General features: G+C 71.3%; 51 protein-coding genes, 1 tRNA gene and 1 other RNA gene (2 of these 53 cut by a window edge). 23 read left to right on the top strand and 30 right to left on the bottom strand.

Annotated elements, in window-relative coordinates; genetic code table 11:
• From BLW17_RS07580 to uvrA, 4 genes are all read right to left on the bottom strand, one after another.
• A protein-coding gene (locus BLW17_RS07580) for an NADH-quinone oxidoreductase subunit A (RefSeq protein ID WP_036699587.1) crosses the window boundary here: on the bottom strand, window positions 1-278 show its 5' portion. It extends 88 nt beyond the left edge of the window; the window shows 278 of its 366 coding nt (coding positions 1-278); it begins with the start codon at window positions 276-278; its stop codon lies off the left edge, out of view.
• A gap of 234 nt (window positions 279-512) precedes the next feature.
• The gene (locus BLW17_RS07585; RefSeq protein ID WP_036731010.1) at window positions 513-854 is read right to left on the bottom strand and encodes a hypothetical protein; all 342 of its coding nucleotides are present in this window, start codon (window positions 852-854) and stop codon (window positions 513-515) included.
• 17 nt (window positions 855-871) lie between these two features.
• Complete coding sequence (locus BLW17_RS07590; RefSeq protein ID WP_036731009.1) at window positions 872-1,639, bottom strand: alpha/beta fold hydrolase; 768 nt, start codon at window positions 1,637-1,639, stop codon at window positions 872-874.
• Window positions 1,636-4,539 (bottom strand): excinuclease ABC subunit UvrA, encoded by a 2,904-nt coding sequence (uvrA, locus tag BLW17_RS07595; RefSeq protein WP_052176139.1) that lies wholly within the window; start codon window positions 4,537-4,539, stop codon window positions 1,636-1,638. Before uvrA ends, BLW17_RS07590 begins: the two co-directional genes overlap by 4 nt.
• Window positions 4,540-4,748: 209 nt before the next feature.
• On the opposite strand from uvrA, the gene BLW17_RS07600 reads away from it, so the two are divergent.
• Together BLW17_RS07600 and BLW17_RS07605 are read left to right on the top strand one after the other, a co-directional pair.
• Window positions 4,749-6,347: a bifunctional metallophosphatase/5'-nucleotidase gene (locus BLW17_RS07600; protein ID WP_036731008.1), complete on the top strand. Its 1,599-nt coding sequence runs from the start codon at window positions 4,749-4,751 to the stop codon at window positions 6,345-6,347.
• A gap of 246 nt (window positions 6,348-6,593) precedes the next feature.
• On the top strand, window positions 6,594-7,082 hold the full coding sequence (locus BLW17_RS07605) for a hypothetical protein (protein ID WP_052176138.1): 489 nt from the start codon (window positions 6,594-6,596) through the stop codon (window positions 7,080-7,082).
• A 5-nt stretch (window positions 7,083-7,087) separates the two neighbouring features.
• On the opposite strand, the gene moaA is transcribed toward BLW17_RS07605, so the two are convergent.
• On the bottom strand, window positions 7,088-8,104 hold the full coding sequence (moaA, locus tag BLW17_RS07610) for a GTP 3',8-cyclase MoaA (RefSeq protein ID WP_036731007.1): 1,017 nt from the start codon (window positions 8,102-8,104) through the stop codon (window positions 7,088-7,090).
• 159 nt (window positions 8,105-8,263) lie between these two features.
• Between moaA and BLW17_RS07615 the strand changes: the two genes are divergently transcribed.
• The gene (locus tag BLW17_RS07615; protein WP_036699574.1) at window positions 8,264-8,800 is read left to right on the top strand and encodes a hypothetical protein; all 537 of its coding nucleotides are present in this window, start codon (window positions 8,264-8,266) and stop codon (window positions 8,798-8,800) included.
• 22 nt (window positions 8,801-8,822) lie between these two features.
• Here the strand turns inward: BLW17_RS07615 and BLW17_RS07620 are convergent, their stop codons facing one another.
• The 3 genes from BLW17_RS07620 to BLW17_RS07630 form a co-directional block, all read right to left on the bottom strand.
• Entirely contained in the window at window positions 8,823-9,185 is a 363-nt protein-coding gene (locus BLW17_RS07620) for a hypothetical protein (protein ID WP_052174772.1), read from the bottom strand.
• Window positions 9,186-9,213: 28 nt separating this feature from the next.
• Complete coding sequence (locus BLW17_RS07625; protein ID WP_036707114.1) at window positions 9,214-10,380, bottom strand: M20 aminoacylase family protein; 1,167 nt, start codon at window positions 10,378-10,380, stop codon at window positions 9,214-9,216.
• A gap of 284 nt (window positions 10,381-10,664) precedes the next feature.
• Complete coding sequence (locus tag BLW17_RS07630; RefSeq protein ID WP_074826386.1) at window positions 10,665-12,536, bottom strand: ABC transporter ATP-binding protein; 1,872 nt, start codon at window positions 12,534-12,536, stop codon at window positions 10,665-10,667.
• Between the two features lie 376 nt (window positions 12,537-12,912).
• On the opposite strand from BLW17_RS07630, the gene BLW17_RS07635 reads away from it, so the two are divergent.
• From BLW17_RS07635 to BLW17_RS07645, 3 genes are all read left to right on the top strand, one after another.
• Window positions 12,913-14,613, top strand: coding sequence for a peptide ABC transporter substrate-binding protein (locus BLW17_RS07635; protein ID WP_036734437.1), 1,701 nt, complete (start codon window positions 12,913-12,915; stop codon window positions 14,611-14,613).
• Window positions 14,614-14,682: 69 nt separating this feature from the next.
• Entirely contained in the window at window positions 14,683-15,690 is a 1,008-nt protein-coding gene (locus BLW17_RS07640) for an ABC transporter permease (RefSeq protein ID WP_036699563.1), read from the top strand.
• Window positions 15,683-16,717, top strand: a complete 1,035-nt coding sequence (locus tag BLW17_RS07645) for an ABC transporter permease (RefSeq protein ID WP_083388346.1) — start codon at window positions 15,683-15,685, stop codon at window positions 16,715-16,717. Before BLW17_RS07640 ends, BLW17_RS07645 begins: the two co-directional genes overlap by 8 nt.
• 52 nt (window positions 16,718-16,769) lie before the next feature.
• Here BLW17_RS07645 and BLW17_RS07650 read toward each other — a convergent pair whose 3' ends face one another.
• The 4 genes from BLW17_RS07650 to BLW17_RS07665 are packed head-to-tail and all read right to left on the bottom strand — an operon-like array spanning window position 16,770 to window position 19,576.
• Entirely contained in the window at window positions 16,770-17,429 is a 660-nt protein-coding gene (locus BLW17_RS07650; protein ID WP_036734441.1) for a thiamine diphosphokinase, read from the bottom strand.
• Window positions 17,426-17,644: a DUF2842 domain-containing protein gene (locus BLW17_RS07655; protein WP_036712147.1), complete on the bottom strand. Its 219-nt coding sequence runs from the start codon at window positions 17,642-17,644 to the stop codon at window positions 17,426-17,428. The genes BLW17_RS07650 and BLW17_RS07655 overlap by 4 nt, the downstream gene beginning before the upstream one ends.
• Complete coding sequence (locus BLW17_RS07660) at window positions 17,641-18,279, bottom strand: NAD(P)H-dependent oxidoreductase (RefSeq protein WP_052176464.1); 639 nt, start codon at window positions 18,277-18,279, stop codon at window positions 17,641-17,643. Before BLW17_RS07660 ends, BLW17_RS07655 begins: the two co-directional genes overlap by 4 nt.
• 4 nt (window positions 18,280-18,283) lie before the next feature.
• Window positions 18,284-19,576: an adenylosuccinate synthase gene (locus BLW17_RS07665; RefSeq protein ID WP_036734443.1), complete on the bottom strand. Its 1,293-nt coding sequence runs from the start codon at window positions 19,574-19,576 to the stop codon at window positions 18,284-18,286.
• Between the two features lie 259 nt (window positions 19,577-19,835).
• On the opposite strand from BLW17_RS07665, the gene BLW17_RS07670 reads away from it, so the two are divergent.
• The 4 genes from BLW17_RS07670 to BLW17_RS07685 all read left to right on the top strand — a co-directional run bounded on the left by BLW17_RS07670 (window position 19,836) and on the right by BLW17_RS07685 (window position 24,755).
• A complete protein-coding gene (locus tag BLW17_RS07670; RefSeq protein ID WP_052176465.1) occupies window positions 19,836-20,882 on the top strand; it encodes a glycosyltransferase family 2 protein in 1,047 nt (348 codons plus the stop codon).
• A 156-nt stretch (window positions 20,883-21,038) separates the two neighbouring features.
• Window positions 21,039-21,857 carry a hypothetical protein gene (locus BLW17_RS07675; RefSeq protein WP_036734445.1) on the top strand — a complete coding sequence of 273 codons (819 nt, stop codon included), beginning with the start codon at window positions 21,039-21,041 and terminating at the stop codon, window positions 21,855-21,857.
• A gap of 163 nt (window positions 21,858-22,020) precedes the next feature.
• Entirely contained in the window at window positions 22,021-22,953 is a 933-nt protein-coding gene (locus BLW17_RS07680) for a hypothetical protein (RefSeq protein ID WP_036734448.1), read from the top strand.
• Window positions 22,947-24,755, top strand: a complete 1,809-nt coding sequence (locus BLW17_RS07685) for a glycosyltransferase family 2 protein (RefSeq protein ID WP_052176466.1) — start codon at window positions 22,947-22,949, stop codon at window positions 24,753-24,755. The genes BLW17_RS07680 and BLW17_RS07685 overlap by 7 nt, the downstream gene beginning before the upstream one ends.
• Window positions 24,756-24,877: 122 nt before the next feature.
• Here BLW17_RS07685 and BLW17_RS07690 read toward each other — a convergent pair whose 3' ends face one another.
• Genes BLW17_RS07690 through BLW17_RS07705 form a run of 4 tightly spaced genes read right to left on the bottom strand, consistent with a single transcriptional unit; the run spans window position 24,878 to window position 30,381 of the window.
• Complete coding sequence (locus BLW17_RS07690) at window positions 24,878-25,765, bottom strand: glycosyltransferase family protein (protein ID WP_036734451.1); 888 nt, start codon at window positions 25,763-25,765, stop codon at window positions 24,878-24,880.
• Complete coding sequence (locus tag BLW17_RS07695; RefSeq protein WP_036734454.1) at window positions 25,762-28,083, bottom strand: sulfatase-like hydrolase/transferase; 2,322 nt, start codon at window positions 28,081-28,083, stop codon at window positions 25,762-25,764. The genes BLW17_RS07690 and BLW17_RS07695 overlap by 4 nt, the downstream gene beginning before the upstream one ends.
• Window positions 28,083-28,853, bottom strand: a complete 771-nt coding sequence (locus BLW17_RS07700) for a hypothetical protein (RefSeq protein WP_036734456.1) — start codon at window positions 28,851-28,853, stop codon at window positions 28,083-28,085. Before BLW17_RS07700 ends, BLW17_RS07695 begins: the two co-directional genes overlap by 1 nt.
• Window positions 28,846-30,381 carry a hypothetical protein gene (locus tag BLW17_RS07705; RefSeq protein ID WP_036734458.1) on the bottom strand — a complete coding sequence of 512 codons (1,536 nt, stop codon included), beginning with the start codon at window positions 30,379-30,381 and terminating at the stop codon, window positions 28,846-28,848. Before BLW17_RS07705 ends, BLW17_RS07700 begins: the two co-directional genes overlap by 8 nt.
• A gap of 175 nt (window positions 30,382-30,556) precedes the next feature.
• On the opposite strand from BLW17_RS07705, the gene BLW17_RS07710 reads away from it, so the two are divergent.
• The 5 genes from BLW17_RS07710 (at window position 30,557) to BLW17_RS07730 (ending at window position 35,916) form a co-directional block, all read left to right on the top strand.
• The gene (locus BLW17_RS07710; RefSeq protein WP_052176467.1) at window positions 30,557-30,793 is read left to right on the top strand and encodes a hypothetical protein; all 237 of its coding nucleotides are present in this window, start codon (window positions 30,557-30,559) and stop codon (window positions 30,791-30,793) included.
• Window positions 30,736-31,299 carry a CatB-related O-acetyltransferase gene (locus tag BLW17_RS18940; RefSeq protein WP_231572800.1) on the top strand — a complete coding sequence of 188 codons (564 nt, stop codon included), beginning with the start codon at window positions 30,736-30,738 and terminating at the stop codon, window positions 31,297-31,299. Before BLW17_RS07710 ends, BLW17_RS18940 begins: the two co-directional genes overlap by 58 nt.
• Before the next feature lie 96 nt (window positions 31,300-31,395).
• On the top strand, window positions 31,396-32,946 hold the full coding sequence (locus tag BLW17_RS07720; protein ID WP_074826389.1) for a glycosyltransferase family 32 protein: 1,551 nt from the start codon (window positions 31,396-31,398) through the stop codon (window positions 32,944-32,946).
• 31 nt (window positions 32,947-32,977) lie between these two features.
• A complete protein-coding gene (locus tag BLW17_RS07725) occupies window positions 32,978-33,874 on the top strand; it encodes a glycosyltransferase family 2 protein (protein WP_052176626.1) in 897 nt (298 codons plus the stop codon).
• Window positions 33,874-35,916, top strand: coding sequence for a glycosyltransferase family 2 protein (locus BLW17_RS07730; RefSeq protein WP_052176625.1), 2,043 nt, complete (start codon window positions 33,874-33,876; stop codon window positions 35,914-35,916). The genes BLW17_RS07725 and BLW17_RS07730 overlap by 1 nt, the downstream gene beginning before the upstream one ends.
• Here the strand turns inward: BLW17_RS07730 and BLW17_RS18300 are convergent.
• On the bottom strand, window positions 35,913-37,904 hold the full coding sequence (locus BLW17_RS18300) for a calcium-binding protein (protein ID WP_052176624.1): 1,992 nt from the start codon (window positions 37,902-37,904) through the stop codon (window positions 35,913-35,915). The genes BLW17_RS07730 and BLW17_RS18300 overlap by 4 nt on opposite strands.
• A 376-nt stretch (window positions 37,905-38,280) precedes the next feature.
• Between BLW17_RS18300 and BLW17_RS07740 the strand changes: the two genes are divergently transcribed.
• A complete protein-coding gene (locus BLW17_RS07740; RefSeq protein ID WP_074826392.1) occupies window positions 38,281-39,297 on the top strand; it encodes an alpha/beta hydrolase family protein in 1,017 nt (338 codons plus the stop codon).
• Window positions 39,294-41,009: a hypothetical protein gene (locus tag BLW17_RS07745; protein WP_074826395.1), complete on the top strand. Its 1,716-nt coding sequence runs from the start codon at window positions 39,294-39,296 to the stop codon at window positions 41,007-41,009. The genes BLW17_RS07740 and BLW17_RS07745 overlap by 4 nt, the downstream gene beginning before the upstream one ends.
• Before the next feature lie 19 nt (window positions 41,010-41,028).
• Here BLW17_RS07745 and BLW17_RS07750 read toward each other — a convergent pair whose 3' ends face one another.
• The 5 genes from BLW17_RS07750 to aroQ all read right to left on the bottom strand — a co-directional run bounded on the left by BLW17_RS07750 (window position 41,029) and on the right by aroQ (window position 45,005).
• Complete coding sequence (locus tag BLW17_RS07750; protein WP_036736816.1) at window positions 41,029-42,039, bottom strand: NAD-dependent epimerase/dehydratase family protein; 1,011 nt, start codon at window positions 42,037-42,039, stop codon at window positions 41,029-41,031.
• 94 nt (window positions 42,040-42,133) lie between these two features.
• Window positions 42,134-43,105, bottom strand: coding sequence for a 5-oxoprolinase subunit C family protein (locus tag BLW17_RS07755; RefSeq protein WP_036736820.1), 972 nt, complete (start codon window positions 43,103-43,105; stop codon window positions 42,134-42,136).
• Window positions 43,098-43,793, bottom strand: coding sequence for a 5-oxoprolinase subunit B family protein (locus BLW17_RS07760; RefSeq protein WP_074826398.1), 696 nt, complete (start codon window positions 43,791-43,793; stop codon window positions 43,098-43,100). The genes BLW17_RS07755 and BLW17_RS07760 overlap by 8 nt, the downstream gene beginning before the upstream one ends.
• A gap of 7 nt (window positions 43,794-43,800) precedes the next feature.
• Window positions 43,801-44,562 carry a LamB/YcsF family protein gene (locus BLW17_RS07765; RefSeq protein WP_414811509.1) on the bottom strand — a complete coding sequence of 254 codons (762 nt, stop codon included), beginning with the start codon at window positions 44,560-44,562 and terminating at the stop codon, window positions 43,801-43,803.
• Window positions 44,562-45,005 carry a type II 3-dehydroquinate dehydratase gene (gene aroQ / locus BLW17_RS07770; protein WP_036735916.1) on the bottom strand — a complete coding sequence of 148 codons (444 nt, stop codon included), beginning with the start codon at window positions 45,003-45,005 and terminating at the stop codon, window positions 44,562-44,564. Before aroQ ends, BLW17_RS07765 begins: the two co-directional genes overlap by 1 nt.
• 120 nt (window positions 45,006-45,125) lie before the next feature.
• On the opposite strand from aroQ, the gene BLW17_RS07775 reads away from it, so the two are divergent.
• A complete protein-coding gene (locus BLW17_RS07775; RefSeq protein WP_036735918.1) occupies window positions 45,126-46,637 on the top strand; it encodes a phospholipase D-like domain-containing protein in 1,512 nt (503 codons plus the stop codon).
• Window positions 46,638-46,656: 19 nt separating this feature from the next.
• Here BLW17_RS07775 and BLW17_RS07780 read toward each other — a convergent pair.
• Window positions 46,657-46,733 (bottom strand) — tRNA-His (locus BLW17_RS07780).
• 151 nt (window positions 46,734-46,884) lie between these two features.
• On the opposite strand from BLW17_RS07780, the gene BLW17_RS07785 reads away from it, so the two are divergent.
• Window positions 46,885-47,115, top strand: a complete 231-nt coding sequence (locus BLW17_RS07785; protein WP_036708899.1) for a DUF6324 family protein — start codon at window positions 46,885-46,887, stop codon at window positions 47,113-47,115.
• A gap of 4 nt (window positions 47,116-47,119) precedes the next feature.
• Here the strand turns inward: BLW17_RS07785 and BLW17_RS07790 are convergent, their stop codons facing one another.
• The gene (locus BLW17_RS07790) at window positions 47,120-47,596 is read right to left on the bottom strand and encodes an MmcB family DNA repair protein (RefSeq protein WP_036735921.1); all 477 of its coding nucleotides are present in this window, start codon (window positions 47,594-47,596) and stop codon (window positions 47,120-47,122) included.
• A gap of 109 nt (window positions 47,597-47,705) precedes the next feature.
• Here BLW17_RS07790 and ssrS point away from each other — a divergent pair.
• Window positions 47,706-47,864: non-coding RNA, 6S RNA (gene ssrS / locus BLW17_RS07795), on the top strand.
• A 120-nt stretch (window positions 47,865-47,984) separates the two neighbouring features.
• On the opposite strand, the gene BLW17_RS07800 is transcribed toward ssrS, so the two are convergent.
• The 6 genes from BLW17_RS07800 to BLW17_RS07825 all read right to left on the bottom strand — a co-directional run bounded on the left by BLW17_RS07800 (window position 47,985) and on the right by BLW17_RS07825 (window position 52,690).
• Window positions 47,985-48,938: a DUF481 domain-containing protein gene (locus BLW17_RS07800; RefSeq protein ID WP_036735924.1), complete on the bottom strand. Its 954-nt coding sequence runs from the start codon at window positions 48,936-48,938 to the stop codon at window positions 47,985-47,987.
• 343 nt (window positions 48,939-49,281) lie between these two features.
• Window positions 49,282-49,596, bottom strand: a complete 315-nt coding sequence (locus tag BLW17_RS07805; RefSeq protein ID WP_036704240.1) for a hypothetical protein — start codon at window positions 49,594-49,596, stop codon at window positions 49,282-49,284.
• 118 nt (window positions 49,597-49,714) lie between these two features.
• Entirely contained in the window at window positions 49,715-50,185 is a 471-nt protein-coding gene (gene nusB, locus BLW17_RS07810) for a transcription antitermination factor NusB (protein ID WP_036704242.1), read from the bottom strand.
• The gene (locus tag BLW17_RS07815) at window positions 50,182-50,751 is read right to left on the bottom strand and encodes a 6,7-dimethyl-8-ribityllumazine synthase (RefSeq protein WP_036735927.1); all 570 of its coding nucleotides are present in this window, start codon (window positions 50,749-50,751) and stop codon (window positions 50,182-50,184) included. The genes nusB and BLW17_RS07815 overlap by 4 nt, the downstream gene beginning before the upstream one ends.
• Window positions 50,751-51,872: a 3,4-dihydroxy-2-butanone-4-phosphate synthase gene (ribB, locus tag BLW17_RS07820; protein ID WP_036735928.1), complete on the bottom strand. Its 1,122-nt coding sequence runs from the start codon at window positions 51,870-51,872 to the stop codon at window positions 50,751-50,753. The genes BLW17_RS07815 and ribB overlap by 1 nt, the downstream gene beginning before the upstream one ends.
• 224 nt (window positions 51,873-52,096) lie before the next feature.
• Window positions 52,097-52,690 carry a riboflavin synthase gene (locus BLW17_RS07825; protein WP_036704248.1) on the bottom strand — a complete coding sequence of 198 codons (594 nt, stop codon included), beginning with the start codon at window positions 52,688-52,690 and terminating at the stop codon, window positions 52,097-52,099.
• Between the two features lie 280 nt (window positions 52,691-52,970).
• Between BLW17_RS07825 and BLW17_RS07830 the strand changes: the two genes are divergently transcribed.
• From BLW17_RS07830 to BLW17_RS18520, 3 genes are all read left to right on the top strand, one after another.
• A complete protein-coding gene (locus BLW17_RS07830; RefSeq protein ID WP_083388347.1) occupies window positions 52,971-54,365 on the top strand; it encodes a capsule biosynthesis protein in 1,395 nt (464 codons plus the stop codon).
• A 114-nt stretch (window positions 54,366-54,479) separates the two neighbouring features.
• On the top strand, window positions 54,480-55,634 hold the full coding sequence (locus tag BLW17_RS07835; RefSeq protein ID WP_414811502.1) for a polysaccharide biosynthesis/export family protein: 1,155 nt from the start codon (window positions 54,480-54,482) through the stop codon (window positions 55,632-55,634).
• Window positions 55,624-55,952 carry the 5' portion of a capsular polysaccharide biosynthesis protein gene (locus BLW17_RS18520; RefSeq protein WP_036735145.1) on the top strand. 1,978 nt of this gene lie beyond the right edge of the window, so only the first 329 of its 2,307 coding nucleotides appear in the window; it begins with the start codon at window positions 55,624-55,626; the stop codon falls past the right edge of the window. The genes BLW17_RS07835 and BLW17_RS18520 overlap by 11 nt, the downstream gene beginning before the upstream one ends.

The raw sequence follows: 55,952 nt of genomic DNA on the forward strand, positions 1-55,952 counted from the left end.
ACGTCCGAAAGCGTCGGGAAGCTGACCGCCCACGGGAACAGGAAGGCCACTTCGAGGTCGAAGATGATGAACAGGATCGACACGAGGTAGAAGCGCACGTCGAACTTCATCCGGGCGTCGTCGAAGGCGTTGAAGCCGCACTCGTAGGCCGAGACCTTCTCGGGGTCGGGATTGCGCACCGCGACGATCCAGGCGGCGAGCACGAGGATGATCGCCAGCGCCGAGGCCATCCCCAGAAAGACGAGGATCGGCAGGTATTCGGACAGCAGGTAGTCCACGGATGACGCTCCCTGACATCGCGACGGTCACGCCCGTGCGAGTGGCTTGGCTGCGATCGGGTTTAGCTGCGCCGCCGCAAAGGGTCAATGCGATGCGCCGGGGTTTACGGGGGGTCGGCGGCGCCGGTGCGCGGCATTTTCGCCGCACCCATTCAGGACGCAGCCCCGTGCCGCGCGGCGCCCCGCCGCGCTTCTCGGGCAAGGCACGCGCGCCCTGCCCCGTGCGTCAGCCCGTCACGCGAGCCGGCCGTCCATCGTCTCGTCCAGCCACGACTGCAGTCCGGGCTCGTCCAGCGCCGCGATCTCGCGGGCCGAGGCGGGCTCCTCGAGGTGGACAAGCAGGACATAGTTGCCCGCCCGGTCCTGCCCGGCGATGAACTCGCCATCCTCGCTGCCCGCCCCGTCGATCGAGGGCGTCAGCCCGCGCGCGGCGACGGCGCGCATCACCCGCTCGGCCTGCGCCTCGTAGGCGGGCGAGAAGCGTTCCCACACCTCGGCCGGCGTCTCGCCGTCGAGGCCCCAGGCCCAGCCCGCGCCGTCGTCGGTGCGGGGGAATTGCGGTATCTCGGCGGTCATATCGTGTCCTTTCGGCGTCAGGGCAGCGGGGCGAGAAAGCCCGCGATGCGGTCCACCACGGCGGCCTCGGCCTCGCGGTGGGGGAAATGGCCAAGCCCCGGCATCACGTCAAGCACCCCGTCCGGCCCGGCGATGGCGCGTGCGTGATCGGGGGTGCCGTATTCGTCGGCCGCGCCGTGCAGGGCCAGCACGGGGCACCGCACAGCGGCGCGGCACGGGGCGAGGGTGAACTCGGCGAACGCGGGCGAAAGCCACGTCTCGGTCCAGCTGTCGAGCACCCAGCGCGCCTTGTCGCCGTGGTGCCGCGCCAGCCGGTCAAGCGCGCCCGGCGCCGCGAACCCCGCCTTTGCGGCGCGGATGCCGTCGCGGATGCGGTCGTCGTTGCGATGCTGGGCCGAGATCGAGATGACCGCCACGCAGTCCTCGGGCCAGGCCGCCGCGGCGCAGACCGCCATGCCGCCGCCGACGCTGTGACCCAGCGCGACGAAGCGCCCGATCCCCAGCGCCGCCCGCACTGCCTCGAAGCCCTGCGTCGCCTCGGTGGCGACGAAATCCGGCGCGAGCCGCCCCGTGGCCGGGTCCGAGTCGCCGAAACCGAGCCGGTCATAGGCGATGACGCCCCGCCCTGTGGCCGCCGCCAGCCGACCGGGAAAATCCCGCCACAGGCTGACGCTGCCCAGCGAATCGTGAAACAGGACCAGCGGCGCGCGGTCGCCCTGCCCCGGCCAGAGCGCCGCCGCGATCCGGCCTGCCGGCGTCTCGATCATCCGCCGGTCGGGGGTCATGCCGCCGACTTGCGCTTTCTCGCCGCGGGTTTGGCGGTCGCCACCCGCCGACCCTCGGCCGCCGCCAGCATCGGCGCGAGATAGCGCCCGGTGTGGCTCGCCTCGATCCCCGCGACCTCTTCGGGCGTGCCCTCGGCCACGATCTCGCCGCCGCCGTCGCCCCCCTCGGGGCCGATGTCGATGATCCAGTCGGCGGTCTTGATGACGTCGAGGTTGTGCTCGATCACGACCACCGTATTGCCCTGATCGACGAGGGAGTGCAGCACCTCGAGCAGCTTGCGGGTGTCGTCGAAATGCAGCCCCGTCGTCGGCTCGTCGAGGATATAGAGCGTCTTGCCCGTCGAGGCCCGCGCCAGCTCCTTCGCCAGCTTCACCCGCTGCGCCTCGCCGCCAGAGAGCGTCGTGGCCTGCTGGCCGACCTTGACGTAGCCCAGGCCCACCTCGAGCAGCGCATCCATCTTGGACCGGATCGAGGGCACCGCCTTGAAGAACTCCTGCGCGTCCTCGATCGTCATGTCCAGCACGTCGGCGATGGACTTGCCCTTGAACTCGACCTCGAGCGTCTCGCGGTTGTAGCGCTTGCCCTTGCAGGTCTCGCAGGTGACGTAGACGTCGGGCAGGAAGTGCATCTCGATCTTGATGACCCCGTCGCCCTGGCACGCCTCGCAGCGGCCGCCCTTGACGTTGAAGCTGAAGCGCCCGGGCTTGTAGCCGCGCGCCTTGGACTCGGGCAGCCCGGCGAACCAGTCGCGGATATGGGTGTAGGCGCCGGTATAGGTCGCCGGGTTCGACCGCGGGGTGCGGCCGATGGGGCGCTGGTCGATGTCGATGACCTTGTCGAGATGTTCCAGCCCCTTGATCGCCCGCGCGGGCGCCGGGGTCTGGCGGGCCCCGTTCAGCCGCATCGAGGCGGTCTTGAACAGCGTCTCGATGGTCAGCGTGGACTTGCCGCCACCCGAGACGCCGGTGATGCAGGTGAAGGTGCCGAGCGGGAAGCCCACCGTCACGTCCTTGAGGTTGTTGCCGGTCGCACCCTCGACCACGACCTTCTTGCCGTTGCCCTTGCGGCGCTCGGCCGGCACCGGGATCTCGCGCGCCCCGGCGAGATACTGGCCGGTCAGGCTCTCGGGGTTGGCCTCGATCTCGGCCGGCGTCCCCTTGGCGACCACCTGCCCGCCATGCGCCCCCGCCCCCGGCCCCATGTCGAAGACATAGTCGGCGTGGCGGATCGCGTCTTCGTCATGCTCGACCACGATCACCGAGTTGCCCTGATCGCGCAGCCCCTTCAACGCATCGAGCAGCCGGTCGTTGTCGCGCTGGTGCAGGCCGATGGAGGGCTCATCCAGCACATACAGCACCCCGGTCAGCCCGCTGCCGATCTGGCTGGCCAGCCGGATGCGCTGGCTTTCGCCGCCCGAGAGCGTCCCGGCGGCCCGGCTGAGCGTCAGGTAGTCCAGCCCCACGTTGACGAGGAACCCCAGCCGCTCGCGGATCTCCTTGAGGATGGCGCGGGCGATCTCGTTCTTCTGCGCCGTCAGGCTCTCCGGCGCCGCCTCGACCCAGGCCAGCGCCTCCCGGATCGAGAGGTCGGTGACCTGCCCGATATGCGTGCCGGCGATCTTGACCGCCAGCGCCTCGGGCTTCAGCCGCCAGCCGTTGCAGACATGGCAGGGGCGGTTGTTCTGATAGCGCTCCATCTCTTCGCGCGACCAGGCGCTGTCAGTCTCGCGGTAGCGCCGCTCCATGTTCGGGATCACGCCCTCGAAGGTGCGGCTGACCTCATAGACCCGCCCGGCGTCGTCGAAGCGGAAGCGGATCTCGTCCTTGCCCGAGCCGTGCATGAACAGGTTGCGGGTCTCGTCCGACAGGTCGCGCCACGGTGTCTTGCGGTCGAACCCGTAGTGCTTGGCGAGCGCGTTGATCGTCTGGGTCAGATAGGCCGATTTCGACTTGGCCCAGGGCGCGATGGCCCCTTGCGCCACCGACAGGCCGGTGTCGGGGACGATCAGCCGTTCGTCGAAGAACAGCTCGACCCCCAGCCCGTCGCAGGCCGGGCAGGCGCCATAGGGAGCGTTGAAGGAAAACAGCCGCGGCTCGATCTCGGCGATGGTGAAGCCGCTGACCGGGCAGGCGAATTTCTCGCTGAAGGTGATCCGCTCGGGCTCGCCCTCGCCCTCGGCCGGCGCAGTTTCCAGCACCGCGATCCCGTCGGCGAGGTCCAGCGCGGTGCGGAAGCTGTCGGCGAGCCGCGTGGCGATGTCGCCGCGCACCACGATCCGGTCCACCACCACGTCGATGTCGTGGCGCAGCTTCTTGTCCAGCGCCGGCGGCGCGTCGAGTTCGTGGAACGCCCCGTCGATGCGGACCCGCTGGAAGCCGCGCTTGCGCAGGTCCAGCAGCTCCTTCTCATAGGCGCCCTTGCGGTCGCGGATCATCGGGGCGAGCAGATAGGCGCGCGTCCCCTCGGGCATCGCCAGCACCCGGTCGACCATGTCCTGCACCTGCTGCGCCTCGATCGGCAGGCCCGTCACCGGCGAATAGGGCGTGCCGGCGCGGGCGAACAGAAGCCGCAGGTAGTCATAGATTTCCGTGACCGTGCCAACCGTCGAACGCGGGTTCTTCGAGGTCGTCTTCTGCTCGATCGAGATCGCCGGCGAGAGGCCCGAGATATGGTCCACGTCCGGCTTGCCCATCATGTCGAGGAACTGCCGCGCATAGGCCGACAGGCTCTCGACATAGCGACGCTGGCCCTCGGCATAGATGGTGTCGAAGGCAAGGCTGGACTTGCCCGACCCGCTCAGCCCGGTGATCACCACCAGGCTGTCGCGCGGAATGTCCATGTCCACGCCCTTGAGGTTGTGTTCGCGCGCGCCGCGAACCTCGATGAACTTCTGTTCCATACGGACCTCGATCGGGGACAAGCGCATGAGATAGGCACGGGATGGCGGAACGCAACCCGGGCGGCCAACGCCCAACACCCGGAACATAGCGCGAACTCGGGCGGGGGGAAAGGGTCGCGGGCGGCGGGCGTTCGCAACTGGACTGTCACCGGGGGGTCGTGTTCTTCTGGTCCCACCACCCGCGACAGACCAGCGAAAAAGGGACCCCGATGAAACGCATTCTCCTGGCCTCGGCCGGCTGCCTCGCCCTCAGCGTCGGTGCGGCGCAGGCCGAGTACGTCCTGCACATCCTGCACAGCAACGACTTTCACAGCCGTATCGAGCCGATCAACAAGTACGATTCGACCTGCGACGCCGAGACGCTCGAGAAGAAGGAATGCTTCGGCGGCGTCGCCCGGATGGCCGCGGCCATCGCCGCCAAGCGCGACGAGATCAAGGCGGCGGGCGGCAACGTCATCGTGCTGGACGCGGGCGACCAGTACCAGGGCTCGCTGTTCTACACGACCTACAAGGGCAAGGATACGGTCGAGTTCATGAACGCGATCGGCTATGACGCCATGAGCCTCGGCAACCACGAGTTCGACGACGGCCCGGACGGGGCGAAGATCCTGCTCGACGGGGCGAAGTTCCCGGTGATGTCGGGCAACCTCGACGTCTCGCAGTCGAACCAGCTCAAGGGCAAGCTGCAGGACACGCTGACGCTCGAGGTGGGCGGCGAAAAGATCGGGCTGGTCTCGACGCTGGCGATGGACACCCCCGAGACGGCGGCGCCGGGACCGGCGGTGATCTTCAAGGACGACATGGAGAGCCTCAAGGGCGATGTCGCGGCGCTGAAGGAGGCGGGCGTCACCAAGGTCATCGCGCTGACCCACGTGGGCTATCACCGCGACCTCGACTATGCGGCGCAGGTGCCGGGGCTCGACGCGGTGATCGGCGGGCACTCGCACACGCTGCTCGGCGACATGGAGGGGGCGGCGGGCGCCTATCCCACCATGGTCAAGGGCGCGGACGGCGCCGAGGTGCCGGTGGCGACCGCCTATGCCTACGGCAAGTACCTGGGCCACCTGACCCTGACCTTCGACGACGCGGGCAAGCTGACCAAGGCCGAGGGCGCGCCGATCCTGCTCGACCAGTCGCTGCCCGAGGACGAGGCCACCGCCGCCCGCGTCAAGGAGATGGCCGGCCCCATCGACGAGCTGCGCCAGCGCCAGGTGGCCGAGATCGCCGCCCCCATCGACGGCGCGCGCGAAAGCTGCCGGGCGAAGGAATGCGAGATGGGCAACGTCGTGGCCGAAGCGATGCTGGCCCGCGTGGCCGGCCAGGGCGTCACCATCGCGATCCAGAACGGCGGCGGCCTGCGCGCCTCGATCGACGCCGGGCCGGTGACGATGGGCGAGGTCTATTCGGTGCTGCCGTTCCAGAACACGCTCGCCACCTTCGAGGCGACGGGCGAGACGCTGGTCAAGGCGCTTGAGAACGGCGCCAGCCAGTATGAAGACGCCGCGGGCCGCTTTGCCCAGGTGGCGGGGCTGAAATACACCCTCGATCCCAAGGCCGAGGTCGGCCACCGCATCAGCGCGGTCGAGGTGAAGTCGGGCGACGGCTGGGCGCCGATCGACCCGGCGGCGACCTATAAGGTGGTGACCAACAACTACGTCCGGGGCGGCGGCGACGGCTACAAGATGTTCGCGGACGCCGCCAACGCCTATGACTTCGGCCCCGATCTGGCCGACGTGCTGGCCGAGTGGCTGGCCCAGCAGGGCGCCGGCTTCAAGCCCGCGGTGGACGGCCGGATCACCGTGAAATGACGCGCGGACGCCCCGCGGACGGCGATCCGCGGGGCGTCCGACTCCGGGCCGGGGTATTTGGGCTAGACAGAAGCGGAGGAGCGTAGCGCGTGGCCGGAAGGCGCCGCGCCAGAGCCTCCGTGATTGCACCATCCTCTTATTTCAGATCGCTGTCGCGCTGCCAGTGCGGCATGCGCCCGACACGCTTGCGCCACGACCGACGCGCTGGTTATGTTTGGCCGAACATAACCGATTCGAGGCGTGCCGATGTCCCGTTTGTCTGTCGTTTGTGCTCTCGCGCTGTTCGCCCTGTCCGCGACACCCGGCCTTGCCGAGCCCTCGCAACCGACGCTCGCGGCCGGTGCGCAGGCTCACACAACGCTCAGCGCCGCCATCACCGCGGACACCCTCGCCGGCCTGCCGGTCGAAGAGGTGGACGTGCGCTACGAGACCTCCAAGGGGCCCCGCGCCGAGCATTACAACGGCCCGCGCCTCTGGGCCGTGCTCGGGCAGCTGGGCCTCGCGCCCGCCGACCCCAAGCCCGCGTTGCGGCAGTCGGTGATCGTCACAGGGCGTGACGGCCATGCGGTCGCGTTCTCGATGGGCGAACTGATGCCCGACTTCGGCAATCGCGCGGTGCTGCTGTCGCTCACGGTCGACGGCCTGCCCACGCAGGATGGCGTCCGCGCCGTATCCCCCGGCGACGGGCGCGGGGCGCGGTATGTCAAGGACGTGGTCTCGGTCGAGATCCGGTGAGGGCGTCAGCCGCCGGTGTGGCTCATGTGGCGGCTCATGGTGCCGGCCACCCCGCGGGAGTAGTCGAAGTCGTGCCCCTTGGGCTTGCGGGAGATGGCGGCGCGGATCGCGGCCTTGAGCGGCGCCTCGTCCAGGCTCGCGCGCAGGGGGGCGCGCAGGTCGGCGCGGTCCTCTTGCCCGAGGCACATGAAGAGCTCGCCCGTGCAGGTCACCCGCACCCGGTTGCAGCTTTCGCAGAAGTTATGCGTGAGCGGGGTGATGAAGCCGATCTTCGCCCCGGTCTCCTCGACCCGGACATAGCGCGCCGGGCCGCCGGTGCGCTCGGCCAGTGGCGTCAGCGTCAGCCGCTCGGCCAGCCGGGCGCGCAGGTCCGACAGCGCCCAGTACTGGTCGAGCCGCAGCTCGTCGCCCATCTCGCCCATCGGCATGACCTCGATGAAGGTCAGGTCGTGGCCCTCGGCGGCGCACCAGTCCACCAGCGTGAACAGCTCGTCCTCGTTGAAGCCCTTGAGCGCCACGGTGTTGATCTTGACCCGCAGCCCCGCGTCCTGCGCGGCGCGAATGCCATCGAGCACCTGCGGCAGCCGCCCCCAGCGGGTGATCGCGGCGAAGCGGTCGGGGTCGAGCGTGTCGAGCGAGACGTTCACCCGCCGCACCCCCAGCGCCGCCAGCGGCGCGGCGAAGCGGGCGAGCTGGCTGCCGTTGGTGGTCAGGGTGAGCTCGTCGAGCCCCTGCCCCGGCCCGCTGCCCAGCCGGCCGGCCATCGCCTCGAAGAACAACAGGATGTTGCGCCGCACCAGCGGCTCGCCGCCGGTGATGCGCAGCTTGCGGACGCCCAGGTCGACGAAGGCGCCGCAGAGCCGCTCGAGCTCTTCCAGCGTCAGCAGCTCGGCCTTGGGCAGGAACTGCATATGCTCGGCCATGCAGTAGGTGCAGCGGAAATCGCAGCGGTCGGTGACCGACACCCGCAGATAGGTGATGGGCCGGGCGAAGGGGTCGATCAGCGGGGTGGTTTCGGCCATGCCGCCAACATAGGGCCGTGGCGCCAGCCACACAAGAACGGCGGAAAAACGCCCAGCACACGCGCTGGTGCGTGGACAGGCGCGCGCCCTGCGGCCACGCTGCCGCCAGAGCGAGGGTCGCGCGACGGGCGCGGCCCCGACACCGAGGGACGTCCGACCATGACCATCGCCCGCCTTGCCCTGATCCTTCCCGCGCTCGCCCTCGCGGCCTGCCAGACGACCATGACCGACCCGACGCCCACGCCCGCGCCGCGCACCCCCGGCGCGACGGTCGGCGCCACCGCGGGCGATGCCGCCGCCGCGGCCGCCGCCGAGGCGCGCACCGGCACCATCCCCGACACGCTGACGGTGGGCACGCTGCAGCGCCCGGCCGGCTCGCGCAGCGTGGCCCAGCTCGACGCCTCGGCGGCCGAAAAGGCGGCGGCCACCGCCCCCGCCGCCAAAGGCGGGCGGCTGGGCACCACGGTCGCCTCGCTCGGCGACGCGACGCAGGGCGGGTTCTGGATGCGCACGCCGCTGGTCAAGGCCGCCGGCAAGGGGCGGATCGTCAACCCGGCCAACGGCAAGTCGGTGAACGTGGACCTGATCCCGCTCGGCGGCCCCGCCTCGGCCGGCAGCCAGGTCTCGCTGCCTGCGCTGACCACGCTCGGGATCGGCCTGACGGACCTGCCGACCGTCGAGGTCTTCAGCGCCTGACGCGCACGGAGGGGGGCGGCGGTCAGCCCCACTCGGGGCGCAGCCGCTCGACCCAGTCGCGGCCGGCGTCGCCGCCCCACAACTCCCACGCGATGCGGCCGGTCGAGGGGCTCGCCGCATCGTCCCAGCCGCGCCCGCCGCGCAGATAGGCGAAGCGGGCGAACCAGCCGGCGATGACCCGCATCTCGCGCGCGGAGTGGGGACGGCGGGCTGCCAGCGCCTCGGCCCGCGCCACCCCGACGTCGGTCCCCCCGCGCCCGTACCGGGCGCGCAGGACGAGGCCCGCGCGGGCGGCGCCGGCCACGGCCTCGGGCGGGACGAAGCCCGCGCCGAGGCCCAGCGCCTCGAGTTCCGCGGCGAGCGCGGCAGGGAGGCGGTCGGCCACCGTCAGGAGCAGCCCGGCACGGGGCGCCTCAGGCCGCCGGCATCCGCGCCTCGACCATGCCCGCAAACCAGCTCGACCCGAACGGGATCGCGTCGTCGTCGAAGTCATAGGCCGGGTGGTGGACCATCGCCGTGTCGCCATTGCCGACGAAGATATACGCCCCCGGCCGCGCCTCGAGCATGTAGCTGAAATCTTCGCCGCCCATCATCGGGGCGACGTCGGTGTCCACGTCGGCCGAGATCATCCGCGCCACCTCGATGGCGTGGCCGGTCTCGTCGGGGTGGTTCACCGTCACCGGATAGCCGCGGTTATAGGCGACCTCGGCCACCGCGCCGAACGCCGTCGCCACGCCCGTCGCCACGCGGGTGATCCCCTCCTGCAGCTGGTCGCGGACGTGGGGGTCGAGGCTGCGGGCCGTGCCCTTCAGCCGCACCACCTGCGGGATCACGTTGTAGGCGGTCGAGTCGGTCTGCACGACCGTGGCCGACACCACGCCGTTCTTCAGCGGATCGACGTTGCGCGAGACGATGGACTGCAGCGCGGTGATGATGTGGGCGCTGACCAGCACCGGGTCGATCCCCTCGTGCGGCTTGGCGGCGTGGCCGCCCTTGCCGGTCACGGTGATCTCGAACTGGTCGGCGGCGGCCATGATGCCGCCCTCGCGGATGGCGAAGGTGCCGACCGGGATGCCGGGCATGTTGTGCATCCCGTAGAACTCCTGGATGCCCCAGCGCTCGGCCAGCCCGTCCTCGATCATGGCCAGCCCGCCGCCGCCGCCCTCTTCGGCCGGCTGGAAGATCACGATCGCGGTGCCGTCGAAGTTGCGCGTCTCGGCGAGGTATTTCGCCGCGCCCAGCAGCATCGCGGTGTGGCCGTCATGGCCGCAGGCGTGCATGACGCCCGGGGTTTTCGAGGCGTAGGCGGCGCCGGTCTGCTCAACGATCGGCAACGCGTCCATGTCGGCGCGCAGGCCGATCACGCGGCCGCTGGTGTCGGTCTTGCCGCGGATCACGCCGACGACGCCGGTGCGGCCGATCCCCTCGACCACCTCATCCACGCCGAACTCGCGCAGCAGCTCGGCCACGCGGCCGGCGGTGCGATGCACCTCGTAGAGCAGCTCGGGGTTCTCGTGGAACTCGCGCCGCCAGGCGGTGATCTCGGGCAGCATCTCGGCGAAGCGGTTCTTGACGGGCATGGCGTGACTCCTTTTCGGCGCGCACAGGGTGGCGCGGCGGATCGGCGGGCGCAAGGGTCATGCCGGCGTCGCACCCGTGGCGCACGGCGCGGCGCGAGGCACAGCGGGAGCTGACGATGAGGCGTGCCGTTCCCCTGACCACGCTGGCGGCGGCGCTCGCCGGGCGGGCGGACCACCGGCGGGCGGGGGTGGCTGGCCGCGGCGGCGCTGGCCAATGTCGGAGGCGCGCGGCAGATGTGCGCGCTGGGCCTGCTGTCGCTGCCGCGGCTGGTCCCCCGCCCGGACTAGCCGTGGGTCACCGGCTGGACCAGCACCCGGTGCCCCGGCGCGACCTCGCGGTAGACCGAGCGCGGCGGGACGTGGCCGACCGGGTGGATCGGTGACGGGATCGGCTTGAAGTTCAGATCCTCGCTGATCTTCTTCTGCCGCGGATCGGCCACCGGCACCGCCGACATGAGCTGGCGGGTGTAGCTGTGCTGCGGGTTCTCGAACACCTGCCGCCGGGTGCCGATCTCGACGATCCGGCCCAGATACATCACCGCGACATGGTGGCTGACGCGCTCGACCACGGCCATGTCGTGGCTGATGAACAGCATCGAGATGCCCATGTCCTGCTGCAGCTCCATCAGCAGGTTCAGCACCTGCGCCTGCACCGAGACGTCGAGCGCCGACACCGCCTCGTCGGCGATGATCAGCTTGGGGTTCAGCGCGAGGGCCCGGGCGATGGCGATGCGCTGACGCTGGCCGCCCGACATCTCGTGCGGATAGCGGCGCATGAAGCTGCGCGGCAGCTCCACCCGGTCGAAGAGCCCCGCGATCCGGTCCTGCCGTTCCGACCGCGAGCCGATGCCGAAGTTCAACATTGGCTCCTCGATCTGGTCGTAGAGCTTCATCTGCGGGTCGAGCGAGGCGAACGGGTCCTGGAAGATCATCTGCATGTCCTGCCGCGCCCGCCGCAGCTGCGAGGGGCTGAGCGCCAGAACATCGGTGCCGCCGAGATGCACCGACCCCGAGGTCGGCTCGACCAGCCGCAGGATCGAGCGTCCGGCGGTGGACTTGCCGCAGCCCGATTCGCCGACCAGCGACAGCGTCTCGCCGGCGTTCAGCGTGAAGGACACGTCCTCGACCGCGTGGACCTGCGCCACGGTGCGGCGCAGAAGCCCGCCCTTGACGGCGAAGCGGGTGCAGAGGTCGCGCACCTCCAAGAGCGGCTGCGGGTCCTCGACCACGATCGGGCGCGGCTCGACCACCTGCCCGGCCCGCATGAGCCGCAGCGGGATCGGGGCATCGGTACCCGCCATCTCGCCCAGCCGCGGGACGGCGGCGAGCAGCGCCTTGGTGTAATCCTCCTGCGGGGCCTCGAAGATCTGCTCGACCGGCCCCTCCTCGACCTTGTTGCCGCGGAACATCACCACCACGCGGTCGGCCATCTGCGCCACCACCGCCATGTCGTGGGTGATGAACAGCACCGCCATCTGCTTTTCGCGCTTCAGCCGGTTGATGAGGGCGAGGATCTCGGCCTGGATCGTCACGTCGAGCGCGGTCGTCGGCTCGTCGCAGATCAAGAGCCGCGGCTCGCACGCCATCGCCATGGCGATCACGACGCGCTGGCGCATGCCCCCTGAAAGTTCGTGCGGATACTGGTTCAGCCGCCGCTCGGGCTCGGGGATGCGGACCTCGCGCAACAACGCGAGCGCGCGGGCCTTGGCCTGCGCCTTGGTCATCCCGCGATGCACGATCAGCGATTCGCTCAGCTGGTCGCCCACGGTGAACACCGGGTTGAGCGAGGTCATCGGCTCCTGGAAGATCATCCCGATCTTGTCGCCGCGGATGCGGCGCATGGCGGCGTCGGACTGGCGGGCCAGATCGACGGGCTTTGCCCCGCCCGCGTCGAACAGCATCACCCCGCCGTCGATTTGCCCGCCGCCGTATTCCACCAGCCGCATCAGCGACAGCGAGGTGACCGACTTGCCCGACCCCGATTCCCCCACCACGCAGACGCATTCGCCGGGGCGGATGTCGAAGCCGATCTCCTCGACCCCGGTCACGCGGCCCTCGCGGGTCTGGAAGCTGACCCTCAGCCCGTCGATCGAGACGAGCGGCGCGTCCTGCGCCGCAGGCCCGGCGCCGTGGCGGTTGCGCGGAGTGTCGAGCATGGCAGTCTCCCTGAGGCGCGGCCTCTGGCGGGCCGTCGAATTGGCGAAAGTTGCCGCCGGCGGTCGGCGTTTGCAAGCCTTGGCGCGCAGGGCCGCCGCCCGGACGTGGGGGCGCGGGGGGCGATGGCTAGGCGCGCGACGCCCCGCCCCCGCCCGCCCTGCCCCGCCCGCGCCGGGCCGTTGCGGCGCCGATGGCGACCCCGCGTCGTCCTCACGGGGCCGCGATCTTTGCCCTTGCAATTCGGCCTGAGCGGCGATGAAACTGCGTCCATTCCGCGGGCGCGCCCGCCGAAAGGCAGCGAGACGCGCCGGCCGTCGGACCGGCGCGCCGTCAAAAAAGAGGCCCCGCGGCCCAAACCAACACGGGAGACTTTGCATGAAACTGACCACCCTGATGATGGGCGCCGCAGCGACGATGGCGCTGGCCACCGCCGCCCAAGCCGAGCGCGGCGCGGACGGCCAGGTGGACATCCTCTACTCGCAGGCCGTCTCGACGATGAACGGCTACATGTCGGGCGGCACCAAGGACATCGAGGTCGGCTCGATGGTGCTCGAGCCGCTGGCCGGCTTTGACGAGAAGGGCAACATCTTCCCGCGCCTCGCCGCCGAGATCCCCTCGCGCGAGAATGGCGGCATCTCCGAGGACATGACCTCGATCACCTGGAAGATCAAACCCGACCTCAAGTGGTCGGACGGCACCGACTTCACCGCCGAGGACGTCAAGTTCACCGCCGACTACTGCATGCACCCCGAGGGGGGCTGCGCGCAGCTGTCGCGCTATGAGGGCGTCAAGACCGTCGAGGTCGTGGACCCGCTGACCGTCAAGGTCACCTTCGAGGGCCCGCAGCCCAACCCGTTCAGCGCCTTCGTCGGCGCCACCTCGCCGATCCTGCAGAAGGCGCAGTTCCAGAACTGCCTCGGCACCGCCGCCTCGACCTGCACCGAGCAGAACACCAAGCCGATCGGCACCGGCCCGTTCCGCGTCACCGACTTCAAGGTGAACGACGTGGTGATGCTGGAAGCCAACCCCAACTACCGCGACCCGGCCAAGCCCGCGTTCGCGACCGCGATGGTCAAGGGCGGCGGCGACGCCGAGTCGGCCACCCGCGCGGTGATGGAGACGGGCGAGTTCGACTATGCCTGGAACACCCAGGTGAACCCCGAAGTGCAAGAGCAGATGAAGGCCGGCGGCAAGGGCGAGTTCATCGTGGACTTCGGCACCCTGGTCGAGCGGATCGAGCTGAACCAGACCGACCCGTCCTCGGACCTGCCGGCCGACGAGCGCTCGACCACCAAGCACCCCCACCCGTTCCTGAGTGACCCCAAGGTCCGCAAGGCGCTGTCGATGGCGCTTGACCGGCAGGCACTTGTGGACATCGGCTACGGCGACGCCGGCCGCCCGAGCTGCGACCTCGTGCCCGCGCCCGAGATGTACGCCGCCAAGAACGACAGCTGCTTCAAGCAGGACATCGAGGGCGCCAAGAAGCTGCTCGACGAGGCCGGCTGGGTCCCGGGTGCCGACGGCATCCGCGAGAAGGACGGCAAGAAGATGAAGATCCTGTTCCAGACCTCGGTGAACCCGGTCCGGCAGGAATTCCAGTCGATCATCAAGCAGTGGTGGTCGGAAATCGGGATCGAGACCGAGCTGAAGCAGGTTGACGGCTCGGTGTTCTTCGGCGCCGACGCGGGCTCGCCCGACACGCTGCAGAAGTTCTATGCCGACGTGCAGATGTACGCCAACAACTTCGACGGCACCGACCCGCAGCCCTACCTCGCGCAGTGGACCTGCGAGAAGGCGCCGTCGCCGGCGAACCAGTGGCAGGGCGAGAACTACAACCGCTACTGCGACCCGGCGTATGACGAGAAGGTCAAGCAGATGGTGGTCGAGATCGACCCGGCCAAGCGCGCCCAGCTGGCCAAGGACCTGAACAACATGATCACGGTCGAATCGAACGTGACCCTGCCGCTGATCGACCGCGGCCGGTTCTCGGCCAAGTCGAACACGCTCGGCGGCGTGATCATGAACGTCTGGGACACCGAGATGTGGAACGTCCAGGACTGGACCCGGGTGAAGTAAGCCCATCCCCATCAACCCGGCCGCCCTGCCCCCGAGGCGGGGCGGCCCCTTTCGTTCCGGGGCAGGCTCATGCTGACCTATGCTTTGCGGCGATTGCTGCTCGCGATCCCGACTCTCCTGTTCATTTCGCTGGTGATCTTCCTTCTGCTCGAGCTGTCGCCCGGCGACCCCTTGGGCGACGTTCCCCTGACCGTCCCGCCCGAGGTGAAAGAGCGGATGCGCGAGGCGCTCGGCCTCGGCCAGGCGTGGTACATCCGCTACGTGCTGTGGCTGAAGCAGTTCTTCTGGATCGAGCCGATGCACTGGATCGACCAGGCGTTCGGCACCTCGATCGTCGAGGGGCAGCAGCGCATCATCAGCTTCCAGTCGCGGGTGCCGGTGTTCGACGTGATCGCCCAGCGCATCCCGCAGACGCTGATCGTCGTCGGCTTCAGCTACCTCGTGGGCGTGCTGATCGCGATCCCGATCGGGATCATCTCGGCCTACAAGCAGTATTCGTGGTTCGACCAGCTCGGGACGTTCGTCTCGATGGTCGGGTTCTCGATGCCGACCTTCTTCACCGGGGTGGTGCTGATCATCATCTTCGCCGTGAACCTGCAGTGGTTCCCCTCGGTCTATGACACCACGCTGCGGGTGACGGACTGGGCGAGCTTCTGGCAGCAGGTGCGGCAGATGATCATGCCGGTGACGGTGCTGGCGCTCTACAACGCCGCGCAGATCAGCCGCTTCATGCGCGCCTCGATGCTCGACAACCTGCGCCAGGACTATGTCCGCACCGCCCGCGCCAAGGGGCTGTCGGAGAAGACCGTGGTCCTCAAGCACGTCCTGCGCAACAGCCTGATCCCGGTCGTGACCGTGATCGCGCTGGGGCTACCGGCGGTCTTCGGCGGCGCCATCATCACCGAGCAGGTGTTCCGCGTGAACGGTCTGGGACAGTTGCTGATCTCGGCCATCCACGCCAACGACATCCCGATGGTGCTGACGCTCACCTTCATCTTTGCCATCCTGATCGTGGTGTTCACGCTGATCGCCGATCTGCTCTATGGCATCCTCGACCCGCGGATCCGCTATGACTGAGCCCACCCCCTCCACCGCCGCCGCCCGCGCGGCCGAGCCCGCCCGCCACCGCACCGAGCTGCTGCGCGAGACCGCGTCCAACGCGGCGGCGCCGGCGGCCTCGACCCTGCCGCCCGACGATCCGGTCAGCGCGACGCCCGCGACCCCGGCGACGCGGAGCCAGTGGCGCGACGTCTGGGCGCAGTTCCGCAGCCACACCGGCGCGATGATCGCGCTGGTGCTGTTCGTGGCGATCCTGCTGTTCGTGCTGGTGGGCCCCTGGATCTGGACCATCGACCCGACCTTCGTGGACATCCGCAACCGCAACACCGGGCCGAGCTGGGCGCACCCGCTCGGCACCGACCAGCTCGGGCGCGACACGCTCTCGCGGCTGATGGCGGGCGGCCAGACCTCGATCGCGGTCGGCATGACGGCGATGGTCATCGCGGTGACGCTCGGCAGCCTGATCGGCATCCTCGCCGGCTACTACCGCCGGCTGGACGCGCCGCTGTCGCGGCTGATCGAGCTGTTCCTTGCGCTGCCGCTGCTGCCGCTGCTGCTGCTGATGGTGACGCTGTTCCGCGAGCCGCTGTCGAAGAACCTCGGCACCGGGACCGGGACGTTCCTGCTGATCGTCGTCGCCATCGGCGCGACCTCGTGGATGCAGGCGGCGCGGATCGTGCGCGGCGACGTGCTGGGCCTGAAAGAGCGCGAGTTCATCCTCGCCGCCCGCTCGATCGGCACGCCGAACCGGCGGATGGTGATGCGGCACATCCTGCCCAACGTTCTGTCGCCGATCATGGTCGCCGCGACGCTGGGGATCGCCAGCGCCATCATCACCGAATCGGCGCTGTCCTTCCTCGGGCTCGGCTTCCCGCCGGACTTCCCGACCTGGGGGCGGCTGCTGTTCGACGCGATCCCGCAGATGCAGACCTATCCGATGCGGGTGGTCCTGCCGGGGCTGCTCATCTCGCTCACGGTGCTGACCGTGAACTACATCGGCGACGGTCTGCGCGACGCGATGGACCCGCGGATCCGCGGGCGGTGAGGCCGGACCGGGGCGCTGCCCCGGACCCCGGGATATTTGCGCAAGAGAGAACTCAGGCGGCGCGGGCTATGGTCCGCGCCGTTTCCAGCTCGGACAGCGGGAGGATCAGCAGCATCTCGCCCTGAATGGAGAGCCGCAGCGGGCCGGTGATCTCGTTCGAGGTGCCGATGCGGCCGCCGGGGGCGAAGCCGATCCCCTCGACCGGCCAGCGCAACCCGTGGGCCTCGGCCCGCGCCGGGCCCATCGGGAAGAGCGAGAGCCGCGTGCCGGGCGGCAGGTCGGCCGTCACGCGCGGGGGGCAGCAAAGCACGGCGTCCGCTTCGGTCAGCAGGATCGTCGGCGGGCCGACGCGGCGGGCGAGGATGTTCAGCGCCGCCAGCGCGTGATCGAGCCGCGGCCCGGCGAAGCCCACGGCGAGGACGAAGGGCGCGGCGATGCGCGCCAGGGCCTTCTCGAAGTCGGTGGTGTCCTGCTCGGGGACGTGGTGCAGCACCGGGGCGAGCCGGGCGCGGGCGTCGTCCGAAAGGCTGTCGAGATCGCCGATCACTGCCCACGGCACCAGTCCCCGCGCCAGCGCGGTGTCGGCTCCGCTGTCAGCCGCCGCCACGACCGGAGCCAGCGCCAATGCCGCGGCGAGCGCCTGCGGCCCGACCTCGCCACCGCCGATCAGCGTCACCCCCTCGGCCACCGAGAGGGCGGGCGCGTGGCTCATTCGTCGCCTCGGCCGATGCCCGAGAACACCCGCCGGAACGGGATCGCCCAGGCGAAGGCCAGCACGAGGTAGAGCGGCAGTTCCAGCCACGCCGGCGGCCGCCCGCCGAACTGGTCCGAGACCCACGCCAGCAGCCACCACGCGAAGGCGAGGTAGAGCGGCAGCCACACGAGCAGCAGCACCAGCGACCAGCGTTTGCGTTGCGCGAGGTTCATGACGACTGCTCCGCCTCGGCCTCGAGCGCCTGTTCGCGCGCCACGTCCCGGCGCCGCAGCCGATGCGCCGTCCGCGCCGCATGGCCCAGCCGGCCCGCCCAGCGGTCGAAGTTGCGCTCGGCGCCGCCGTCGCGGACCATGCCGAAGTAATAGCGCCGCACCGGGTCGATGCCGCAGTAGCCGAACACCTGCCAGCCGATCCGCTGCCCGACCGGGTCGCGCATCAGCCAGCGATAGACCGCGGGCGGGGTGTCCATCGTCACCACCAGATCGGCCGAGCGCCCGCGCAGCAGCGGGTCCTGCAGCAGCGCGCCCTCTTCGACCTGAAACGCCTTGGTCGGCACCAGCAGCCGGTCCCACAGCCCCTTGGTCCGTGACGGCTCGGCCCCCCACCACAGCGGGAAGCCCAGCACCACGTGATCGGCGCCGAGGATCGCCTGCCAGACGAGATGCAGGTCCGGCTCCCACTCCTGCACGGACTCGTAGCCCTCGCGCAGGTTGGGATCGAAGTCGAGATCGCGGACGGCGAGCCGCGCGACCGAGGTGCCGGGGGGCAGCGCGGCCTCGTAGGCGTCGAGCAGCGCGCCCGTCAGGCGGTTCTCGTCCGGGTGGCCGTCGAGGATCAGGACCCGCATCGGCTCAATCCGCGAAGGGGTCGGTGACGAGGATGGTGTCGTCGCGCTCGGGGCTGGTCGAGAGCAGCGCAACGGGGCACTGGATCAGCTCTTCGATCCGGCGGACGTACTTGATCGCCGCCGCCGGCAGGTCGGCCCAGCTGCGCGCACCCTCGGTCGACTGCGACCAGCCCTCGATTTCCTCGTAGACCGGCTCGGCGCGGGCCTGCAGCGCGGCGGCAGTGGGGAGGTAGTCGTAGTGCCGTCCGTCCACCGTGTAGCCGGTGCAGATCTTCAGCGTCTCGAACCCGTCGAGCACGTCGAGCTTGGTCAGCGCGATGCCGTTCACGCCCGAGATGGCGCACGTCTGTCGCACGAGCGCCGCGTCGAACCAGCCGCAGCGGCGCTTGCGGCCGGTGACGGTGCCGAACTCGCGGCCACGCTCGCCCAGCCGCTGACCGATCTCGTCCTCGAGCTCGGTCGGGAACGGGCCCGAGCCGACGCGGGTGGTGTAGGCCTTCACGATTCCAAGCACATAGCCGATGGCGCCGGGCCCCATGCCGGTGCCCGAGGCGGCCATGCCGGACATCGTGGTCGACGAGGTGACATAGGGATAGGTGCCGAAGTCGATGTCGAGCAGCGAGCCCTGCGCGCCCTCGAAGAGGATGCGTTTGCCGGATTTGCGGGCGTCCGCCATGATCCGCCACACGGGCTGCGCATAGGGCAGAAGCTTCGGCGCGATCTCGAGCAGTTTCGCCTTGAGCTCGGCGCGGTCGATGGGCGTGGCCCCCAGCCCCGCGCGCAGCGCGTCGTGATGGGCGAGCAGCCGGTCAAGGCGGCTGTCGAGCGTCTCTTCGTCGCCCAGATCGGCCACGCGGATGGTGCGGCGGCCGACCTTGTCCTCATACGCCGGGCCGATGCCACGGCCGGTGGTGCCGATCTTGGCCGCGCCCGCGGCCTCCTCGCGCAGCCGGTCGAGGTCCTGGTGCAGCGGCAGGATGAGCGGGGTGTTCTCGGCGATGACAAGGTTTTCCGTCGAAATCTGAACGCCTTGGCCGGAAAGCTTGTCGATCTCCGAGAACAGCGCCCAGGGGTCGAGCACGACGCCGTTGCCGATCACGGCGAGCTTGCCCTGCCGCACGATCCCCGAGGGCAACAGCGACAGCTTGAACACCTGGTTGCCGATGACCAGCGTATGCCCGGCGTTGTGGCCGCCCTGGAACCGGGCGATCACGTCGGCGCGCTCGCTCAGCCAATCGACGATCTTGCCCTTGCCCTCGTCGCCCCACTGGGCGCCGACCACCACCACGTTCGCCATCAGCGAGTCCTTTCGTCCGGTCCGCAGGCGGTATAGCGGCGGCGCCTCCCGCGTGAAAGCAGGGATTCGGCACGCTCGGTACAGGGCGATGCACGATCCGTCCGATGTTCGTGCAAGGTTCATGCAACGTTCATGCACAGTTCATGCGAACGATCCGGGCTGCGCCGGGCCGTGCAGGAGTGGCCGGGCGAGACTGGCCGCGCGTCCCGCCCCGCGCTAGTCTGCGGCGCCGGCCGGGGGCCGTGACCGAGGGGCGCTCATGCGGCTGATGATCTCGACGATGCGCGACGAGGCGCCCTTCGTGCTCGAATGGATCGCCTATCACCGGCTGATCGGCTTCACCGATTTTTTGATCTATTCGAACGACTGCACCGACGGGACCGACGCGCTGCTGGACCGGCTCGCGGCGCTGGGAATCGTCACCCATGTCCCGAACCCGCGGCAGGGGAAGAAGGCGATCCAGTGGCAGGCGCTGACGCGGGCCAAGGACCACCCGCTGTTCCGCGCCGCCGACTGGGCGATGGTCGCGGACGTGGACGAGTTCCTGGTGATCCACGCGGGCGACGGGCGGCTGGACGACCTCTTCGCGGCCGTGCCCGAGGCCGAGGGGTTCGTGGTCACCTGGCGGATGTTCGGCTCGGGCGGCATCCTGCGCTTCGACCCGGCGCCGGTGACCTCCCAGTTCCGCCGGGCCGCGCCTGACCGGATGATCTGGCCGCTGAGGGCGAGCCAGGTGAAGACGCTGTTCCGCGTCACCCCCGACGTGCGGCGGCTGGGCGTGCACCTGCCGCAGGGCAAGGCGGGGGCGGCGATCGGCGCGGCCTGGGTGGACGGCAACGGCGCGCGGGTGCGGCGGCGGTTCGGGTCGTTCACCATCTCGACCGAGCCGAAATACGCGCTCGCGCAGGTCAACCATTATGCGCTGGGGTCGGCCGAGAGCTTCCTCGTCAAGACCCGCCGCGGCCGGCCGAACCGCAGCGACATGGCCATCGACCTCGCCTATTGGGTCGAGCGCAACTTCAACGCCGTCGAGGACCTCTCGATCCAGCGCCACCTGCCCGGCATCGAGGCGGGGATCGCGGCGCTGCGGGCCGACCCCGAGGTGGCGCGGCTGCACGACGCGGGCATCGCCCACCGCCGCGCCCGGATCGCGGCGCTGTTGCGCGAGCACGAGAGCTTCCTGCTCTACTCGCATCTCGTGCAGGTCCCCGACACCCCGGTGCTGCCGATGGACCAACAGCTCGCGCTGTGCGAGCTCCGCCGCCACGCCCAGCCGGACGCGAAGGGGCGCGCCGACGAGGGGTGAGGCACGGCGCAGGTCCGGTGCCGCTGTCCCCCGGACAGCCCACCGCCTCTGGAAAGGCCCGCGCCGGACGGCTAAAAGACGCCCGACCGTCGCGCGGCGCCCGCCGCCGACGACCTGCCGCACCCGTCCCCCGTCCGCCGCCACCCCGAGGACCAGATGACCCAGACCCGCCGCCCCGTCGCCTCGCTGTGGATCGGAGAGAAGCTGCACTACCTCAACCAGCTCTGCCTCAAGTCGCATCTCGATCACGGGCATCCGGTCACGCTCTACTGCACCGACGCGGTGGACAATGCCCCCGAGGGGGTGGTGATCCGCCCGGCATCCGAGATCATGGCGCTGGACATGGACCTGGTCGAGGCGACCTCGGCCTCGTTCCTGTCGAACGTCTTCCGCTACAAGATGATCGCGCAGACCGGGGCGCTGTGGATCGACTGCGACGCCTTCTGCCACAAGCCCTTCCCCGACGAGTGGGACTATTTGTTCGCGGGCCACGGGATGCGCGGGGCGCTGAACTGCGGCGTGGTCGGCCTGCCGCAGCAGTGCGAGCTGATGGACCGGCTGATCGACTATTACGACAACCTGCCCGACTATCCCGCCTGGTGGAGCCGCAAGCAGCGCCGGCAGATGGACAAGCTGACCGAAAAGGGCGGGCTGACCCACGCCGCGGCGATCTACAAGACCGAGCGCACGGCTTTCGGGCCGCAGGCCTTCACCTGGTTCGCGCAGCAGACCGGCGACATCGCGCGGGCGATGACGCCGGACGTGCTCTACCCGGTGCCGTTCCAGCTCAACGACGTGTTCTTCGACCCCTATGGCCGGGTCGAGGGGCATTTCACCGACCAGACGGTGTCGGTGCATCTCTATACCAACGGGACCAAGCCCTACTGGCGCAAGAACCCGCCGCTGGCGAACAGCTACGCGGCGCGGATGTGCGAGCAGGTGGGGATTGACCCGGCCGGCGCGCTCGAGGCGTGAGCGGGATGGCGGACGCGGGGGCTCACGACCTTGCCACTCTGTCCACGCCCACCCTGCGGGTGGGGTCGCCCGGCGTGCCCGGAGACGTGCTCGGCCCGGCCCGTTCCAGGCTAGGCTGGAGCGGACCCGTTACGGATTGTCCGCGCCGGAAGCGGAACTGCCGATGACCTGGGATGTCGCCGTCACCACCATCGCCCCGCCCGAGGTGGTGCGCCATTTCGCCGCTGTCTATCACGCGCTGGGCGCCGGGGTGGTCCACGTCCACTACGACGACCCGTCGGCCGAGAGACTGGCTCTGGACGGCGTGCGCGAAACCGTCTGCACCCCCCACCACTGGCACGGCCGGCGCCCGGACGCCGTTGAGCACCGCCAGATGTTTAACGCGCGGCGGGCGGCAGATGCCTCGGACGCGGAGTGGCTGCTGCAATGTGACATCGACGAGCATCTCGCCGTCCAACCCGGCGCCGATACCGTTGCCGCTGCGCTGGCGGCACTGCCCGGGGATTGCCACACGATCATCGTCCCCGCGGTCGAAGCTGTATATCTCGAGCCGCCCAGGGACTTCATGGCGACGTTCGCCACACCCTGGTTCAAGGCGCATACGGCGTTCAACCTGTCCAAGTCATTCTGGGGGGCGCGTTACGGTGACCGCATCGAGCTGACGAACGCCGGGTATTGGGCGCATCGTCGCGGCAAGCCGTTTGTCAGGATTGCAGCCATCGACGCCGATCAGTCCCTGCCGCTGCACAACTACAAGGGCGCGCTGGCCGCGCGAATGGGGCAAGTCCGGACAGATGCATTGCGGCTGCGCCACTACGACGCCCAACCCGTCGAATCCTGGATGCGCAAACACCTGTCCCGCCTCGATGGCACCGTGAACGCGCCGATGATGGGCGACAAGCGCCAGCTGCAGGCAGAACTGATCCGAGACACCGCCGCACGCGGGAAAGCAGAGCTCGTTGAGCTCTACCAGCAGATGTATTGTGTCGATCCGTCAACGCTGATTGCCGGGATCAATCTGGGGACGATCGTGACGGTGCCGGCCGGCGATTGTCCCGCACTGACGTCGGGCACCGAAGACGCAGCCGGATGCTGACCGTCAAACCCACCTCCCCCCGCGGCACAATCCTCGCCGTGTCGATGATGAAGGACGAGGCGCCCTATCTGCTCGAGTGGGTGGCCCATCACCTCGCGGTCGGGTTCACCGATCTTCTCGTCTACACCAACGACTGCACCGACGGGACGGTCGAGATGCTGCAGCGGCTTGAGGCGCTAGGGCTGGCCCATCACCGCGAGAATGCCATCCCCGAGGGCGTCAAGCCGCAGCCCTCGGCGCTGAATTACGCGCAGGACGAGCCGCTGGTGGCGGCGGCGGACTGGGTGATGGTGTTCGATGCCGACGAGTTCCTGTCGGTGAACCACCCCTCGGGGACCGTCTCGGGGATGCTCGACGACGCCGTGGCCAGGGGCGCCAACGGGATCGTCGTGACCTGGCGCATCTTCGGCTCGAACGGGGTCACGGACTGGTCGCGGGCGCCGGTGACCGAGCAGTACACGCGGGCCGCGCCGCCGCTCTGGAACAAGGGCTGGGGGGTCAAGACGCTGTTCCGCTTCGACCCCGAGTACTGGAAGCTCGGCATCCACCGGCCCTCGATCCGCAACAAGCACCTTGAGGACGGGTTTCCGGATACGGTGCGCTGGCTCAACGGCTCGGGCCAGCCGATGGAGGATTACTTCAAGTTCCGCGGCTGGCGGTCGATCCGGCGGACGCTGGGCTATGACTGGGCGCAGATGAACCACTATGCGGTCAAGTCGATCGACGCCTATGCGATCCGGCGGCTGCGCGGCAACGTGAACAACAAGAAGGACAAGTACAACGCCGACTACTGGTCGCTGCAGGACCGCAACGAGGTCGAGGATCGCCGCATCCTGCGCCATGCCCCCGAGCGGGCGCGGATCATGGCGGCGCTGCTGGAAGATCCCGAGCTCGCGCGGCTGCACGAGGCGGCGCTGGCCCGCGTCGAGGCGCGGCTGGGCGAGCTGCGCGAGACGGCGGCCTATCAGGGGCTCAGGGCCTCGCTGATCGAGGCCGGGCGGGTGCCGATCACGGATGTGGAGGCGAAGCCCCCGCAGGCCCGCGACCCGGCCAAGATCGCTGCGATGATGAGCCGGGTCGAGCGGCGCACCGCCGACGAGGTGGCCGCGCGCCGGGCCGAGGCCGGCGACAGCGGGGCCCCGCCTGCCCCCGCCGCGGACGCCTATCTGGCCGGGACCGCGGCCCCCTCGCCCGAAGACGCGGTCGAGTGGGTGGCGAACCAGGAGATCCTGCTGCCCGCCGACCCGCAGGTGTTCTCGGGCGAGGCGGTGATGGCGATCCTGGCGGGCAAGTTCGACCGACGCGCGGCGCGCAACGTCGTGGCGCAGATCGGTGGAGCGGCGCGGCTGCTGGACCTTGGCGCGGGGGTGGGGCTGCCGGTGCTCAAGGCGCTCAAGGCCGACCCGGCGCTGGTGGCGATGAGCCACGAGACGCGCGCCGGGGTCGCGGCGGCGGCGCAGGCGATCCAGCGCCGCAATGGGCTGGACGACACGGCGCGGCTGCGGATGGTCTCGGGGCCGTTGCGGTTGCCGGGAGAGACGGGGGCGGCGGCGGGCGGGCTCGCGGCCTATCTGCGCGACTTCCGCCCCGACGCGCTGCGGGTCTCGCCCGCCGCCGGGGTGACGCCGGCAGTGCTGGCGGCGGCGCCGCTCGAGACGGTGCGGCGGATCGTGCTGCCGTTCGAGAGCACCGCCGACCGCGACCGGATGCGGGTGGAGTATGGCCCCGCGCTCGCCGCCGTTGGGTTCGAGGAGGAGGTGGCGCAGGCCGAGGGCGGATCGCTCGTCTGGCGCCGGCGCTGAGGGGCTGGCCGGCCGCGTTGGCGGCTGGCGTCGTCGTGCCTCCCGCGGGGATATCTGGACAGGGAAGACGGGCGGGCGCGGGCGGCAGGGACTTGCCGCCCGGCTGAGGTTGCGCGCGGGCTCTAAAATACGCCCTCGAAGCGGTCGTCCAGCCGCACCGCATAGTCGGCGCTGTCGAACACCCGCAGGTTGCCGCCGCTGAACTTGCTGGCCGCGGTCAGGCGGTTGCCCGCGGCGTCGAAGCTCAGCTCCGCCGCGGCGCGGGCGGCGGCGCTGTCGAGGGCGTGGAACTCGGTGATGGCCGCGAGCCCGTCGTAGATCCGCACCCGGTCGTCGAAATAGGCCTTGAAGGCCCCCTCCCGGTCAGCGGCGAGGCGCGGGAGGGTGCGCTCCTCCCACAAGCCGCGGTCGCAGAAGCCGAGATGCAGCATGGTGTAGCCGGTGCTGACGTGCACGGGCCAGGCGCTGGCCCGGTGGCCGCCGGCGTTGACCGTGACCCCTGCGGCAAAGGCCTCGCGCCCGACGAGGTTCACCTTGCAGTAGCTCTGGCTGATGACGCCGTAATGGCGCTGCGACATGACCGGGCGGGCGGGGTCGAGCGGCGGCTCGGCGGCGGTGTTGTGGACCACGTCCACACCCAGCGAATAGATCACCCCCGCCTCGCGCACCTGCGCCGCCGCCTCGGTGATCGAGCGGCCCGCGTGGGGCACAATCAGCTCGTCGACATCGCCCTTGATCACCGCATCGACCCCGAGTTCGCCGAAGAGCCGCGCCATCGTCTCGTGCTGAAGGCGGGCCATGCGGCGGTCGATGCGGACCCGGTTCATACGGGTGATCTGGCGCTCCACGACCGTGACATTCGTGCCGGTCAGATCGACGCCCGGCTGCCAGTCGGACCCGTCAAGCAGGATGTGGAGGTTGTCGCGCCCCAGCAGGCGGCCGTAATGATCGACCCATTTCCCGAGGTAGAAGTCGTCGTTCCGGACATGGGTGACAGCCGCGATCTTCATCCCCTGCGCTCCTTCGCTGGCCCCTCGGGCCCGACCACCTGCCCCGCGACCGCGGCCGGGTCGCCGACCTCGCGCAGCTCGACCCACGACAGCCCGAGGTTCAGCCGCACCACGCCCGCACCGCAGTCGGTCAGCGCGGGGGGCGCGGGCCAGGCGGTCAGGTCGTAGGTCTGGCCCGGGCGCCAGGTCTCGATCACCGTCACCCCGCCGTAGCCGATGGTGAAGCGGACGTTGCCCGGGCCGGGCGAGATGAGGTTGACGCCGGTGCCGACGAACACCTCGTCGTCGCCCGAGCCCAGCACCACGCGGTTGCGACCCGGGCCGGTGTCGATGCGCGAGCTGCCGTCGCCGTCGGTGATCAGGTCGTTGCCGTGGCCGCCGAAGATCGTGTTGCGCCCGCGCCGCCCGTGGATCACGTCGTCGCCGGTCCCGCCGTCGAGCGTGTCCGCCCCCGGCCCGCCCATCAGCGTGTCCGACCCCGCCCCGCCATAGAAGCGGTGGTGGCTCGAGGGCAGCGTGGCGATGGCCTTGAGCAGGTCATTGCCCGCCCCGCCGTGGAAGGTCGCGCCGCCGTATTTCGGCCCCAGCATGATGTCGTCGCCGTCCGAGCCGGTCACGTCGACCTCGACCCGCTCCGAGGTCTCGAAGTGGATCGGGCTCGAGGGGTGGGCGACGATGCGCAGCACCTTGCCCTCAGTCAGGTCGGTTTCCTTGCGGGTCAGCACCGTGGCGATGCGGATGCGCTCGACATAGGGCGGACAGTGCAGGACGTAGTCGTCCGGCCCGGCCATGAACCACAGCGTGTCCATGCCGCCGTCGCGGGTCTCGCGGATGCGCTCGGCGGCCGGACCGTAGGCCCAGTAGTCGGTGTCGCCGCGCCCGCCCGCCATCACCACGCTGCCGTCCACGGCCATCATGGCGTTGACCCCGCGGGCCGGGTTCTCGAACCCGCGCAGGTCCAGGCCAAGGTCGAGCGCGCCCGCCACCAGCTCGGCCCGCAGCGTCTCGAGCGGGGCTGTCGCGGCGATGTTCGTCGTCTCGCCGGGATCAGCGGCGAGGTCATAGACGTGCTCTTCCCCGTTCGGATAGCGGAAATAGCGAAGATGCGTCAGCCCCTCGGTCGAGGGCCTGACCGAGAGCGTGCCGAAGACGCTGGTGACGGGCGATTTCGTCCGGTCATAGGTCCCGAACACCGGGTCGATCAGCGGCAGCAGGCTCTGCCCCGAGGTCCAGTCGGGCCGCGGCGGAAGGCCCGCGAGCTGCATCAGCGTCTTGGGCAGGTTGTGCAGCGAGACCGGCAGGTCGACCGTGCGCCCCTCAAGTTCCGCGTGCCAGATCGCCAGCGGGACATGGGCCGCGCTGTCCCACTGGCTCATCTTGTGGAAGCTGTCGTGGGTGCCGAGGTTGAAGCCGTTGTCCGAGAGAAACACCACCGTGGTGTCGCGCCCCAGCGGCGAGGCCTCGAGCGCGCGCATGAAGCGGCCGATCTCGTGGTCGGCGTGGCTGGTCGCCGCGAAATAGGCGCGCACCACCTGCCGCCAGGCCTCGTCGCCGGATTTCTCGGGCGTCCAGCGTCCGTTGGCGATATAGGCGGCCTCGTAGACGGCAAAGCCGGGCTGGGGACCGAAGTAGTCCTCGGGCGCGGCCGAGGACGGCCAGACGATCGCCGCCGGGTCGTACTGGGCGTAGAAGCGGTCGGGCGATTCCAGGTTGTAATGCGGGTGCTTGAAGCCGAGCTGGATGAGGTTGCGCCGCGACGGGTCTGCGCGGTCGAGGAAACGGATGGCGTTCTCGGCCACCGTCCAGTCGTAGAAGCGGTCGTCCTGCGCCCCGTCGTCGTCGGGGTGGTTGACGCCGCGGATGCCGGGGCCGCGGTCGAGGTATTCCTTGACCCGCAGCCGGTTGGAATCGTCGGCCGCAGGCAGGTCCTCGTGAAACAGCATCCGCCGGTAGGCTGCGGGCATCGGCTTGTAGTTGGCGTCCACCTTGCCGGTGGTGAAGTTGTGCCAGCCCGCCCGGCGCAGGTCGTGCGCCCAGGCCTTTTCGGGGCGCATCACGTCGCGCCAGAAGCGGTTGAGGTCCACCAGCCCGCTGCGGAACGGCGAGAGCCCGGTGGCGATCTCGGCCCGGCAGGGGGCGCAGAGCGGCACGGTCGCGTAGGCGTTCGAAAAGCGCACCGCGCGGGCCATCATCGCGTCAAGGTTCGGGGTCTCGATGCGCAGCCCGAAGGCCTCGCGCCAGGTCCAGACGTCGATCATGTCGTCGACCCAGATGACGCAGAGGTTCCCCTCGGCGAGCCGCTCGGGCCGGAACGCCATCAGAGGCCCCAGCGGAAATGCGCGGCGAGCGCGGCGAGCGCCGGGCCGGTCTCGTCCGACAGCGCCTGCTGGCCGGGCAGGACGATGACCTCGCGGATGAGGCTGGCGCCCAGCGTCTTGGCCAGGCCGCGGCGCTGGCTGCGGCAGCCGATGAAGAGATCGGCGCGGGCGGGCAGCGGGTCCATCTCGGCCGGCGCGCGGACGACGGTGCCGCCGTCCTGCCAGAGCGCGAGGCCCGAGGGCCCGGCGCTGACGACCAGCATCCGCACGGGGGCGCCGTCGCGGCGGGCGTCGGGGACGGTCAGCACCGCCTGCTCGGCGGTGTCCTTGAGGGTGAAGCCGTCCTCGCCGTGCGAGAGGAAGAGATAGGCCCCGCCCGCGGCGCTGGGGTTGAGGCAGAGGAGCGTGCGCGCCGGCTCGGTCCGGTGCGGGTGCCATACCACCGCCAGCGTGATCGCGCGGCCGGGGGCGAGGTCGGTCAGGACCATCCCACCGTGCAGCCCGGTGCGGCAGACGAGGCCCGCCTGCCCCTCGGCCTCGGCGACGATCACCTGCCCCTGGGCGGGGTCGGTCGGGATCGCGCGGCGGTCGTCGCTCGCCGACCAGCCCTCGGGGGCGCCGTCGGGGGTGCGCAGGAAGTCCTCGGGGCGGCCGCGCAGCCAGACGCCGCCGGAGGCCCGGACCAGCGCCGCCACGGCGGCGGCGGGGGCGTCGGCGAGGATCGCCTCGGGCAGGTCGCGGTCGATCTGGATCGGGGCGGGATCAGTCATGGCGCGCCCCCCGGCCGGGGTGCACGGGCAGCACGCAGGGCAGCGCCCAGCGGTGCAGCGTGCCGCCATCCGCGGCGGCGAGTTCCCACCCGTCGCGCACCGCCTGGCCTGCGTCCGCATCGGGCGCGCCCCAGCCATAGGCGACGCTGACCGCCTCGCCCTCGGGCGCGCGGTCGAGGTGCAGGCGCACGGTCTGCGGATCGGCGGGGTCGAGCGAGACGCCGGTGATCCGCGCGCCGTTCGTGGCCCCGCGCAGGGTGAAGCCGACCGGATGCCCGCCCCCCGGCGCCTCGGGCGCCTCGAGCACCAGCGGCGCCAGCGCCTGCGCGATCATGCGGATCACCGGCCCGCCGTCGGCATCGGCCTCGATCTCGGCGAGGTGGAAGATCGGGCAGCGCCAGCCGTCGGTCAGCGGGTCCGGCTCGCGCGGGCGGGGGGTGGCGGCGGTGACGGCGGCGGCGGTCATCTCGGCCATGCGCCGGCGGGCGGCTTCGGTCGGGCGGTCGTAGGCGTCGGTCTCGAACATGTAGCCCGGGGCCGAGGTGATCAGCCGGTGGTCGCCGTGGTTCCAGGCGAGTTCCCACTGGCCCGCGACCTGCGCCTCGGTGGCGCGGCCGGGGGCGCCCGCGTCAAGGCGGGTGACGAAGAGCGGCCGGTCGTAGCCCTGGGCGGCCAGCCCCGCCTCGATCCGCGCCATCAGGGCGATCATCGCGTCGCGGTAGGCGGTGGCGCTGCCCGACAGCTCCTCGAGCGCGAAGTCGAGCGCGACGCAGAAGATCCGCGGCTCCTTGCCCAGCGCGGTGGCGGCGCGGCGCAGGTTGGCGGCGGCGATCATCAGGTTGTCGAAGGCGGGCCCCTGGGCGAGTTCCGCGGCGCTGGCGGCGCGGTCGGTCTCGGCCCGGGCGACGAACAGCGGCAGGGGGCCGTGCGTCTCGATCTGCCAGCCGAGGCAGGCGTCGGCGACCAGCGCCTCGTGCGTCACCTCGCGCAGCTGGTCGAGCCCGTCGGTTTCGGCCGCCGCATCGACGCCGGACTGGCCGACCGCGCCGATGTCGTCGTCGGCCCCGAGGACGTGGAAGGGAAAGCCGGGCCGCTCGGCCGAGGCCAGGGCCGCCCGCGCCCCGCCGAGGCCGAGGATGCCCATGAGCGGGCCGGGCGCGTCGGCGATGATCCCGCCGGCGCTGCCGCCCTCGGCGCGGGGCAGGCGCTTGCGGAAGCCGCGCGCGCCCTGCCGCCCAGGCAGCCGGGCAGAGAAGCGCAGCCACTCGCCCTCGATGCGGATGTCCCAGGCGTCCACCGCCTCGAGCGCCGCCTCGGCCGCGGCGAGGTCGCCTGCGCTGACGGGCGCGGTCCCGGCACCGGCGGCCACGGGGGCGGCGCCCAGGCGCTGGCGGATGTCATCGATCACCCGGTCCGAGAGGCGCAGCGTGACCCCGGTCGCGTCATAGCGGATCAGGTCGCCGTTCCGCGCCCGCACCAGTACCCCCTGGCGGACGGGAAAGCCGGGATGATCGCTGGTGCTGCTCAAGGGGTCGTCCTTTCCGGCCTGCGCGGGGGGTGGCGGGGGTCTCTGGTTCGCGCGGCACAGTAGGGATAAACGCCGGCTGATGCCAGCCGCGGTGTGGTGGCGGGCGGCGGCTCCAGTGTGGCTGCACGGGGCGGCGGCCGGGTGGCCTGCGGCTGCGGCGGAAAGGTCGGACGGGATGGCTAATCAGGACTGGATCGTCACCGATGCGCGCCGGGCGGGCGAGAGCGGGCTCATCGCCTGGCCGCAGCTGCGCAACGGGGCGCGGCTCGAGCACGCGCAGGCGGCGTTCGAGCGCTTCGGCCAGCATCCGGGCGGGCGGCTCATGCCGCTCGGGGCCTACAGCTATTCGCTTTCGTGGTTCCGTGCACCCGGATCGGCCGCTATTGCTCGATCGCCGAGAACGTCCGGGTGATGGGCGACAACCATCCACACGACTGGGTCTCGACCAGCCCGCGGTTCTATGTCGCAAAGGGCCGCGCCCGCTGCCGGATGCCCGAGCCGCAGGCGCCGCTTCGCTTTGCCGGGCGGGGGTCGGCGCCGGTCACCATCGGCCATGACGTCTGGATCGGGCAGGACGTGCTCCTGAAGGGCGGCATCCATGTCGGCGACGGGGCGGTGATCGCCGCGGGTGCGGTCGTGACCCGCGACGTGCCGCCCTATGCCATCGTCGGCGGCGTCCCGGCGCGGGTGATCCGGCCCCGCCTCGACCCCGAGGTGAGCCGCCGCCTCGCCGCGCTGGCCTGGTGGGAGGCCGACCCCGCCTCGGTCATCGACCTGCCCTTCGACCGGCCCGAGGCGTTCGTCGCCGAGGCCGAGGCCGCGCGGGCGGGCTGGCAGACGAAGCCCTACGATTATCGCCCTTTGGCACGGCACCTGAAGGACGGCACCATCGCGGGAGTTGACGCAGCCGGAGCCTGACGGGATACCGCGCGGGGTCGCATCCCGCGCCGCTGCCCCGATCCCCCGCGCACCTGCGCCCCCGCCCAACTCCGCCGCGCCTCTCGAGGACCGCCCATGACCGCCCCGCCCCCCATCCCCCGGCGCCTGTCCCATATCTGGATCGGCCCCCGCCCCGCCCCGCGGCGCTGGATGGAGAGCTGGCCCGCCGCCCATCCGGACTGGAGCTACACGGTCTTCGGCAACGACACGCTGACCGGCCATCCGTTCCGGCTGCGCGCGCTGATCAACGAATATGCGTGGCGCGGCGCCTGGGCGGGGGTGCAGGACATGATGCGCTATGAGCTGCTCTACCGCTACGGCGGGTTCATGGCCGATGCCGACGCGATCTGCCTGCACCCGGTCGATGAGCTGCTCGACGGCGCCCGCGCCTACACCGTCCACGACCGGCCCGAGAGCGACCCGTGGCGCGGCGTCTGCCCGATCCTCGCCTGCGAGCCGGGCAACCCCTTCGTCGGCGCGGTGATCGACCGGCTGGCGACGCTCGCCCCGTGGGAGCTGAGGAAGCCCGAGGCCTCGACCGGGAACCGCTTCCTCTGGGGGATGATCCGGGAACTGTCGCCGGGCGACGACACGCTGCGGATCTGGCCCGTGCATTATTTCGTGCCGTGGCAGAAGAGCGCGCCGGACCAATGGTATGACGGCCCCGACCGGGTCTATGCCGAGCAGAAATGGGGCACCTCGATGTGGGCCTATAACCGCGAGGGCGGCCCGTCCGACGAGGTGCTGTCCGCCGACGAGATCGAGGCCCGGCGGGCGGCGATCCTCGAGCGGCTGGCGGGGGCCGCCGGCGAGACCGCCCCGCCCCGTCCCGAGCGCGACAGCGCCCGACGCGAGGCGGCCGAGGCCGCCGCGGCGACCGCGGCCGGGGCGCTCGACGGTCCCGAGGTCACCGCGGATTTTGAAGCCCTCGGCGAGGCGCTGGCGGCGGCGATGGCGGCCGAGGGTCTGCCGGCGCGGTTCCAGGGAGTGCATTTCTATCGCCACCTGCAGAACCACCCGCTGGCCGAAAGCAAGCTCAGGACCGCCAACCGCGGGCTGCGGGCGGCGCTGCTGGGCTGGCTCGCCTCGGCGCGGCGCGCGCTGGTGGTGGGGCACGACACCGGGCACCTGATCGCGGCCGCGCTGCGAATGAATCCGGCGCTGCGGATCGCCTCGGTCGATGCGGGCGGCTGGGCGCAGCCCAAGGACCCCGACCCGCCCCGCCGGGCCGCCTATGTCGGCGCCGCCGGCGCCTGGCTGACCGCGCGGTTCCCCGACCGCGTGCTGGCCGCCGCCGGGGACGAGCGCGCCTTCGTCGCCCGCCCCGACACCCGCGCCGCCGCGGGGGACGAGGGGTTCGATTTCGTGCTCTTCACCGACACCGACCTGTCGGCGCTCGGCACGCTGATCGCGGCGCGGCCGCTGATGGCTGAGGACGCGGTGGTGGTCGCGGCTTCGCCCGGGGGCGGGGCAGCCGGGTTCAACGACCGGCTGCGGGTGCAGGGGCTGGCCTACCGCCCGCTGGCGGTGCGCGAGGACGGCGGCCGGCTCGGCTCGCTCGTCGCGTTCCGGCTGACCGACCGGCCCGAGCCGGCATGGTTGCACCCTGCCCCTGCGGCTGGCTAAAAGGCTGCGGTACAACGAGGACTGTGGCGCGATGAGCGGACCCAAGGCCCCCCTGGCCGCCCTGACCATGGTCCATGAGGAGGATTTCTTTCTCGAGCGCTGGATCGCGCATTGGCGGCGCTGGCTGCCGGACGAGCACATCTATGTCCTGAACCACGGCGGCAACGCCGACGTGGCGCGCATCGCGGCGGGCTGCAACGTCATCCGCCTGCCCTATGACGCGCTGCGGAAATCTGTGAACCAGCGGCGCTGGCAGATCCTGTCGCTGCACGGCTCGGCGCTGACGCAGTTCTTCGACTGGGTGGCGGTCAACGACGTGGACGAGTTCGTCGTCCTCGACCCCGCGGCGGGCGACGATCTGCCGGGGTATCTGGCCGAGATCACCGCGCGGCGGCGGGTGCCGCCGGCGCTGACCTGCTTTGCCGTCGAGATGGTGCACATCCCCGAGATCGAGCCCGAGCCGCTCGTCCCCGGCGAGCCCATCGTCGGGCCGCGGCGCTGCTATCGGCTGAACTCGAACTACGCGAAGCCCTGCCTGATCTCGCGCCCGACCGAGTTCAAGGCCGGCGGCCACGGCGCCAACCACGCCGAGATCACGCTCGACCCGAACCTTTACAACTTCCATTTGCGCTTCATCGACTGGGACTACTCGATGGGACGGTTCCGCAAGAGCCTCGCGCGCAGGCTCGAGGGTAGGACGCCTGAGGAGCAGGCGGCGATGACGAAGGGCAACTGGGGCTGGAACTCGGTCGAGGGAACGTTCCGGGCGCTTGCCGCCACGCGCCCGCAGGGCGAGACGATCGACCACCCCGAGTTCCGCCGCGCCATGGTCGAGACGCCGATCCTGCGCCCGCCCTTCACGCTGATGGGCGGCGGGCGGCCGGGCGGGACCTGGCGGCTACCCGAACGCTTCAACGGGGTGTTCTGATGGGCGCGCCAAGCCAGTCGCCGAGCCTGACGCTGTTTTTCGTCGTCGAGCCGCCGGGCTATCTCTACATGGCCTGCCATCTGGCGGCCTCGATCCGGGTGCACATGCCGCCCGAGGTGCGGCTGATCGGCTATTGCCCGGCGCCGCGCTGGGGCGAGATGGACGCCGCCGCCGTCGAGGTGCTGCGGCGGCTCAACTGCGAGATCCGGCCGATCGAGACCGAGGGGCGGTTCGATCCGCCCTATCCGCACGGCAACAAAATCCTCGCCGCGCTCGACCCCAAGGACACCGATTACGCGGCGTTTCTGGACAGCGACATGCTGGTGATCGCGCCCTGCGGGGTCGAGGAGCTGGTGCGCGCGGGCGCGGTGGGGGTGGTGCCCTCGACCTCGATGCGCTGGTCGGACCAGTCGATCTGGCCGCGGCTCTACGGCGCCTTCGGGATGGAGGTTCCCGAAGAGCGCATCACCATGACCCGCGACCAGCGCGAGGAGGTCGCGCCCTATTTCAACGCCGGCCTGCTGGTCATCGACGAGCGCCACCGCAGCCCCGACCGCCGCCGCTTCGCCGAGGTCTGGATGGAGACGGCGCAGCGCATCGACGCGCTGGAGGACGTCGAGAACAAGCGGCCGTATCTGGACCAGATGTCGATGCCGATCGCGATGCTGCGGGCGGGAATGCAATGGGCGCTGCTCGACGAGCGCTACAACTACTCGATCGGCGGCATCCTGCGCGGCAAGCCGCTGCCCGAGGACCGGGCGACGATCCTGCATTACCGCAAGCGCGAGGTGCTGAAGGACGCGGGGCTGGGCACGCTGCCCGACCAGCTTCTGGCGCAGACCGTCGGCGTGCGCCGGGTCCGCTGGATCTTCGGCGCGGCGCTGCCGCCGGGGATCGCGCCGCTGGAACGGGCCGAGACGCGCGGGACCGAGGCGGCACCGGGGGCGCCGGTCGCGTCGCAGGACGGCGAGGGCGCGGTTGAGGCCGCTGCGGCGCGGGAACCTGAGGGGGTCGCGGACGCGGCGCCCGAAAGCGCACCAGAACCGAAGCAGATCACCGCGCCGGCGGCGGAGGGCCAGACGGTGGACACCGCGACCGTGGTGCCGCCCGCTGCGTCGCCGGTCCCCGCGCGCGCCCCGCGGCGACAATCCCCCGACCCGTCACGCGCCCGGCTCGCCTGTGTCACCATGGTCCGCGGCGACCATGTCTTTCTGCAGCGCTGGGTCGATTACTACGCGCCGCTCGCGGGGCGCGAGAACCTCTATGTCCTGCGGCATGGCGAGGATGCCGGGATCGACCGGATCGCGGCGGGGACGAACATCGTGCCGCTGCCGCGCGGCGACGACCTCTCGGGGTTCGACCGGCGGCGCTGGGCGGCGCTGTCGGACTTCGCCAGCGGCCTCACGCTCTATTACAACTGGGTGCTCTGCAACGACGTGGACGAGCTGGTGGCGCCGGATCCCGCGACCGGGCTCAACCTGACCGCCTATCTCGACGGGCTGTTCGCGCGCGGGCTGGCGGCGCCGGTGATCTCGCCCTTCGCGGTCGAGATCGTCCACACGCCCGCGACCGAGCCCGAGCCGATCACCGCGGACCGGCCGATCCTGTCGGTGCGGCGCAACTTCCGCATCAACTCGAACTACGCCAAGCCGTGTCTGATCCGGCGCCGGATCAAGTTCTCGGTCGGCGGGCACGGGTCCAACATCGCCGATGTGCGGCTCGACCCGCAACTCTGGCTGTTTCACCTGCGCTACATGGACGACGCGATCTCGACCGCGCGGCTCAAGGACCGGCAGGCGTTCATCGCCGGCAAGACCGGCACCCCGGCGGGCGCCTCGTCCAGCACCTGGGCGCAGGGCACCGCCGGGTTCGAGCGGCTGCGCGCCATGACCCCCGAGGCCGAGCAGGCCGAGTTTCCCGAGGTGGTCGAGCGGATGCAGGCGGGGCGGCAGCAGGCGGCCTCGACCGGGAACTGGTTCTTCGGCCCGGTGAAGTCGCGGGGCCTCTACCGCCTGCCCGAACGTTTCGCCACCCTGTTCTAGGGGACGAAGACCACGGTGCCGCCGGGCGCGTAAGCGTGCTCGGTCAGCGGGGCTGAGGTGTTCAACGTCTCGACCCGACGCTTGTCGTCGCCGGTGAAGGGGTCGGCCACCACCAGCCGGTCGGTGCCCCACGTGAAGCCCTGGATGGTGTCCTGCCCGTCGCCCGCGGCGTCGAGATAGAACCAGTCCACCCCCGGCCCCGCGATCATCACGTCGTCGCCCGCGTCGCCCTTGATCAGGTTCACCCCCGGGCCGCCCGACAGCGTGTCGTTGCCCGCCCCGCCCTCGACCACGTCGTCGCCCTCGCCGCCCCCGATGCTGTCGTCGCCATCCCCGCCCAGCAGCACGTCGTGGCCGGAGCCGCCGTCGATCTGGTCTGCGCCCGGCCCGCCGAAGCCGAAGTCATCGCCGCCTGCGAGCGTGATGCGGTCGTCGCCGCCGCGCCCATAGGCCATGTCGCCGTTCGAGGGGAAGTCGGCGTCCTCGCGGGTCTGGCCGGCGAACTGCTCCTTCCCGCCCTGGCGGAAGTAGCGCCGCCCGCCCTCGGTTTCGGGGCTGTCCACCCCGGCGATCACGTCCGGCCCGTCCGAGCCCGCGCCGATCCGCGGGGCGAGATGCGGGCGGCGCGCGACCATCGCCTCGGCGTCGGCGATGCAGACGTCCACCGCCCCGCACCCCGTCCCCTCGGGCAGCGGCGCGACCCGCGGCGGATCACCCGCGCTCCACATCAGGTTGGCGAAGGCGGTGATGTCGCGGGCGATCTCGACGTTCTTGCCCGAGTAGCCCACGAACATCGAGGCGTCGAACCCGACGGGGGTCCAGAAGCCGCTGCCGATGCCCGCCGCGCCGTACCACGGCTTTTCGCGCGCGCCCCAGTAATTGCGGCTGCCGAGGATCGGGTCCAGCAGCTCCCACCCCATCCAAGGGGCGAGGCGCGCGCGGCCGTTCGCATAGAAATCCGCGGGCTCGAGCGCCACGCCCGGCCGGCCTGCGACCCCGTATCGGGTGGCGAGGTCGCGCAGCGGGCCGCTGTCCGCCCCCATGAGCTGGAAGTCGCCGTCGAACTGCGTCTCGGTGATCAGGATGTCGTCGCCGGCAAGCTTGACCAGCCCGGTGTGGCTGTCGGGGCTGCGGAACTCCTCGAGCGAGGTGTCGGTGAAGGTGTGGACCGACCAGACCAGCGGCGCGCCGATGCGCCCCCGGATCAGGTCGAGCGCGCTCTCGGCCCGCCCCGGCGCCACGCGGTCGAGCGCCCCCACCCGCCCCGAGCCGCCGCCCGCGATGTCGACGAGGATGCGGGCGGGGGCGGACGAGGCGCCGGTGGTCCAGCGGTTCTTGTGCGCACCCCAGACCTCGACCATCGCCTCGGCATAGGCGCGCATCTCGGTCGGATTGTTTGCGTCGGTGTAGACGCGCCCGGGCTCGTTCACCAGCTCGTAGCCGCGCACCTGCGCCTTGACCTCGGGGTTGGCGTCCAGCCAGTCGAGCACCGCCCCCCAGCCGTCGCGCAGGTAATCGACCGGGTCGTATTCGGGCGACGCCGCCCCCCAGCTGTAGAGCGCCCGGCGGTTGCGGCGCGAGACGACCTCGCCGTCCAGCTCGATCGGGCGGCCGTCGAGGACGCTGACGTTGGCGGCCCAATAGGCGTCGTCCTTGGGCCGGTCGCCGTGAAACACCGGGTCGGTGTAGACGAGGATGATGCCGTAGCCGCGCGCCGCGACCGCCCTCAGCGCCGCCGCCACCATGTCCGAGCCGGGGACGTCGGGGTGCAGCGACTTGGCGTTGACCTGCATGCGGAAGCTGTTGGCCAGCGGCAGATAGGCGGCGGTCGCGTCGAGATACTTGCCGATCTCGGCCTCGGAGCGCATCCCGATGAACTGGTCGGCGCGGAAGGCGGGGCGGCCCTCGGCCACCTCGGTGCCGCCGGTGCGCGAGTTCTCGAGCGCCACGATGGCGTAGTCGGCGGTCTGCGAATTCCAGTCGATCATGTGCTGTCCTTGCCGAAAGGCGGCGCCGGCGGGATGTGGCCCGCCGACGCGGCGCGGGTGTCCGCCCCGGACAATAGGGGCCGCGGCGCGGTGTTGCGCAAGGGGGACGCACCGTTCGGTGGTGTTGCGCGCTCGAGCAACGCGCGCCCCGCAGGGCGATGCGACCGGCGCGGCCTCGGGCGAGCCAGCGCGGCGGGCGGGAGGCCCATGGTCGTGGCAGGCGCGGCAGGGCGCTCTGGGTCCCCCGCTGACGTGGCCAGCGCCAGCACGATCTGCGCGCCGCTTGGCCCTCACCCGCCGTGCCGCCCCGGACTGGCAAGACCAGGCCGATGTTGCTAGGCACGGCTGGACAGACCACCCGAAAGCCCGACCCGCCGTGCCCGCCGCCCCTCCCGAGCCTCCTGCCCCGGTCCCCGGACCCGACGAGCCCGCCCCCCGCCCGGACGCGGCGGACGCCGAAGCCGAGCTGCCCGCGGCCGACGGGCCGCAGGCCCTCGCGCTGCCGCCGCTCGTGACGCTGGCCGAGGCGCGGCCCGACCGCGCCTTCCGCGTCGTCGCCCTGCGCGCGGCGCTGTGGTACCAGCCCGGCGGAGAGGTCCTCGTCGTGTCGCTCGACAACCTCGCCACGGTCGAGGAGCCGTTGCCCCGCCCCGCCTGGCTCGCCCACCGGCTGCTGCCGCTCGGCTATTCGGTGCTTGGCGTCCAGTCGATGGCCAAGGACTGGTTCCGCAACCCCGACGCGGCCCCGCTGATCGAGGGGCTGGCCGCGCAGGGGTTCTTTGCGGGATTCGAGCGGGTGATCTTCCTCGGCGCGTCGATGGGCGGGTTCGGGGCGATCAACCTCGCCTCGCTGGTGCCGGGGTCGGCGGTGATCGCGCTGTCGCCGCAATCGACGATGAACCGGGCGATCGTGCCCTTCGAGGCGCGCTTCGGCTGGGCGGTGAAGAACAGCGACTGGACCACGCCGCGGTTCCTCGACGCGGCCGAGGCGGCGCCAGGGCTGGCGCGGCTGGTGCTGCTTTATGACCCGCTTGTGCCCGAGGACCGGCTGCACGCCGACCGGCTGGCGGGACCGGCGACCGAGCGGCTGCGCGTGGCCCACGCCACGCACGAGGCGGTGCGGGTGGTGCTGAAATGCGGCGCGCTGCCGCCGCTACTGGCCGACGTCGCGGCAGGGCGGCCGGTCGGCGCGGCGTTCTGGCAGGCGATGCGCGCGCGCCGCACGGTGCGCAAATGGTCGCGCCAGTTCATGTCCGAGGTCGCCCGCCGCCGCACCCCGCGCGAGGTGATCGCCGTGGCCGACCGCCTGCTCGAGATCGACCGCTACCGCTTCGCCACCGAGGCGAAGGCTGTGGCGCTGGCGAAGCTGGGGGATGGGGGTGGGGCCCGATGATCGAAACCCCTCTGCCCCAGCGCCTCCCGCGCCTCGTCCTGCATGTCCCGCTGGTCGATGTGACGGGCGGCTGGCTGGCCGGCACGCTAGCCGGGAACGGCGGACGGCTGGCGAAGGCCGGGGTGACCATCGCCAATCTCGGCTTCCCCGAGATGCTCAAGGCACAGCGGCGGCTGCTTTGGTCGATCGAGGATGACCGGCCGCAGGCGCGCCGCGCGGCGCTGGCGGCCGATGTGGCACGGATCAATGCCGAGGTGATGGAAAAAGCCGCTGCGGCGGGGGCGCACAGCGTCGTCCTGAGTCATGATCAGGCGCTGGGGTATCAGCCCTACCTGCGGCCGCCTGGGTCCGCCCCGGGACCGCTCTACCCCCGCGCCGCCGAGATCCTGCCGGCGCTGCTGGCCGGGATCGAGCCGTCGCGGATAACGCTGATCCTGAGTGCGCCGGCAGGCGCGGGTCTCATGGCCGCGCTTCATGCCGAGGGGGCGGGCGATGGGCAGCTCGAGCTTGACCTGGACCGCTTCACGGCCGGGTTCGACCCCGCGGCGGCAAGCTCCGAGGGGATCGCCGCGGCACTCGCCGCAGCGCTGCCGGGTGCCGCGATCCGGCTGCGGGCCGTCGAGCCGGGCACCGACCCAGCCGAGATCGTGACGACGCTGCTGCGCGACTTCGGCGCCAACCCCGACGCCCTGCGCCGCGTCCCGCGGCCCGCGACGATGGCCAAAGCGCCTGACCCCCAACCCCCTACCCCGGGTCGCGCACCCGCCCCCGCTACCGCGACGGCGCCTCCCCCCGAGACGCCCCCGCTGACCGTGTTCTTCATGGTCGAGCCCGGACCGCTCGAGTTCCAGGCGCATCTGCTGGTCGCCTCGCTCATCGTCAACGGGCGCGACCGGATGCGGCTGACCGGTTTCTGCCGCGACGACCGGATCGACGGGCTGCACCCGGAGTCGCGCGCCTTCCTCACCGTCAACGGCGTGTCCATCGAGCCGCTGCACAATGACTTTGCCGACGGCTATCCGGCCGGCAACAAGCTGATCGCCGCCGCGACCGTGACGGCGCCCGGCTGGGCGCTGTTCATGGACACCGACATGATCCTCGTCCGCCCGTCGCGGTTTCTCGACGAGGCGGTGCCCGGCATGATGTCGGCCTGCATCGACACCGTGAACGGCTGGAGCAGCCGGCCCGAGGACTGGGCCGCGATGTATGCCGCGGTGGACCAGCCGCCGCCGGACAGGCAGGTCCGGCTGCTCGGCGGGCAGTCGTCCTATCCGGTGTTCAACGCCGGGCTGGTGATGTTCGACCGCCGCGCCGGGGCCGGGGATTTCGGGCGGCTCTGGCACGACAGCGCTCGGCGGATCGACGCCGCGGACAATGTGCCCAACAAGCGGCCGTGGCTCGACACGATCTCGATCCCCGCAGCGCTCGCCCGGCGCGAGGCGCCGCTGGTGCGCTGGCTCTCGCCGGACTGGAACTGCACGACGCGCATGGCCTCGGACAGCACCCGGGTCATCCACTACCATGGCGCGCGCCAGCTTCTGATCCACGGGTGGGAGGCCGCGGTGGACGCGATCCTCGCCGCCTCGCCCAGCCCCTATGCCTCGCTCATGGAAGCGGCGGCCCGGCATCGCGACGAGCTGGGAATCGACGGCGACCTGCTGCGCCGGGCGATGCGGCACGGGGTCGCCGACGCGGCGGCCAAACCTGAGTGAGGGCAGTCGCTTCTCCGCCTCACCCGCCGTAATATCCGCGGAACCATGCCACGTAGTCGCGCACCCCGTCCTCGACCGAGGTGCGGGGGGCGTAGCCGGTCAGGCGGCGCAGCAGGCTGTTGTCGGCCCAGGTGGCGGGGACGTCGCCCGGCTGCATCGGCTGGAAGTCCATCACCGCCTCGCGCCCGGCCGCGCGCTCGATGGCGGCGATGAAGTCCATCAGCGGGACGCTGTCGCCGTTGCCAATGTTGACCACGCGGAACGGCGCGACGGGCGAGAGGCTGTCGCCCTCGGCGGGCGCCTCGCCCCCGGGCGCAGGCGGCACCGCGTCCATCAGCAGCCGGATGCCCTGCACGAGGTCCGCGACATAGGTGAAGTCGCGCCGCATCTCGCCGTGGTTGAAGACCCGGATCGGCCGCCCTGCGAGGATCGCGCTGGTGAACAGATAGGGCGCCATGTCGGGCCGCCCCCACGGGCCATAGACGGTGAAGAACCGGAACATCGTCACCGGCAGGCCGAAGAGATGGGCGTAGCTGTGGGCCATCGCCTCGTTGGCCTTCTTGGTCGCCGCGTAGAACGACATCTGGGTGTCGACCTTGTCGGTCTCGCGGTAGGGCATCTCGGTGTTGGCGCCGTAGACCGAGCTGGTCGAGGCCATCAGCAGGTGGCGCGGCGGGTGGGCGCGGGCGGCCTCGAGCAGCTCGAAGCTGCCGTCGAGGTTCGCCTCGACATAGGCGCGCGGGTTCTCGATCGAGTAACGCACCCCGGCCTGCGCGGCGAGGTGGACGACGATCTCGGGCTTCGTCCGGGCCATCAGGTCGGCCAGCAGGCCGGGCGTCTCGACCTTTCCGCGCACGGCCTCGTAGCCGGGCCGCGCGATCAACTGCGCCTCGCGCGCGGCCTTGAGCGCGGGGTCGTAATAGTCGTTGTGGCTGTCCAGCCCGACGACGCGGACCCCCTCGGCCAGCAGCAGGCGCGAGAGGTGAAAGCCGATGAACCCGGCGGCGCCGGTGACGAGAACGGTCTGCAACGGGTGAACTCCGATCAGGGGCGGTTCCGGTGATGGGCCGGGACGGACGATTGGGCAAGGGGCGGGCCCGGGCGCGGGGCGATTTTTCCCGCGTTCAGCGGTCGGCGCCGGTGCCGGCCCGATCCTCGGCCCCCAGCCGGTCGAGCCACGCGCTGCGCAGGCTGGCGGCGGCGCGGGCGCGGCGGATCGCCTCGTCGGGGGTCACGGCCGCGAGGCGCAGCGTGTCGCGCGGGCGCAGCTGCGCCACCCGATCGAGGTCGCAGCCGAGCACGGTGGCGATCTTGGGATAGCCGCCGGTCGTCTGGTGGTCGCGCATCAGCAGCGTCGGCACCCCGTCGCCCGAGACCTGCAGCGACCCCGCAACGATCGCCTGCGACGGGATCGAGAGCGCATCGCCCAGTGCCAGCGGCGGCCCCTCGAGCCGCATCCCCATCCGGTCATAGGCCGACGAGACCCTCCACTCGGCCCCGAGCAGCGTCGGCAGCGCGTCGGGCAGGAACTCATGGTCCTGCGGGCCGGGCACCACGGCGGCGCGGGCCAGCGGTCGGGCAAAGACCGGGCAGCGCAGCGGGCCGTGGGGGGCGGCGGCCGGATCGGGGTCGGTGACCACCAGCTCGCCCCCGGTGGAGAGCAGCCCGCCGCCGCGGCCGGACATGGTGTGGGTCGCGGCACTTCCCAGCCAGCTCGCGTGGGCCAGCGTCCCGGCGAAGGCGAGATAGCACCAGCTGCCCCAGTGGCCGGGGCGGACCTGCAACCGCTCGCCCGCGGACAGCCGCAGCACCACCCACGACCCATGCCGCCGCCCATCATGGGCGACGACGAACCCGCCGCCGGCGACGGCCACGGTCACCGCTCCGGCAAGGCAGTCGAGGGTCAGGCCGCCGAGCGAGACCTCGACCGCAGGCGCGTCGGCCGGGCGGCCCAGCGCCCGGTTGGCGGCGGCATGGGCCAGCCGGTCCATCGGCCCCGAGCGGGTGACGCCGAAGCGCATCAGCCCCGGCCGGCCGCCGTCCTGCACCGCGACATGGGGGCCGGCAAAGGCGATGCGGAAGCGGGCCTCAGCCATCCGCGCCCCCCTCGGCCATCCGCCGGTCATAGGTCGCGCGGTCGATGCGGCGCATCTCGATCAGGTCGCCCGCGTCGAAGAGGAACGGCCGCGCCGGGTCGTCCAGCAGGATCCGCGTGGGCGAGCGGCCGATGCGCCACCAGCCGGCGGGCATGGTCAGCGTGGTGACGATGCACTGGGCGCCGGCGATGATGACGCTGCCGGTCGGCACGCCGCGCACCGGGGCGGCCTTGCGCGGCAGGCGGATCGCCTCGGGCGTGCCCGACAGATAGGCGTAGCCGGGGGCGAAGCCGAACATGCCCACCCGGTAGCGCCCGCCCAGATGGGCGGCGATGACCGCCTCGGGTGCAAGCCCGGTCCTTGCCGCCACCTCGGGCAGGTCAGGGGCCAGATCGCCGTCGTAGCAGACCTCGACCACGTGGGTCGCGGGGGCCTGGGCCGCGGGGGCGGGGCGGGCGAGCGCGGCCTCGACGGCGCGGGCCACTGCGGCGTGGTCGGTTTCGAGCGGGTCGAAATCGACGAGCAGGCTGACGAAGGCCGGCACCGCCTCGCGCAGGCCCGGCGGCGGGTCCGCGGCGAGCGCCCGGTCCAGCGCGTGGACGCGGTCGGTCACCGCGTCATCGATCTCGGCCCCGAACTCGATCAGCAGCGCGTGGTCGGCGACCGGAACGTAGCGCGGGAACCCCATGGCGGCGTCAGGCGGTCAAGAACGGGGCGAGCGTCACGCCCGCGCCGGTCAGCCGGTCGCGCACCGCCCGGGCGATGGCGACGGCGCCCGGCGTGTCGCCGTGGACGCAGATCGAATGCGCATCGAGCCGCACCGTGCCCCCGTCGAGCACCGGCATCTCGCGGTTTTCGAGGAACCGCACCAGCCGGTCGGCGATGGCGTCGGGGTCGTGCAGCACCGCGCCGGGGCGGCTGCGGGGGACGAGCTGGCCGTCCGCCAGATAGGCGCGGTCGGCGAAGATCTCCGAGAAGACCTCGACCCCCGCGGCGCGGGCCGCGTGTTCCAGCGCCGTGCCCGAGATGGCGAGCAGCGCGAGGCGCGGCGCGAGCGCGCCCACGGCCGCGGCGATGGCGCGGGCCACCTCGGCATCGGCGGCGGCGAGGTTGCCCAGCGCGCCGTGCGGCTTGACATAGCGCACCGCCGTCCCGGCCATCTGCGCCAGCGCCGACAGCGCCCCGACCTGGGCCGCGACCATGCGCCCGATCTCGGCCGGCGGCATCGGGATCACCCGGCGGCCGAACCCCTCGCGGTCGGGATAGCCGGGGTGCGCCCCCACCACCACGCCGCGCGCGGCGGCGAGGCCAAGGGTGCGGAACATCGTCTCGGGGTCGCTCGCATGGCCGCCGGCGGCGACGTTGGCGCTGGTCACGATGTCCAGCATCGCCGGGTCGTCGCCCATGGCCCAGGGGCCGAAGCTCTCGCCCAGGTCCGAGTTGAGGTCGATGCGCATCATGCCCCCCCGACCAGCTGCGCCACCCGACGCAGCGCCAGCAGATAGCCCTGCGTCCCGCAGCCCGCGATCACGCCATCGGCCCGCAGGCTGACGTAGGAGTGGTGGCGAAAGGCCTCGCGCTGGTGGACGTTCGAGATGTGGACCTCGATCACCGGCCCGTCAAAGGCCTTGAGCGCGTCGAGGATGGCGACCGAAGTGTGGGTGAAGGCGGCCGGGTTGATGACGATCCCCGCGGCATCCTCGCGCGCGGCGTGGATCCAGTCGATCAGCGCGCCCTCGTGGTTCGACTGCCGGAAGCGCGCCGCGAGGCCCAGTTCGGTGGCGAGCGCGGTGCAGGCGGCCTCGACGTCGGCAAGCGTCTCGTGGCCGTAGATCTCGGGCTGGCGCTGGCCCAGCAGGTTCAGGTTGGGTCCGTTCAGGATCTCGACAATCTTGCGCATCAGGGCCTGCCTTTCGCAGCCCATAGGGCGCAACGGGCCGGGGCGGGTCAACCCCCTCGGCCAGCCCGGAACCGGGCGCGGGTGCGGGGGTTGAACCCGACCCCACCCGGATGGTTCTGCATGGATTTCCAATTCTCCCCCGACCGCAACTGCTGGCAGACCGCCCGCGCCGACCGCTTCGCGCTGATCGTGGACGGGAACGACTATTTCCGCGCCCTGCGCCACGCGCTGAGCGAAGCGCGCGAGATGGCGGTGATGATCGGCTGGGACTTCGACTTCGAGCTCGAGATGCTGCCGGGCGAGAGCGACGCGGACGGGAACGCCCCGGACGGGCTGCCGAATGCCGTGGGCCCCTTCCTCGAGGCGCTGGTCGAGCGGCGGCCGAACCTCGACATCTACCTGCTGAAGTGGAGCGGCGGGGCGCTGATCGCGCCGGGACGGCTGCTGCCGGCGCTGCGGACCTGGATCCTGTCGCCCGAGAACATCCACCTCGCCTTCGACGGGCGCCACCCCATCGGGGCCTGCCACCACCAGAAGATCGTGGTGATCGACGACGCGCTGGCGTTCTGCGGCGGGATCGACGTGACCGCCGGGCGCTGGGACACGCCCGAGCATGAGGCGGGCGACCCGCGCCGCCAGCTGCGCTCGGGCGAGATCGCCCAGCCGTGGCACGACATGTCGGCGGTGATGACCGGCCCCGCGGCGGTCGCACTGGGCGAACTCGCGCGCGCCCGGTGGGACCGGGCCGACGACGGGCCGATGAACGAGACCGCCCGGGGCGCCGACGCCGAGGCGCTGTGGCCCCCCGGCGTCACCCCGGATTTCGAGGGGGCCGAGGTCGCCATCGCCCGCACCCAGCCGCCCGAGCACGACACGCCCATCGTGACCGAGATCGAGCAGCTGCACCTCGACGCGATCCGGGCGGCGGAGAGGACGATCTATCTCGAATCGCAGTATTTCGCCGCCGACGGCATCGCCGCCGCCATCGCCGACCGGCTGGCCGAGCCGGACGGCCCCGAGGTGGTGGTCATCAACCCCGACGCGGCCCAGAACGCGGTCGAGGACGCCGCGATGCACGTCACCCGCAGCATGTTGATGCGCAAGCTGCAGGCGGTGGACCGGCACGGGCGCTTCCGCCTGCTCTATCCCGTCAACGCGGGGGGTGAGGCGGTCTATGTCCACGCCAAGCTGCTGATCGCCGACGACCGGCTGCTCAAGGTGGGCTCGTCCAACCTCGATCGCCGCTCGATGGGTTTCGATACCGAGGCCGACGTGGCGCTGCTGGCGACCACCGAAGCCGAGCGCGCCCGCATCTCCGCGATCCGCGACGAGCGGCTGGCCGAGCTGCTGGGCCGCTCCCCGACTGAGGTCCACGCCGCGGGCGGCATGATCTCCGCGCTCGAGGCCCTGAACACCGAGGGGCGGCTGCGGCCCATCGAGCCGCGTGATCCCGGCGTGCTCGGCGCCTTCCTGTCGCGGACGCGGTTCTTCGACCCGCGCTATCGGCGCAGCGCCGAGGCGCGGCTGGGGATCAACGGCCGCCACGTGGGGCTGGCGCTGGGGCCCGCCGCCGTCGCGGGGATCGTGCTCTGGCGGCGCGCCGGCCAACGGCGGGACGGCGACAGCGCGTGAACATGAGAAGAAGGGGGGATGGTACCGCCTCCCCGGCTTGAACGGGGGACCTCTGGATCCACAATCCAGCGCTCTGACCAACTGAGCTAAGGCGGCACAGGGCGACGGGATAGCCCCCCGCGCGCGGCGATGCAAGGGCTTCGTGGCGCATCCTGCCACCGAACCCTGCGGCTTGTGAGGGCGGGCCCGCGCCGCTAGACCGAAGGCAACCGCGCCACAGATGCGCCACTGAGAAGGGATCGCCGCGATGGGCATCAACAGCGAAAGCGACCTGGCCGCCAACCTTCAGATCGGGCCGACCGACCTCGGCATGGTCCGCATCTATGTGGAGGGCGACGGCATCGACCTGCCGCTCGACTTCGAGCCGGACGAGGCGGCCGAGATCGCCGAGGAACTGCTCGCCGCGGTCGAGGCCGCGCGCGAGATCGGCGCCGGCAAGGGCGCGGGCCGCAAGGGCAAGCCCCCCGCCCGCCGCTGAGCACTCAGCCGATCTCGGCGAAGGCGTCGGGGTCGGTGCTGCGGATGAGCCGGCAGGCCGCGACCCGGGCGATGTCGCGCAGGATGCGCGCCCGGCGCGCGGGCGCCAGCCGATCCTCGGGCGCCATCCGGGTCATCTCGGCGCCATAGGCATCCGCGACGATCAGCCCCGAGCCGTCGGGCAGAAGCTCGGTCGGAAAGTCGCAGTCGGTGGCCCAGAAGAAGCGGTCGCACCAGTCGAGATAGCCCTGCCACTTGCGGTCGGCGGCAAAGTCGGCGCGGCAGCTCTTGCACTCGATGACCCAGATCTCGCCCGAGGGCGCGACCGAGATCACGTCCACCCGCAGCCCGCCCGCGGGCACGAACTCGCAGAGCGGCGCGTGGCCCATGCCGACGAGCATCCGCGCGACGCCGCGCGCCAGCCGCTGACCGGGCATCGGCGGCAGGTCGGGGATCGGGGCGGGATCGGGCGCGTCCTTCATCCCCCAAGCATGAACGAACCGGAAACATCCTGCAAGCGCGCCGCCGCGGCACGGCCGCATGCGGTCGGGCTTGCGGAACCCCGCGCCTATCCCTAGCTATCCCCTTGGCGGGTTTCTGCTCTTCTCGTGATCGGCCATTTTTTCCACTGGCCTATAATTTCTCGATGGGAGCTGGCTCTGGCGTGGCCCTGGTCACGTTACCCGGCGCCCACCTGGTACTCCAGGCTTTCGGGAAAACCTGTGCCGGCACGGTTGCTGCGGTTCCCGCCACCCTTCCCCCACCTCATCTTGTCCCAAGCGCCACGCGGCACATGCCGCCTGCGCATGGAAAAAGGGGCAGCCTCGCGGCCGCCCCTTCCCCAGAGAGCTTCGATCAGAGGGAAGCCGATCAGAAGCCGTACACCAGCGACACACCCAGGGTGTTGTCGGTGCGGATCGCACGATCCTCGACGTACTCGGTCTTGTAGGACACGCGGGTCGAGAAGGCATCCGACATCTTGAAGTTCAGACCCAGCTCGTTGGTCGCCGTCGCGGGCGAGTCTTCCGAGGTCAGATAGTCCGTGTCGTTGGTCAGGAACATCTGGTCGTTGAACTTGTGGTAGAAGCGCGACGACACGATGTAGCCGGTCCCGGTGTTCGAATCCAGGTTGTCCGAGGTGCGCGGACGGAGGGTGTCGTCGTCGTTCACGGTGTTGACGGTCTGAGTGTATCGGATGCCCACACCAGCCTGCACACGCCACGCGGTCGTGTCGTTGTTGATGATGCGGTAGCCGGGACCGAAGCCCAGGAACGCATCACGCTTCAGACGGCGGTCCATGTCGCGGTAGGTCGCGAGATCGTCGTCGTCGGCCAGGTTCAGGTCGTCGTAGTCGTCGGCGAGACCGTCGGTGGTCACGCGGCCGAGCGCGAAGGCGTAGAACTGGTCGTTGAAGTAGTAGTTGCCGTCGTAGATGACCGAGGTCTTCTCGGTGTCGGTCTCGCCGTTGTCATCTTCACTGTACTCGAGCAGGATGCCGACCGACTGCTGGAACGGGCCCTGGTTGTGCGACAGGCGGCCAGCGAGGTTGAAGTCCTGGTTCTCGGTGTTGCCGGTGCGGCCGGCGTAGGTCAGCGCGACCGAACCGAAGGTGCCGGTGCGGCGGTCGGCCGGGCCGAAGCGGGCCGGGTCGTTCGACCGGGCGAAGTCGTCACGGACGGCATCCTCGACGTCGGTGATGCGGTCATCGACCTGGGTCACGCCAGCGACGTTGGCGCCGGTCGAGATTTCCGTCTGCGCGAAGGCCGGGGCGCCCAGCATCACGGCAAGGGCGGAGGCGCTGGTGAACAGGGCAAACTTGGTCATGTCATCCTCTCATTCCAAAGTCAGGGTCGCCGGTGCGACCGCTTGTGAGAGTGAGGTAGGGACGCGGGCCGGGGGATTGAACCTTCGCGCGGGACCGGGTGGCGTTCACGGTAACGTGATGTCGGGTGAGGAAACCGACGCGCCCAAGCTACGGCAACAATCTCATGGCTCGCTTGAGCCTTGCAATGGTTGAAGAAATCATGACGCGGAAAGGGAGTGGCCGGCTCACGCTCTGCTCACGATTGCGAGCCGCAAACGGCGGGGCCGCGCAAAACTGTTGCAAAACCCACACAACCCGGAAGGGACGTACCGGAGCCGGCCGTCGCCGCCCCGCGGCCGTAGCTCAGCGGTGCGCGCGACCGCCGGCCGTGGCGCTGACGCGCACCGGCTCGCCCCGCACGACCGGGGCGCGGGTGCCGCCGCGCGGGCCGTCCTCGGGCTCGGCCATGCGCATGACCGCGATGCCGAACTGCACGCCCGCGAAGAGGATGGTGTTGAACACGACCAGCATCACCAGGGCGAGCCAGCCACCCGAGGTCTCGAGCGTCAGGTGCCGCAGCCCGGCGACGTCCAGCGCCACCAGCGCGACGGTGAAGACCAGCGCAAGCACCCCGCCGAGCAGGATGTTGCGGATGTAGAGATGCACGAGTTCGGGCATGGCGCGACTCCTTGGCTGAAGCCCAGCCTATACCCCGCCCGCGGCGCTGTCACCCGGCAACGCAAGGCGCGGGGCAGGCGCGGGCCAAGGCGCGGGGGTGTCGCGCCCCCTGCCCGCGTCAGAACGTGTCCGGCTGCGCCTCGCGGGCCATCTGGTCGAGCACCGCGTTGACGAAGCGGATCTCGCGCCCGTCGGGGAAGAAGGCGTCGGCGATGGCCACGTATTCCGAGATCACCACCCGCGGCGGGGTCAGGCCGGTGACCAGCTCGGCCCCCGCGGCCCGAAACAGCGCCCGCAGCACCGGGTCGATGCGCGCGATCGGCCATTTCGCCACCAGCGCCCGGTCGGTCATCTGGTCGATCCGCGCCTGCCGCTCGACCACCGCGTCGAGGATCGCCGCGAACAGCGTCTCGTCGGCCTCGGGCGTGGTGCCCTCTTCGTACTCGGTGGCGATCCGCCAGTCGCGGAACTCGCGCGCGACGCGGTCGGCGGACTGGTCCGCGGCCTCCATCTGGAACAGCGCCTGCACGGCGTAAAGCCGCGCCGCGCCGCTGAGCGCCCGGCGCTCGGCCCCGCTCGGCCGGCTCATGCCCGGCCCTCCGCGTCCGACACGCCGTCGAGCGCCTCGGCCAGCCGGATAACGTCCGGCCGGTCGTCGCGCCCCGGTGCGCCGGCGCGTCCCGCGCCCGCCCAGCGGCGTTTCAGCGCGATAAGGTGCAGCGCCGCGGCGGCCGCCCCGCCGCCCTTGTCCTGCCCCTCGGGGTCGGCGCGGACCACTGCCTGCTCCATCGTCTCGACGGTCAGGATGCCGTTGCCGAGGCAGAGCCCCTGCAGGCCGAGCAGCGTCAGCCCGCGCGAGCTGTCGTTGCAGACCGTGTCGTAATGCGTCGTCTCGCCGCGGATCACGCAGCCGAGAGCCACGAAACCGTCGTAGTTCGCCAGCCGCCCGGCCATGGCCACGGCGGCCGGGATCTCGAGCGCGCCGGGCACCTCGACCAGATCGACGCTGGCGCCCGCCGCCTCGGCGGTGCGGCGCGCCCCGGCGATGAGGGCGTCGGCGATGGCGCGGTAATAGGGCGCCACGACGATCAGCAGCCGCACCGGCGCATCGAACCGCGGTAGCGGCAGGGTGGAATGTTCGGTCAGCGCGGCCATCAGCTTGGGTCCTGCGGAATCGGGCGGGTGGACTGGATCGTCAGACCGTAGGCATCGAGCCCCACGACCTTCAGCGGCGCCGAGTTGGTGAGCAGCACCAGGTCCGACAGCCCCAGCGCCGAGAGGATCTGCGCCCCGAGCCCGTACTGGCGCAGCGTGTGCGGCGAGGCCTCGCCCGGCCGCGGCAAGAGCGGCGAGAGGTCGCGCAGCAGCACCACCACGCCGCGCCCCTCGGCGGCGATCAGCCGCATCGCGGCGGGCAGGTCGCCGGCCCGCTCGCGGCTCACGCCCAGCACGTCGTGCAGGGGGTCGAGCGCGTGCATCCGCACCAGCACCGGGCCGGGGGCGGTCAGGTCGCCCATGCTCAGCACGATGTGCTCGGCGCCTTGGGTCTCGTCGGCGAAGACACGCATGGTCCACTCGCCGCCATGGGCGGTGACGGTGCGCTGGTCACGCTCGGCGATCAGATTGTCGTGGCGGCGACGATAGGCGATCAGGTCGCTGATGGTGCCGATCTTCAGCCCGTGCTTCTGGGCGAAGGCCACGAGGTCGGGCAGCCGCGCCATGCTGCCGTCGTCGCGCATGATCTCGCAGATGACGCCCGCGGGGTTCAGCCCGGCGAGGCGAGCGATATCCACGGCGGCCTCGGTGTGGCCGGCGCGGACCAGCACGCCGCCGTCGCGGGCGCGCAGCGGAAAGACGTGGCCCGGGGTGGCGATGTCGGCCGCGCCCTTGGTCGGGTCGATGGCGACCGAGACGGTGCGCGCCCGGTCATGGGCCGAGATGCCGGTCGTCACCCCCTCGCGCGCCTCGATCGACAGCGTGAAGGCCGTCTCGTGGCGCGAGGAGTTCTTGGGGCTCATCAGCGGCAGCCCCAGCGCGTCGATCCGCGCGGCGGGCAGCGCAAGGCAGATCAGCCCGCGGCCGTGGGTGGCCATGAAGTTGATCGCGTCCGGCGTCGCCATCTGCGCGGGGATGACGAGGTCGCCCTCGTTCTCGCGGTCCTCGTGATCGACCAGCACGAACATCCGGCCGTTGCGGGCGTCCTCGATGATCTCCTCGATGCCCGAGATGGCATCGGACCAGTCCCGCTCGACGGGTCCGGGCTGTTCATACTGCATGGCTCTGTCCGCGGCCGTTGGTGGGGCGTGCTGCATCCGCGCGACTTAGCGCAGGAACAAGGCGGGTGAAAGGGCGCGCCGGGGGAAAGGCCGTGACGCCAGACCGGCGCGGACCGCCCCGACGCGCCGTTGACGCAACGGAAGGGCGCTGCGGCGCGGCCGCGCCCGCTTCTCTCGGCCCCAGATACCCGGCAACGCCCGCCACCCGCGCGGCGCGGGCAGGATCAGCCCGCCTCGGCCAGCCGCGCGACATAGCGCGCCAGCGTGTCGATCTCGAGGTTCACCAGATCGCCCTCGCGCACCCCGCCCCAGGTCGTGACCGCCTGGGTGTGCGGGATCAGGTTGACGCCGAAGCGGTTGCCCTCGACCTCGTTCACCGTGAGCGAGGTACCGTTCAGCGCCACCGAGCCTTTCGGGGCGATGAAGCGCGCCAGATGCGCCGGCGCCTCGAGCGTCAGGCGCAGGCTGTCACCCTCGGGGCGGGCGGCGACGATCCGCGCCACCCCGTCGACGTGACCCGAGACGATGTGCCCGCCGAGTTCGTCCCCGACCCGCAGCGCCCGCTCGAGGTTCAGGCGCTGGTCCGGGGTCCAGCCTTGGGCGCCGATGTTGGTCTTGTCGAGTGTTTCGGCCGACACATCGACCGCGAACCAGTCGGGGCCCTTGTCCACGACGGTCAGGCAGACGCCGTCGCAGGCGATCGAGGCCCCGAGGTCGACGGTGGACAGATCATAGGTCGTGGCGATGCGCGCACGCAGGTCGCCGCGGGCCTCGGCGTCCACGACGCGGCCGATGTCGGTGATGATTCCGGTAAACATGACGCAGTCCTCGCTCGCACCCCGCGCGCCCGCAACGGCACGGGGCGTCCAGACGATGGGGTCGGAGGGGGCCGGAGACAAGGGGCCGCGGGCGCCGTGCCGGACCCTGAGCCGCCGGACGCCGGCTGCGGCGGGGGCGGTTCAGTCCAATTGTGCAAAACGTCACCTTGACCCGTCCCGCCCTGCGGCATGATCCTTGGGGGCACGACGCGCCTCTTTCGGCCCGCGGGGGCATGACGATTCGAGTTTCTGTTTCACGCCGCTTTTCCTGGTTGCGCGCATGACCGCCAGCTTCATCGCGCCGCGCGCGGGGGCCGACCCTGCCCGCGCCCCCGCCCCGCGCCCCGGGGTCGAGCCGGCACCCGCGGCCCCGACCCCCGCCCCCGTGGCGGCTCAGCCCGCGGACCAGCGGGTGTTCCTGCTGCTGCAAGGCCCGCACGGGCCGTTCTTCGACCGACTCGGACGGCTGCTCCGCGACAGCGGGGCGCAGGTGTGGCGCGTGGGGTTCAACGCCGGGGACGCGTTCTTCTGGCGCGACCACGACCATTACATCCCCCACCGCGACAGCCCCGAAGACTGGCCGGCGCATCTCGACGCGCTGATCGACCGGCTCGGGGTGACCGACATCGTGCTTTACGGCGACGTGCGCCCGATCCACGCCGCCGCGCGGGCGGCGGCGGCCGATCGCGGCCTCGTCCTGCACGTCTTCGAAGAGGGTTATCTGCGCCCCTACTGGATCAGCTACGAACGCGGCGGCTCGAACGGCCACTCGGCGCTGATGCAGATCGGGCTCGACCGCATGATCGCGGCGCAGCGCGACTTCGGCGACGACGTGAACCGCCCGCCCGCGCATTGGGGCGATATGCGCGAGCACAAGTTCTATGGCGCACTCTATCATTTCCTCGTGCTGACCGCGAACCGCCGCTATCCCGGCTTCGCCTCGCACCGCGAGGTGCCGCTGGGGCGCGAGTTCCGGCTGAACCTGCGCCGGCTGCTGCTCTCGCCCGTCCACGCGCTGCGCCGCCGGGTGCAGGCGCGGCGCATCCAGTCGCGCGGCTTTCCCTATGCGCTGGTGCTGATGCAGCTCGAGCATGATTCGAGTTTTCTCGCCCACTCGCCCTATCGCCGCATGGCCGAGTTCACCGCCGAGGTGCTGACCGCCTTTGCCCGCGCCGCGCCCGGCCATCACCACATCGTCTTCAAGTCCCACCCGCTCGAGGATGGGCGCGCGGCCCTCGACCAGGTGATCCGCGAGCAGGCGGGCAAGCTCGGGATCGCCCACCGCGTGCACCTCGTGCAGGGCGGCAAGCTCGCCGGGCTGCTGTCGCAGGCCCGGGCTGTGGTCACGATCAACTCGACCGCCGCCCAGCAGGCGCTGTGGCGCGGCCTGCCGGTCAAGGCGATGGGGCGGGCCGTCTACTGCAAGCCGGGCCTCGTCTCGGACCAGCCGCTCGAGGATTTCCTGCGCCATCCCGACCCGCCCGACCGGCGGCTCTACAAGCACTACCGCAACTACCTGATGGACACCTGCCAGGTGCCGGGGGGGTTCTACGCGGCGCTCTCGCGCGCCCACGCCCTGCGGCTGGTGGTGGACATGATGCTCGACCCCGACGACCCGTATGCGGCGCTGGAAAGCGGCCGCGCGGCGAACCGGCAACAGATGGCTGATGAATGATGACCCGCCCCGGCCGGACGGCAGAGGCGGATGGAATTGACCTCCGCGACGCGATAGTGTCGCCGGCAACGACGAGGCGGCGCCATGCCGCCCATGTGGACAGGAGACGTTTTCGTGGTTGACCTGAGCTTTACCCCTCGAGCCGGCGCGCCCCGCAGGCGCCTGACCGTGCTGGCCACCGCGCTCGTCTCGGTGGCGCTGCTGGCGGGCTGCGGGCTGCCGCGCTCGGGCCCCAACAAGAACGAGATCTTCCAGGGCGCCGTCGAACGCGGCGGCAACACCCACATCATCTACGTCAACGACCACGTGGCGCGGGCGGCGAACTTCACCCCGGCCTATGGCTTCGGGTCGGACTTCACCTCGGCCGCCTCGGTCGGTGCCGACGAGATCCGGCCGGGCGACGTGCTCGGGCTGACGATCTGGGAAAACGTCGATGACGGGCTGCTCGCCTCGCTCGGGCAGTCGAACACCAACCTGCAGCAGCTGCAGGTGGACAGCGCCGGCTATATCTTCGTGCCCTACGCCGGGCGGGTGAAGGCGGCGGGGAACTCGCCCGACCGTCTGCGCCAGATCATCACCTCGCGGCTCGAGCAGCAGACGCCGGACCCGCAGGTGACCGTGACCCGCGTGGCGGGTGACGGCGCGACCGTGTCGGTGATGGGCAAGGTCGGCGGTCAGGGGGTGTTCCCGATCGAGCGGCCGACCCGCACCCTCTCGGCCATGCTGGCGCGCGCCGGCGGCGTCACCATCGACGCCGAGGTGGCGGTCGTCACCGTGAAGCGCGGCCGCAACACCGGCAAGGTTTGGCTGCGCGACCTTTACGCCAACCCGCGCTACGACGTGGCGCTGCGCCCCGGCGACGTGATCCTCGTCGAAGAGGACCAGCGCAGCTTCACCGCGATGGGCGCGCTGGGCGGCCAGACCAAGGTGCCGCTCGGGTCGGAAGAGATCAGCGCGATGGAGGCGATCGCCATGGTCGGCGGCCTCAGCACCAACCTCGCCGACCCGACCGGCGTCTTCATCCTGCGCGACGAGCCGATGTCGGTCGCCCGCCGGGTGCTGGGCCAGGACGTCTACGGCGACCAGCGGATGGCCTATGTGCTCGACCTGACGCGGCCGAACGGGCTGTTCCTTGCCCGCGACTTCATGATCCGCGACGGCGACACGGTCTATGTGACCGAGGCGCCCTATGTGCAATGGCAGAAGACCCTCGGCGCCATCACCGGCGCGGCGGGCAGCGCGCGGTCGCTGGAATCGCTTGCCAACTGAGCCGGAACCGGACCCTGACGACGCCGCGGCCCCCCGGCCGCGGCGTCTCTTCGTTCTGAACGCGGGGTTCTTCACCGGCCCCCGCGTCCGCCGCATCCTCGCGCTCGCGGGCTGGCAACTGGCCGTGGGCGGCCCCGGCCCCGGCGACGCCGTGGGGGTGTGGGGGGCAAGCCCGACCGCCTGGCGCGGACGGGCGCTCGCGGCGCGAACGGGCGCGCCGGTGGTCACGGTCGAGGATGCGTTCCTGCGCTCGGTCCTGCCCGGCCGCGACCGCTCGCGGATCGGGCGGCGCGGCCCCATCGGGCTGCTGATCGACCC

The sequence above is a fragment of the Paracoccus sanguinis genome (genome assembly GCF_900106665.1).
Lineage (GTDB): Bacteria > Pseudomonadota > Alphaproteobacteria > Rhodobacterales > Rhodobacteraceae > Paracoccus > Paracoccus panacisoli.

Coding starts and splice junctions, on each gene's coding strand:
- BLW17_RS07660 (WP_052176464.1), bottom strand. CDS start 18,279: ATGCGGGTCCTGATCCTCGACGGCCACCCGGACGAGAACCGCCTGACG.
- BLW17_RS07625 (WP_036707114.1), bottom strand. CDS start 10,380: ATGCCCGTCAAGAACCGCTTCGCCGAGATGCTGCCCGAGATCACCGCC.
- BLW17_RS07680 (WP_036734448.1), top strand. CDS start 22,021: ATGACCTGGGATGTCGCCGTCACCACCATCGCCCCGCCCGAGGTGGTG.
- BLW17_RS07635 (WP_036734437.1), top strand. CDS start 12,913: ATGAAACTGACCACCCTGATGATGGGCGCCGCAGCGACGATGGCGCTG.
- BLW17_RS07765 (WP_414811509.1), bottom strand. CDS start 44,562: ATGCGCATCGACCTCAACTCGGACCTGGGCGAGAGCTTCGGCCCCTGG.
- aroQ (WP_036735916.1), bottom strand. CDS start 45,005: ATGCGCAAGATTGTCGAGATCCTGAACGGACCCAACCTGAACCTGCTG.
- moaA (WP_036731007.1), bottom strand. CDS start 8,104: ATGGCCGAAACCACCCCGCTGATCGACCCCTTCGCCCGGCCCATCACC.
- BLW17_RS07755 (WP_036736820.1), bottom strand. CDS start 43,105: ATGGCTGAGGCCCGCTTCCGCATCGCCTTTGCCGGCCCCCATGTCGCG.
- BLW17_RS07615 (WP_036699574.1), top strand. CDS start 8,264: ATGACCATCGCCCGCCTTGCCCTGATCCTTCCCGCGCTCGCCCTCGCG.
- BLW17_RS07790 (WP_036735921.1), bottom strand. CDS start 47,596: ATGAAGGACGCGCCCGATCCCGCCCCGATCCCCGACCTGCCGCCGATG.
- BLW17_RS07655 (WP_036712147.1), bottom strand. CDS start 17,644: ATGAACCTCGCGCAACGCAAACGCTGGTCGCTGGTGCTGCTGCTCGTG.
- uvrA (WP_052176139.1), bottom strand. CDS start 4,539: ATGGAACAGAAGTTCATCGAGGTTCGCGGCGCGCGCGAACACAACCTC.
- BLW17_RS07830 (WP_083388347.1), top strand. CDS start 52,971: ATGACCGCCAGCTTCATCGCGCCGCGCGCGGGGGCCGACCCTGCCCGC.
- BLW17_RS18300 (WP_052176624.1), bottom strand. CDS start 37,904: ATGATCGACTGGAATTCGCAGACCGCCGACTACGCCATCGTGGCGCTC.
- BLW17_RS07725 (WP_052176626.1), top strand. CDS start 32,978: ATGAGCGGACCCAAGGCCCCCCTGGCCGCCCTGACCATGGTCCATGAG.
- BLW17_RS07605 (WP_052176138.1), top strand. CDS start 6,594: ATGTCCCGTTTGTCTGTCGTTTGTGCTCTCGCGCTGTTCGCCCTGTCC.
- BLW17_RS07590 (WP_036731009.1), bottom strand. CDS start 1,639: ATGACCCCCGACCGGCGGATGATCGAGACGCCGGCAGGCCGGATCGCG.
- BLW17_RS07650 (WP_036734441.1), bottom strand. CDS start 17,429: ATGAGCCACGCGCCCGCCCTCTCGGTGGCCGAGGGGGTGACGCTGATC.
- BLW17_RS07710 (WP_052176467.1), top strand. CDS start 30,557: ATGGCTAATCAGGACTGGATCGTCACCGATGCGCGCCGGGCGGGCGAG.
- BLW17_RS07760 (WP_074826398.1), bottom strand. CDS start 43,793: ATGGGGTTCCCGCGCTACGTTCCGGTCGCCGACCACGCGCTGCTGATC.
- BLW17_RS07645 (WP_083388346.1), top strand. CDS start 15,683: ATGACTGAGCCCACCCCCTCCACCGCCGCCGCCCGCGCGGCCGAGCCC.
- BLW17_RS07630 (WP_074826386.1), bottom strand. CDS start 12,536: ATGCTCGACACTCCGCGCAACCGCCACGGCGCCGGGCCTGCGGCGCAG.
- BLW17_RS07585 (WP_036731010.1), bottom strand. CDS start 854: ATGACCGCCGAGATACCGCAATTCCCCCGCACCGACGACGGCGCGGGC.
- BLW17_RS07805 (WP_036704240.1), bottom strand. CDS start 49,596: ATGCCCGAACTCGTGCATCTCTACATCCGCAACATCCTGCTCGGCGGG.
- BLW17_RS07815 (WP_036735927.1), bottom strand. CDS start 50,751: ATGGCCGCGCTGACCGAACATTCCACCCTGCCGCTACCGCGGTTCGAT.
- BLW17_RS07675 (WP_036734445.1), top strand. CDS start 21,039: ATGACCCAGACCCGCCGCCCCGTCGCCTCGCTGTGGATCGGAGAGAAG.
- BLW17_RS07665 (WP_036734443.1), bottom strand. CDS start 19,576: ATGGCGAACGTGGTGGTGGTCGGCGCCCAGTGGGGCGACGAGGGCAAG.
- nusB (WP_036704242.1), bottom strand. CDS start 50,185: ATGAGCCGGCCGAGCGGGGCCGAGCGCCGGGCGCTCAGCGGCGCGGCG.
- ribB (WP_036735928.1), bottom strand. CDS start 51,872: ATGCAGTATGAACAGCCCGGACCCGTCGAGCGGGACTGGTCCGATGCC.
- BLW17_RS07670 (WP_052176465.1), top strand. CDS start 19,836: ATGCGGCTGATGATCTCGACGATGCGCGACGAGGCGCCCTTCGTGCTC.
- BLW17_RS07700 (WP_036734456.1), bottom strand. CDS start 28,853: ATGACTGATCCCGCCCCGATCCAGATCGACCGCGACCTGCCCGAGGCG.
- BLW17_RS07685 (WP_052176466.1), top strand. CDS start 22,947: ATGCTGACCGTCAAACCCACCTCCCCCCGCGGCACAATCCTCGCCGTG.
- BLW17_RS07745 (WP_074826395.1), top strand. CDS start 39,294: ATGATCGAAACCCCTCTGCCCCAGCGCCTCCCGCGCCTCGTCCTGCAT.
- BLW17_RS07730 (WP_052176625.1), top strand. CDS start 33,874: ATGGGCGCGCCAAGCCAGTCGCCGAGCCTGACGCTGTTTTTCGTCGTC.
- BLW17_RS07825 (WP_036704248.1), bottom strand. CDS start 52,690: ATGTTTACCGGAATCATCACCGACATCGGCCGCGTCGTGGACGCCGAG.
- BLW17_RS07690 (WP_036734451.1), bottom strand. CDS start 25,765: ATGAAGATCGCGGCTGTCACCCATGTCCGGAACGACGACTTCTACCTC.
- BLW17_RS07775 (WP_036735918.1), top strand. CDS start 45,126: ATGGATTTCCAATTCTCCCCCGACCGCAACTGCTGGCAGACCGCCCGC.
- BLW17_RS07695 (WP_036734454.1), bottom strand. CDS start 28,083: ATGGCGTTCCGGCCCGAGCGGCTCGCCGAGGGGAACCTCTGCGTCATC.
- BLW17_RS07640 (WP_036699563.1), top strand. CDS start 14,683: ATGCTGACCTATGCTTTGCGGCGATTGCTGCTCGCGATCCCGACTCTC.
- BLW17_RS07800 (WP_036735924.1), bottom strand. CDS start 48,938: ATGACCAAGTTTGCCCTGTTCACCAGCGCCTCCGCCCTTGCCGTGATG.
- BLW17_RS07785 (WP_036708899.1), top strand. CDS start 46,885: ATGGGCATCAACAGCGAAAGCGACCTGGCCGCCAACCTTCAGATCGGG.
- BLW17_RS07600 (WP_036731008.1), top strand. CDS start 4,749: ATGAAACGCATTCTCCTGGCCTCGGCCGGCTGCCTCGCCCTCAGCGTC.
- BLW17_RS07720 (WP_074826389.1), top strand. CDS start 31,396: ATGACCGCCCCGCCCCCCATCCCCCGGCGCCTGTCCCATATCTGGATC.